General features: G+C 38.7%; 50 protein-coding genes and 2 tRNA genes (1 of these 52 running past the window's edge). 26 read left to right on the top strand and 26 right to left on the bottom strand.

Annotated features, from left to right (window positions below; all coding sequences use genetic code 11):
- A protein-coding gene (locus tag ZA05_RS13210; protein WP_053992162.1) for a DUF4920 domain-containing protein crosses the window boundary here: on the bottom strand, positions 1-89 show its start. It extends 415 nt beyond the left edge of the window; the window shows 89 of its 504 coding nt (coding positions 1-89); its start codon is at positions 87-89; its stop codon lies off the left edge, out of view.
- A 112-nt stretch (positions 90-201) separates the two neighbouring features.
- Between ZA05_RS13210 and ZA05_RS13205 the strand changes: the two genes are divergently transcribed.
- Positions 202-1,272: a branched-chain amino acid aminotransferase gene (locus ZA05_RS13205; protein ID WP_053992161.1), complete on the top strand. Its 1,071-nt coding sequence runs from the start codon at positions 202-204 to the stop codon at positions 1,270-1,272.
- Between the two features lie 38 nt (positions 1,273-1,310).
- Here ZA05_RS13205 and ZA05_RS13200 read toward each other — a convergent pair whose 3' ends face one another.
- On the bottom strand, positions 1,311-1,697 hold the full coding sequence (locus ZA05_RS13200; protein WP_053992160.1) for a nucleoside triphosphate pyrophosphohydrolase family protein: 387 nt from the start codon (positions 1,695-1,697) through the stop codon (positions 1,311-1,313).
- Positions 1,698-1,774: 77 nt separating this feature from the next.
- Here ZA05_RS13200 and ZA05_RS13195 point away from each other — a divergent pair, with 77 nt between their 5' ends.
- The 6 genes from ZA05_RS13195 (at position 1,775) to crcB (ending at position 6,832) form a co-directional block, all read left to right on the top strand.
- Complete coding sequence (locus ZA05_RS13195; RefSeq protein WP_053992159.1) at positions 1,775-1,960, top strand: hypothetical protein; 186 nt, start codon at positions 1,775-1,777, stop codon at positions 1,958-1,960.
- Between the two features lie 142 nt (positions 1,961-2,102).
- Positions 2,103-2,543, top strand: a complete 441-nt coding sequence (locus tag ZA05_RS13190; RefSeq protein WP_053992158.1) for a hypothetical protein — start codon at positions 2,103-2,105, stop codon at positions 2,541-2,543.
- Complete coding sequence (locus tag ZA05_RS13185; protein ID WP_053992157.1) at positions 2,543-4,318, top strand: sensor histidine kinase; 1,776 nt, start codon at positions 2,543-2,545, stop codon at positions 4,316-4,318. Before ZA05_RS13190 ends, ZA05_RS13185 begins: the two co-directional genes overlap by 1 nt.
- On the top strand, positions 4,315-4,938 hold the full coding sequence (locus ZA05_RS13180) for a response regulator transcription factor (RefSeq protein WP_053992156.1): 624 nt from the start codon (positions 4,315-4,317) through the stop codon (positions 4,936-4,938). Before ZA05_RS13185 ends, ZA05_RS13180 begins: the two co-directional genes overlap by 4 nt.
- Before the next feature lie 461 nt (positions 4,939-5,399).
- The gene (locus ZA05_RS13175; protein ID WP_053992155.1) at positions 5,400-6,461 is read left to right on the top strand and encodes an SRPBCC family protein; all 1,062 of its coding nucleotides are present in this window, start codon (positions 5,400-5,402) and stop codon (positions 6,459-6,461) included.
- A gap of 5 nt (positions 6,462-6,466) precedes the next feature.
- Entirely contained in the window at positions 6,467-6,832 is a 366-nt protein-coding gene (crcB, locus tag ZA05_RS13170; RefSeq protein ID WP_053992154.1) for a fluoride efflux transporter CrcB, read from the top strand.
- 15 nt (positions 6,833-6,847) lie between these two features.
- On the opposite strand, the gene ZA05_RS13165 is transcribed toward crcB, so the two are convergent.
- Positions 6,848-7,450: a DUF1684 domain-containing protein gene (locus ZA05_RS13165; protein ID WP_053992153.1), complete on the bottom strand. Its 603-nt coding sequence runs from the start codon at positions 7,448-7,450 to the stop codon at positions 6,848-6,850.
- A 239-nt stretch (positions 7,451-7,689) separates the two neighbouring features.
- Here ZA05_RS13165 and ZA05_RS13160 point away from each other — a divergent pair, with 239 nt between their 5' ends.
- Both ZA05_RS13160 and ZA05_RS13155 read left to right on the top strand, forming a co-directional pair.
- Positions 7,690-8,907, top strand: coding sequence for an MFS transporter (locus tag ZA05_RS13160; protein WP_053992152.1), 1,218 nt, complete (start codon positions 7,690-7,692; stop codon positions 8,905-8,907).
- An 11-nt stretch (positions 8,908-8,918) separates the two neighbouring features.
- A complete protein-coding gene (locus tag ZA05_RS13155; protein ID WP_053992151.1) occupies positions 8,919-9,887 on the top strand; it encodes a YpdA family putative bacillithiol disulfide reductase in 969 nt (322 codons plus the stop codon).
- A gap of 3 nt (positions 9,888-9,890) precedes the next feature.
- On the opposite strand, the gene ZA05_RS13150 is transcribed toward ZA05_RS13155, so the two are convergent.
- Entirely contained in the window at positions 9,891-10,334 is a 444-nt protein-coding gene (locus tag ZA05_RS13150) for an Lrp/AsnC family transcriptional regulator (RefSeq protein ID WP_053992150.1), read from the bottom strand.
- A gap of 118 nt (positions 10,335-10,452) precedes the next feature.
- Here ZA05_RS13150 and ZA05_RS13145 point away from each other — a divergent pair, with 118 nt between their 5' ends.
- The gene (locus ZA05_RS13145) at positions 10,453-10,848 is read left to right on the top strand and encodes a hypothetical protein (protein WP_053992149.1); all 396 of its coding nucleotides are present in this window, start codon (positions 10,453-10,455) and stop codon (positions 10,846-10,848) included.
- A gap of 271 nt (positions 10,849-11,119) precedes the next feature.
- Here the strand turns inward: ZA05_RS13145 and ZA05_RS13140 are convergent, their stop codons facing one another.
- The 3 genes from ZA05_RS13140 to ZA05_RS13130 all read right to left on the bottom strand — a co-directional run bounded on the left by ZA05_RS13140 (position 11,120) and on the right by ZA05_RS13130 (position 16,917).
- On the bottom strand, positions 11,120-12,418 hold the full coding sequence (locus ZA05_RS13140) for a DUF445 domain-containing protein (protein WP_053992148.1): 1,299 nt from the start codon (positions 12,416-12,418) through the stop codon (positions 11,120-11,122).
- A 180-nt stretch (positions 12,419-12,598) separates the two neighbouring features.
- Positions 12,599-16,018: a methylmalonyl-CoA mutase family protein gene (locus ZA05_RS13135; protein WP_053992147.1), complete on the bottom strand. Its 3,420-nt coding sequence runs from the start codon at positions 16,016-16,018 to the stop codon at positions 12,599-12,601.
- A 314-nt stretch (positions 16,019-16,332) separates the two neighbouring features.
- Positions 16,333-16,917 (bottom strand): hypothetical protein, encoded by a 585-nt coding sequence (locus ZA05_RS13130; RefSeq protein WP_053992146.1) that lies wholly within the window; start codon positions 16,915-16,917, stop codon positions 16,333-16,335.
- Between the two features lie 200 nt (positions 16,918-17,117).
- On the opposite strand from ZA05_RS13130, the gene ZA05_RS13125 reads away from it, so the two are divergent.
- From ZA05_RS13125 to ZA05_RS13115, 3 genes are all read left to right on the top strand, one after another.
- Entirely contained in the window at positions 17,118-17,828 is a 711-nt protein-coding gene (locus ZA05_RS13125; RefSeq protein ID WP_053992145.1) for a DUF4197 domain-containing protein, read from the top strand.
- Positions 17,829-18,146: 318 nt separating this feature from the next.
- Complete coding sequence (locus ZA05_RS13120; protein ID WP_053992144.1) at positions 18,147-18,365, top strand: Lacal_2735 family protein; 219 nt, start codon at positions 18,147-18,149, stop codon at positions 18,363-18,365.
- A gap of 81 nt (positions 18,366-18,446) precedes the next feature.
- Positions 18,447-18,674 carry a Lacal_2735 family protein gene (locus tag ZA05_RS13115; protein ID WP_053992143.1) on the top strand — a complete coding sequence of 76 codons (228 nt, stop codon included), beginning with the start codon at positions 18,447-18,449 and terminating at the stop codon, positions 18,672-18,674.
- Here the strand turns inward: ZA05_RS13115 and ZA05_RS13110 are convergent.
- From ZA05_RS13110 to ZA05_RS13080, 8 genes are all read right to left on the bottom strand, one after another.
- Complete coding sequence (locus ZA05_RS13110) at positions 18,643-19,440, bottom strand: ABC transporter substrate-binding protein (RefSeq protein ID WP_053992142.1); 798 nt, start codon at positions 19,438-19,440, stop codon at positions 18,643-18,645. The two genes, ZA05_RS13115 and ZA05_RS13110, sit on opposite strands and share 32 nt — an antisense overlap.
- A 35-nt stretch (positions 19,441-19,475) precedes the next feature.
- A complete protein-coding gene (gene pyrF / locus ZA05_RS13105) occupies positions 19,476-20,285 on the bottom strand; it encodes an orotidine-5'-phosphate decarboxylase (protein ID WP_053992141.1) in 810 nt (269 codons plus the stop codon).
- 77 nt (positions 20,286-20,362) lie between these two features.
- Entirely contained in the window at positions 20,363-21,439 is a 1,077-nt protein-coding gene (gene prfA / locus ZA05_RS13100) for a peptide chain release factor 1 (RefSeq protein WP_053992140.1), read from the bottom strand.
- A gap of 158 nt (positions 21,440-21,597) precedes the next feature.
- Complete coding sequence (locus tag ZA05_RS13095) at positions 21,598-24,150, bottom strand: adenosylcobalamin-dependent ribonucleoside-diphosphate reductase (RefSeq protein WP_053992139.1); 2,553 nt, start codon at positions 24,148-24,150, stop codon at positions 21,598-21,600.
- 218 nt (positions 24,151-24,368) lie between these two features.
- The gene (locus tag ZA05_RS13090) at positions 24,369-25,328 is read right to left on the bottom strand and encodes a DUF3078 domain-containing protein (protein WP_053992138.1); all 960 of its coding nucleotides are present in this window, start codon (positions 25,326-25,328) and stop codon (positions 24,369-24,371) included.
- A gap of 33 nt (positions 25,329-25,361) precedes the next feature.
- Positions 25,362-26,540: an AIR synthase related protein gene (locus ZA05_RS13085; RefSeq protein ID WP_053992137.1), complete on the bottom strand. Its 1,179-nt coding sequence runs from the start codon at positions 26,538-26,540 to the stop codon at positions 25,362-25,364.
- Between the two features lie 185 nt (positions 26,541-26,725).
- The gene (locus ZA05_RS18225; protein ID WP_157503042.1) at positions 26,726-26,872 is read right to left on the bottom strand and encodes a hypothetical protein; all 147 of its coding nucleotides are present in this window, start codon (positions 26,870-26,872) and stop codon (positions 26,726-26,728) included.
- Between the two features lie 212 nt (positions 26,873-27,084).
- Complete coding sequence (locus tag ZA05_RS13080; RefSeq protein WP_053992136.1) at positions 27,085-29,271, bottom strand: glutamine synthetase III; 2,187 nt, start codon at positions 29,269-29,271, stop codon at positions 27,085-27,087.
- A 240-nt stretch (positions 29,272-29,511) separates the two neighbouring features.
- Here ZA05_RS13080 and ZA05_RS13075 point away from each other — a divergent pair, with 240 nt between their 5' ends.
- On the top strand, positions 29,512-30,525 hold the full coding sequence (locus ZA05_RS13075; RefSeq protein WP_053992135.1) for a glutamine synthetase beta-grasp domain-containing protein: 1,014 nt from the start codon (positions 29,512-29,514) through the stop codon (positions 30,523-30,525).
- 59 nt (positions 30,526-30,584) lie between these two features.
- On the opposite strand, the gene ZA05_RS13070 is transcribed toward ZA05_RS13075, so the two are convergent.
- On the bottom strand, positions 30,585-31,535 hold the full coding sequence (locus tag ZA05_RS13070; protein WP_053992134.1) for a calcium/sodium antiporter: 951 nt from the start codon (positions 31,533-31,535) through the stop codon (positions 30,585-30,587).
- 243 nt (positions 31,536-31,778) lie between these two features.
- Between ZA05_RS13070 and ZA05_RS13065 the strand changes: the two genes are divergently transcribed.
- The 5 genes from ZA05_RS13065 to ZA05_RS13045 all read left to right on the top strand — a co-directional run bounded on the left by ZA05_RS13065 (position 31,779) and on the right by ZA05_RS13045 (position 39,944).
- Positions 31,779-32,138: a BlaI/MecI/CopY family transcriptional regulator gene (locus ZA05_RS13065; RefSeq protein WP_053992133.1), complete on the top strand. Its 360-nt coding sequence runs from the start codon at positions 31,779-31,781 to the stop codon at positions 32,136-32,138.
- Between the two features lie 2 nt (positions 32,139-32,140).
- Positions 32,141-34,111 (top strand): M56 family metallopeptidase, encoded by a 1,971-nt coding sequence (locus ZA05_RS13060; protein WP_197276096.1) that lies wholly within the window; start codon positions 32,141-32,143, stop codon positions 34,109-34,111.
- A 568-nt stretch (positions 34,112-34,679) separates the two neighbouring features.
- Positions 34,680-34,832, top strand: coding sequence for a hypothetical protein (locus ZA05_RS18495; protein WP_053992131.1), 153 nt, complete (start codon positions 34,680-34,682; stop codon positions 34,830-34,832).
- A gap of 473 nt (positions 34,833-35,305) precedes the next feature.
- Positions 35,306-39,526: a T9SS type A sorting domain-containing protein gene (locus tag ZA05_RS13050; protein WP_053992130.1), complete on the top strand. Its 4,221-nt coding sequence runs from the start codon at positions 35,306-35,308 to the stop codon at positions 39,524-39,526.
- A 172-nt stretch (positions 39,527-39,698) separates the two neighbouring features.
- Entirely contained in the window at positions 39,699-39,944 is a 246-nt protein-coding gene (locus ZA05_RS13045) for a hypothetical protein (protein ID WP_053992129.1), read from the top strand.
- Positions 39,945-40,128: 184 nt separating this feature from the next.
- Here the strand turns inward: ZA05_RS13045 and ZA05_RS13040 are convergent, their stop codons facing one another.
- The 4 genes from ZA05_RS13040 to truA form a co-directional block, all read right to left on the bottom strand.
- Entirely contained in the window at positions 40,129-40,791 is a 663-nt protein-coding gene (locus ZA05_RS13040; RefSeq protein WP_053992128.1) for a response regulator, read from the bottom strand.
- Positions 40,792-40,795: 4 nt separating this feature from the next.
- Positions 40,796-42,412, bottom strand: a complete 1,617-nt coding sequence (locus tag ZA05_RS13035; RefSeq protein ID WP_053992127.1) for a tetratricopeptide repeat-containing sensor histidine kinase — start codon at positions 42,410-42,412, stop codon at positions 40,796-40,798.
- Positions 42,413-42,678: 266 nt separating this feature from the next.
- Complete coding sequence (locus ZA05_RS13030; protein ID WP_053992126.1) at positions 42,679-44,445, bottom strand: ABC transporter ATP-binding protein; 1,767 nt, start codon at positions 44,443-44,445, stop codon at positions 42,679-42,681.
- An 8-nt stretch (positions 44,446-44,453) separates the two neighbouring features.
- Positions 44,454-45,197, bottom strand: a complete 744-nt coding sequence (truA, locus tag ZA05_RS13025) for a tRNA pseudouridine(38-40) synthase TruA (RefSeq protein WP_053992125.1) — start codon at positions 45,195-45,197, stop codon at positions 44,454-44,456.
- 108 nt (positions 45,198-45,305) lie between these two features.
- On the opposite strand from truA, the gene ZA05_RS13020 reads away from it, so the two are divergent.
- On the top strand, positions 45,306-45,797 hold the full coding sequence (locus ZA05_RS13020; RefSeq protein ID WP_053992124.1) for a metallophosphoesterase: 492 nt from the start codon (positions 45,306-45,308) through the stop codon (positions 45,795-45,797).
- Positions 45,798-45,879: 82 nt separating this feature from the next.
- Here ZA05_RS13020 and ZA05_RS13015 read toward each other — a convergent pair whose 3' ends face one another.
- Entirely contained in the window at positions 45,880-46,290 is a 411-nt protein-coding gene (locus ZA05_RS13015; RefSeq protein WP_053992123.1) for a DUF4293 domain-containing protein, read from the bottom strand.
- Between the two features lie 221 nt (positions 46,291-46,511).
- Here ZA05_RS13015 and rho point away from each other — a divergent pair, with 221 nt between their 5' ends.
- From rho to ZA05_RS12995, 4 genes are all read left to right on the top strand, one after another.
- A complete protein-coding gene (gene rho / locus ZA05_RS13010; RefSeq protein ID WP_053992122.1) occupies positions 46,512-48,167 on the top strand; it encodes a transcription termination factor Rho in 1,656 nt (551 codons plus the stop codon).
- Positions 48,168-48,291: 124 nt separating this feature from the next.
- Positions 48,292-48,597, top strand: a complete 306-nt coding sequence (locus ZA05_RS13005; RefSeq protein ID WP_157514709.1) for a helix-turn-helix transcriptional regulator — start codon at positions 48,292-48,294, stop codon at positions 48,595-48,597.
- Between the two features lie 84 nt (positions 48,598-48,681).
- A complete protein-coding gene (locus tag ZA05_RS13000; protein WP_053992121.1) occupies positions 48,682-48,918 on the top strand; it encodes a thioredoxin family protein in 237 nt (78 codons plus the stop codon).
- 72 nt (positions 48,919-48,990) lie between these two features.
- Positions 48,991-49,965, top strand: coding sequence for a permease (locus ZA05_RS12995; RefSeq protein WP_053992120.1), 975 nt, complete (start codon positions 48,991-48,993; stop codon positions 49,963-49,965).
- A 177-nt stretch (positions 49,966-50,142) separates the two neighbouring features.
- On the opposite strand, the gene rpsT is transcribed toward ZA05_RS12995, so the two are convergent.
- From rpsT to proS, 4 genes are all read right to left on the bottom strand, one after another.
- Positions 50,143-50,394 carry a 30S ribosomal protein S20 gene (gene rpsT / locus ZA05_RS12990; protein ID WP_053975676.1) on the bottom strand — a complete coding sequence of 84 codons (252 nt, stop codon included), beginning with the start codon at positions 50,392-50,394 and terminating at the stop codon, positions 50,143-50,145.
- 23 nt (positions 50,395-50,417) lie between these two features.
- Positions 50,418-50,489, bottom strand: a tRNA-Glu gene (locus ZA05_RS12985).
- An 86-nt stretch (positions 50,490-50,575) separates the two neighbouring features.
- Positions 50,576-50,647, bottom strand: a tRNA-Glu gene (locus ZA05_RS12980).
- Between the two features lie 146 nt (positions 50,648-50,793).
- Positions 50,794-52,272, bottom strand: coding sequence for a proline--tRNA ligase (gene proS / locus ZA05_RS12975; RefSeq protein WP_053992119.1), 1,479 nt, complete (start codon positions 52,270-52,272; stop codon positions 50,794-50,796).
- A gap of 100 nt (positions 52,273-52,372) precedes the next feature.
- Here proS and ZA05_RS12970 point away from each other — a divergent pair, with 100 nt between their 5' ends.
- Positions 52,373-53,341 (top strand): hypothetical protein, encoded by a 969-nt coding sequence (locus ZA05_RS12970; protein ID WP_053992118.1) that lies wholly within the window; start codon positions 52,373-52,375, stop codon positions 53,339-53,341.
- A gap of 41 nt (positions 53,342-53,382) precedes the next feature.
- A complete protein-coding gene (locus ZA05_RS12965; protein WP_053992117.1) occupies positions 53,383-54,903 on the top strand; it encodes an OmpP1/FadL family transporter in 1,521 nt (506 codons plus the stop codon).
- 354 nt (positions 54,904-55,257) lie between these two features.
- Here ZA05_RS12965 and ZA05_RS12960 read toward each other — a convergent pair.
- Positions 55,258-57,671 (bottom strand): T9SS type B sorting domain-containing protein (locus tag ZA05_RS12960; RefSeq protein ID WP_053992116.1); only part of this gene is annotated, 2,414 nt, incomplete at its 5' end.

The raw sequence follows: 57,671 nt of genomic DNA, 5'->3' as shown, positions 1-57,671 counted from the left end.
TGAGTGTCTTGTTGTGCCAATTCTTTGGATTCGTTTTTACAGGATACCAATAACAATGCTAGGGTAAATAAGGAGAAAAATGCTTTCATGTGTTTAATTATTTATGAATCTGGCTACTAAGATACTTCTTTTATTAGAGAATTTAATGATTTCAAATCTCTATAAATTTCATAATTTTGTAAGCATACCAAAAACACTACTATGCAGAATACAACATACAAACAAGATATAGAAATCACTAAATGTGAAAACAGCAAAATAAACGAAATTGACTTTGACAATTTGGCTTTTGGAAGTGTGTTTTCAGACCACATGTTAGTGTGTGATTATAAGGACGGAGCATGGGAAGCCCCTAAGGTTGTCCCTTATCAAAACATCAATTTGGCACCTTCTGCCAAAATATTGCATTATGGACAATCGGTTTTTGAAGGAATGAAAGCCTACAAAGATGCTAATAACGAAACCTTTTTATTTCGCCCTCTAGACAATTGCAAACGTCTGAACATTTCAGCCAAGCGATTGGCTATACCTGAAGTTCCTGAAAATTACTTTATGGAGGGCCTAAAAGCCTTATTGGAAGTAGACGACCAATGGATTCCAAGTGCAGAGCAAGGTTCGTTGTACATTCGTCCATTTATTTTTGCTTCTGGAGAAGGCTTCCATGCTTCACCTGCCAACAATTACAAGTTCATTATTGCAACAGCGCCTTCTGGACCATATTTCTCAGGAAAAGTTAGCGTTTTGATTGAGCAAACTTATTCGCGCTCTGCCAATGGAGGAGTTGGATACGCCAAGGCTGGAGGAAATTACGCAGGACAGTTCTACCCTACACAATTGGCTATTGAAAAAGGTTACAACCAAGTTATCTGGACCGATGACAGCACCCATGAATTTATTGAGGAAGCGGGTGCCATGAATATCTTTATAAGAATTAAAGACACCTTAATCACCGCCCCAACAAGCGATCGTATTTTGGACGGTATCACACGAAAAAGTATTATCGAAATCGCCAAGGCTGAAGGAATTAATGTAGAAGTACGTCCACTATCGGTACATGAAGTGGTAGAAGCGGCCAAAAATGGTGACTTGATGGAAATGTTTGGTTCTGGTACGGCAGCCGTAATCTCTCCTATTGCATCTTTTGGCTACAAGGACAATGACTATGACCTACCGCAATTGGAAAACAGCTATGCCTCCCTTTTGAAAAAACGAATTACGGACATTCAATACAACAGAGCTGAAGATTCTTTTGGATGGCGTGTTAAAATATAAACAACAATAAAAAGAGAAGCAGTTTTGCTTCTCTTTTTTTATTCCTCTAGAATTGTTGCAATATCTGGCTTGAAATAGTTGGGCCCTTTCAACACCTTTCCATCCTCCCTATAAATAGGTTCACCATCGTCACCCAATTTACTCATATTGCTCCTCTGAATTTCTTCAAATACCGTTTCTATTTTATGCTGTAAACCATGCTCTATAATGGTACCACATAAAATATAGAGCATATCCCCCAAGGCATCAGCCACCTCAACTAAGTCGCCGTTATTGGCAGCTTCCAAATATTCCTCGTTTTCTTCGCGCATCAATTTATAGCGAAGAAGATTTTTATCATGCCCCAAATCGGCCTGAGGTGTTTCTCTATGGCCTATCTTAAATGCTGTATGAAATGCTTTCACAGCCTCTATGTGTTTCTTCATTACAGTAATCCTATTTTTAATATATATTTTTGAATTGTTTATAGCTCGTTTGTGTATTTTTGCCTAAAATTAGCCATATGTTTACAAAAGGTCAATGGATTTTCGGGATTTTATTTGCCATCGCATTTATTGCCGTAATCACCTATACCTACAGAAAGGATTTAAAACTTCACCGGAAGTACTACAAAGGCACCGTTTGGATTCTTATTGGCTTTATTGCCTTCATCTTATTTATCGCAGCCATTAAGTTTGTTTTTATGTAGTAAAAAACTTAGTTTTAGTTTTTTATTGAAATATCATACTTACCATTTTCAACAATAAAAATCCCTAGTATCGGGGATGGTTTGACATTGTAGTATGGTGTTATTTCGCAATATTGTTTAACTTAACTAAAACCAACTTTTTATGGCTACCCAAAGATTTATTCCCTTAAGCGACATCAAACGTTACGGAATTACACCAACGAACTATTTTGATTCTTCATCAAAAAAATTATTTCTACAAATCCCAGTTACGGACAGAGGACTTTCGGCTGCAGAAACTAATATTTCTAGTACAAGCCTTTGCGCGCTTGCAATTGAAATAACAGGAGCCACTTCTACTCCAACTTCTCCCATGGTTGGACTTATTGAAATGGAAATTGATTTAAGTTCTGTTTCAGGTTTTCCGATATCTAACCTTCGTGACAAATTAATTGTATATGTTTTTCTAGATCCAAATTCTAGCTCTGCAATATCAACCCTAAAAAACCAAGTTGCTTCTTTTGGAAGCAACTATCCATCTCCCCTTCCAATGCCTAATGGTGTTAAAGAAATTGATGGAGATATTATTATTCAATACGCTTAATGAACAAAATTTTCAGTTCCACAACTTTGTTGTTTTTGCTCCTGACCGCCCTATGTTTTGGCCAGGAGCAAAATTTATTACATACCCTTGATTCCTTAAAGAAGAATGAGAATTACGAGGCCATTATACAATACCGTAAAACCATTGATAACATCCCTAGCAAATCTCCAGCTAAAGGGAGCTACCAATTAGCTTTAGCAAAAGCTTATAATAACTCCAATAAAGAAGATTCTGCTTTTTTATATTTTAAAAAAGCATTAAAATCCTTTACCCTCCATCAACAAGAAGAGAGAATTGCCGAAACCAATTATGAAATTTATTCCTTATTGGATTCTCAAAAAAATTTGGAGTCCAATAAAGAGATGTATCTCAACAACCTGATAGAATACGCCCAAGAACATAAAAGCGATAAATGGCTTGGAGCTATTGCCAATCAAAAAGCCATCTCATTTCACAATGCTCAAGAAGTAGACTCTGCAAAGCATTATTATAACAAAGCCCTTTCCTACTTCAGAGATATGGATAGTACTAAAATACAAATTGGGATTTTGTCCAATTTAGCTGCCATACACGGTAAGGTTTACAAGGATCAGGATTCGGCAATAATTATAACCAAAGCGGCCCTAAAACTTTTGGATCAAGACCCCACAGGAAAGAAAAATTTAAATTACAGATTCGCCTTTTGTAATAATTTGGGAAATTATTATCGTCGTGCCGAAAATTACCCAAAAGCATTAGAGTATTACAGGATGGCAGAAAATATGGACTTATCCAAGCAAGCCCATAAATACTACCTTACACTCTATAAAAATATTGATTCTACTTACGTTGAATTGAACGACTTCAAAAATGCCCATAAGTACTTTTCCAAATCAGACTCTATTGAGAAAGTCATCAACCTTAAAGACCAAAATGCCTCTATTACTGAAGTAGAAGCACGCTACGAAAATGAAAAATTACGAGCCGATAATCTAGAAGCGGAAGCAGCGAGAAAACGAAACCGAAATTTATCAATTCTAGCTACCGTACTTTTAATTTCAGTGGCTATCGTATCCTTCCTGATTCAAAAAAATACACGTAGAAAGCAAAAGTTGGCGGAAAATGAAAAGGAACTGCAAACACAAAAATTGGCAACTGTTTTAAAGGAGCAGGAACTCAAAGCTATTGACGCCATGATTGAAGGCCAAGAAAAAGAGCGCTTGCGTATTGCCAACGATCTGCATGATGATCTTGGCGGACTAATGGCCAACGTAAAACTGCATTTTAATAGCTTAAATGGTCACCAAAACCAAGAACTCTTTGAAAGGACCAATACGCTAATCGATGAAGCTTATAACAAGGTTCGCTCTATTGCCCATGCCAAAAATTCTGGAGTTATAGCCAAGCAAGGGCTTCTCAAGGCCGTTCAGCAAATGGCAGACAAAATATCTTATGCCAATAAAATTTCTATAGAAGTCATCGACCATGGTTTGGAAAATAGACTGGAAAACAGTTTGGAACTTACCATTTTTAGAATCATCCAGGAATTGACAACCAACGTCATCAAACACGCTGAAGCCTCCGAAATCACAATCCATTTAACCAACCACGATGACAGCTTGAACATCATGGTTGAAGACAACGGAAAAGGTTTCAACCCTACCAAAATTACTTCAAAGAGCGATGGCATGGGACTTGGCAGCATCGATAAGCGCGTAGACCACCTCCATGGCTCCATGGCCATAGAATCTGAACCAAAAAAAGGAACCACCATAATTATTGATATTCCCCTATGATACGATTAGCAATTGCAGAAGACCACCAGTCCCTGATAGATGGCATACAATTACTTTTGGAATTTGAAAAAGACATTGTTGTAGTTGGTACCGCCAATGACGGCGAAAAGCTTTTGGAAATTGTGCATAGCAAACATCCAAACGTAATTCTAACAGACATTAGAATGCCCATAATGGACGGTATTGAAGCTACCAAACAGATAAAAACTCAATATCCAGACACCAACATCCTGGCTTTTTCCATGTTTGATCAAACTGAAGCCATCTCACAAATGTTAGAAGCGGGAGCTTCTGGTTATCTTCTAAAAAACTCCCCACTTACCGAGGTGCTATCGGCAATTAGATCCGTAGCCGAAGGCAACAATTATTTTGATGCCAACATCAATACCAATGCCTTAAATTCATCTCAAAGTCCATCAAAAAAAGGCATCCTTACCAAGCGGCAAATAGAAATCTTGGAACTCGTTGCACAAGGTAAAACCTCCAGAGAAATTGCAGAAGAACTCTTTATAGGAGTGCGTACTGTGGAAACCCATCGTAAAAATATGATCAAGATTCTAGGGCTTCAGGGCAAAGGGGAATTGATGCGCTATGCACTTGAAAAAAAATACCGCTTTTAAAATATCCCCAGTATTACGGATGGTTTTACATAGTGGCGTTTGCTAGTTTTACTTCGCTATTTAGAACAATGCCTTCGGGTCAATCTAAACTCGCTCAAAATATATTTTTGAGCACTTTAGTTGAAACATCGTTTAGATTGAAGGGAATATTTTACGCTTTCAACTATCAAAAATCCCCTATATAGGGGATTTTTTAATACAACATGTACAAGTATCTTTACATTGTTCTTAAATGCTAATCGCAGTAAGATCTTTAACAACCAACCAAATGCTAAAGACCCCTTCTCCATTAACCTGTAGTGTGGTAGCAGTATAAATTTTTATACATTCAATTGTTTTTAGCTAATTAAATCCCCGATCTCGGGGATTTTTTGCATAATAAAACACCTACAATATTGCTTACAATCAAATTTAATTTCTTTAAAATTGATTACCTTTGATAGAACATCAAAGCAATAAAAATGAAATTTTTTAAATACTTTCTATTTCTGTGTTTAATTGCCTGTATTGCCTTAGCGATCTACATCGCAGTACAGCCAAATTCCTATGAAGTTAGTCGCGAACGTATCATTGAGGCCCCGGCTTCTGTAGCCTACAATAATGTTGTAGACCTCAAAAATTGGGAAGCATGGTCTCCGTGGGTAGAAAAAGATCCCAATACAGCAATAACTCTAGGGGAAACAACTCTTGGCGTAGGAGGAAATTACTCCTGGACCGACTCCCACGGTAAAGGATCGATGAAAACCAAAGACGCCGTTGACAACACTTCGATCCATCAGGAGCTGCAATTTGATAATTACGAACCTTCCAATGTCAATTGGAAATTTGAAGCTTTAGATCCTTCCAAAACTAAAGTAACGTGGACTATGAAGGCCGACAAAATTCCTTTTATGTTCAAAGCATATGCCTTGGCCAATGGAGGCTTCGACAATATGGTTGGTCCCGACTTTGAGCGTGGTCTAACAAAGCTAGATAGCGTATTACAGGAGTCCATGAAGGTTTATAACATTAAAGTTAACGGAATAACCCAGCATAGCGGAGGCTTTTACCTCTACAATACCACTTCCTGTAAAATTTCTGAAGTAAAAGAAAAAATGCAAGAAATGCTTCCTAAAGTGGTTCAATACACCTCCTCGAACAATATTGCCATGGCTGGAGCTCCTTATATTAGCTATCTGAAATGGGATGAAGCCAATAACGCAACCATTTTTTCTTGCTGTGTCCCTACTACCTCCCAAGTAATTACCCCAGATGGCAGCGACATCCTTACGGGGTACATGGATGCCTTTAAAGCTGTGGAAACTACACTTACCGGAGATTATAACAATCTAAAAGAAGCCTGGGAAATTGCCATGAAGTATATACCTGAAAACGGATATAAATTCAAGGAAAATGGCCCTATGTTGGAAACCTATCTCACAGATCCAATTCAAACCCCTAATCCGGCCAATTGGGTAACTAAAATCTATATTGCTATTGAAGACGACAGCAATCCCCAAACTCTAGAAACCACGAGCCTTTAATATTCATGAAGCATTTATTACTTGTATTTCTAGGGGGAGGCTTTGGAAGTGTGCTGCGTTTTGGAATTGGAAAACTTTGGAACAGTCACGAAACAGGCATTCCATACGGTACCTTTGCTGCCAACATTTTGGGTAGCTTGCTTATTGGAATTATCTTGGGATTAGCGGCAAAAAACGATACGCTCTCCCAAAGCCAAACACTGTTTTTGGCAACGGGTTTTTGTGGTGGCTTCACTACTTTTTCAACCTTTGCCTATGAAAATCATGTATTTTTAAGGTCTGGAGATTTCACAAGCTTTGCAATCTATACCATAGCAAGTTTTATCCTAGGATTTCTGGCCGTGTTTTTAGGAATGTTTTTGGTAAAATAACCTAGCTAGTAGCAACTATTTCTTTTTATAGGCTTTTACGCCTGCCCTAATTTCTGTATTCAGGTAGTTATCTCTTGGTACAATTGGGCATGAATAGCGTTCGTTGTATGCACAGTAAGGATTATATGATTTATTGAAGTCTATGGTAATACTGTCTCCTTCTGGAATTTTCAAATCGATATAGCGACCTCCCCCATAGCTTTCTCCTCCATTCGTGTTGTCCAAGAAAGGTAAAAACAAATAATCTTTAAAGTCATCTTGGTCCATTAAATCTTCTCCTTGATAGACATTCAATGCATAAGAAACGTCCTTTAACTGGAATTTCAATATCCCATACACTCGTTCTTTGGACTCTCTATCTGTGGTAGTTTTCATTAAAAACCATGGCGAATCGGGCGTACGAAGTAAAGCAGCCTCCACAACGTATGCAGAGTCCACTTCAAAAAACGACAAGCCTTTAAACTCCTTCCGATCTTCATCCGTTAAAGGCGACTTCGTAGCATCCCTAAATTCGGCATTTAACTTTTTTTGAAAGGCTGATTTCCCCAACAAGGGTTGCTTCTCTTGGGTGCAGCTTAAACCGAGAACCCCTAGAAATAAAAAAATTAAGAATCTCATTGACATTTTTTTTTCGACATCAAAAATACAACTTAAACTTTTTTCACATATCTTTGAAATTCAAAGAATTAAAAAAATCATGATTTCAGTCATCACAAGAAATAAGCAAACCTATACCGCTTCACAAAGAAGTTGGACGCTTATAAGATTGTGTTGATTGTTACCAAACAATATATCTGTAGAACGTCCGGCTTATGTCGGACGTTTTTTTTGTTACATCAATTTTACATCAATCAAACATGAAACGACTTTTTAATAATTACATCAATACCTTTAAAGGGCTCTCTAAGGAAGTTTGGTGGCTAGCATTGATTACGCTCATTAACAGGGCCGGAACCATGGTAGTTCCATTTTTATCGCTTTACCTAACAAAAAGCCTCAACTTTTCGTTAAGTGATGTGGGGTGGATCATGTCTGCTTTTGGTGCGGGTTCGGTATTAGGGTCTTGGTGGGGCGGTAAATGGACTGACAAAATTGGCTATTACAAAGTCATGGTTATAAGTTTAGTGGCCTCTGGACTACTATTTATCGCACTACAATTTATCAATAGTTATACAGGAATGATCTTAGGTGTTGGACTGTTAATGGCAGTAGCCGACATGTTCCGACCTGCGATGTTTGTAGCCCTAAGCGCTTACAGCAAACCCGTAAACAAAACTAGATCCGTAACCCTAATCCGCTTGGCCATAAATCTAGGCTTTTCGGCAGGACCTGCTATTGGAGGCATGATCATTCTAACTCTAGGATATGCAGGCCTTTTTTGGGTAGATGGTATTACTTGTATTGTCGCTGGTATTTTGTTGCTAAATGTGCTGAATCCCAAAACAGCAAGGGTTCAGGATGACATTACAGTTCCTGACCCAAAATCGGCTTATAAAGATGGACCCTATATTATATTTTTGGTAGCCATGGTATTGTTCAGTATTGTATTTTTGCAATACTTTTCTACCATGCCCCTTTATTATGAAAAGGAACGCTTACTTTCGGAGTTTGAAATTGGACTCCTCATGGGAATGAATGGCCTACTTATTGCTTTATTTGAAATGCCTCTTATAAAGTGGCTAGAAGATCTAAAATATACCAAAACAGGGCTTATAATTGGTGGAGCAATGCTTACTGCTCTCAGCTTTTTTGTACTTAATCTTAGCTCTTGGACAGGTATTTTGGTTATTGGCATGTTATTTATGACCCTAGGAGAAATGATAGCCTTTCCCTTCTCCAATGCCTTTGCCCTAAAACGAGCCACAAGAGGCAATCAAGGGGAATATATGGCACTTTACAGTATGGCATTTGCCATTGCCCATATTTTTGGCCACAATACCGGAATGCAACTTATTGAACAGGTTGGTTTTGAAAGCACTTGGTACATTATCATTGCTATTATGTTGATTTGTGTGCTACTATTAGTATTTTTAAAGCGTAAAATGGCCTATCAAAACATAAGTCAACAACACTGATATTTAGTATTTTGAATTTAGAAAAAGACATCGTTATTATAGGTGCAGGCCCCATTGGTATTGCCTGTGCCCTTGAATGTAAAAAAAGAGAATTTAACTATGTGATTTTGGAAAAGGGAGCACTCACCAACTCCCTTTTCAACTACCCTCTGAACATGACCTTTTTCTCTACTTCGGAACGATTGGAAATCAACGATGTTCCTTTTATCAGCAACAATCCAAAACCGAACCGGGACGAAGCTTTGGAATATTACAGGCGAGTGGCTACTTCCAATCAATTGCATATTAATTTATACGAAGAGGTTTTAGGTATCCTTAAGCAAAATGGACAATTTATAGTCACTTCGGAGAAGCAAAATTACAAGGCCAAAAGAGTAATCATTGCCACTGGCTTTTATGACATTCCAAAATTATTGAATGTTCCCGGAGAACAGCTCCCAAAAGTCACCCATTACTATAAAGAGGCACACCCTTACACCATGCAAAAGGTAATTGTGGTAGGAGCCAGTAATTCTTCTGTAGATGCTGCTTTGGAAATTTGGCGAAAAGGTGGAGACGTCACTATGGTGATACGAGGTAAAGACGTTGGAGAGCGAGTGAAATACTGGGTACGCCCCGATATCCTAAACCGTATTGAAGAAGGCAATATAAAGGCCTATTTTAATTCCGAAATTCAGGAAATCAAACAGGAGGAAGTCATAATTAAAACTCCTGAGGGCATTATAACCATCCCTAATGATCATGTAGTTGCGCTTACGGGATATCAACCTAATTTTAAGTTATTGGAAAGTGCAAATGTTACCTTTAGCGATGATGAGAGACATATTCCTACCTATAATCCAGATACCATGGAAACCAACATTCCAGGGCTCTATCTAGCAGGCGTGATTTGCGGGGGCATGGAGACCCATAAATGGTTTATAGAAAATTCCCGTATTCACGCCCAACAAATTGCAGAACACATCTCTAAGACACTCTAAGGCCTATTTAAGAGGTTTGATATAGCCATTCTTAACCACATCGGATAAAACAATTTGAGTTTTACTCTCTCCATACACGATAAGCTGATCTATAAAAGCTTCTAAATGTTTTTGGTGTTTAAGGATGACTACCATCACGATATTTTCATTACCGGTAATCCTATAACAGTTTAATACCTCATCATAGGTTTTTACCTTTTCCAAAAAAGGCTTGAGTTTGCCCATAAAAGCACGAAGGGTAATAATAGCCTTAAGTTGGTAACCAGCCTCAAAATAGGAAACCGTAGTATGATAGTCTTCAATAATCCCAGAATCTTCCATTTTTTTGATACGCTCGGAAACCGCGGGTGAACTAATGCCAACTTGCCTTCCAATTTGAGCATTGGATTGTCGTGCATTTTGCTGTAAACATTTCAATATTTTCCAATTCAAAGTATCAATACTCATTTTTAAAGTTTTTTTAATAAAAAAGATAATTATTAAACCAAATATACATTTTTACTTTAATTATTAAAGCTGAATCTGAAATCTTGTCCTTAATTTTGATATAAATTGCTATTAAACTATGTTACCTCATTTGCCACACCATTTTTCAGAACTCCCTGTGTATCAAAAAGCTATAGATATCATTATATTATCTAGAAGCATTTCGACATACTTAAATCAGGATCTAAATTACCTCCGTGAAGATGGCACCGAAGACCATCATATTTATTTCACTGGAGACCTTGTACAACAATCAGCATCCTTGGCTCCAGAAATTGTCAAGGCTGAAATGGAACGCTATTCGGAAAGACGGCATAAACATATTGCTGCGCTGAGAAGAATGACCAATAGGCTTTATAGAAATTGCCGCAGATTGGAAAAATGCAACAGCAACGGCAAGGATTATATCCCTTTGTTAAGACGCGAACTAAAGACTTTTAAAAGGCTACAGCACTCTTGGATGCTTACGCTTTAAGTATTTTAAAAGACTAAAGAAACTCTAAACGCAATACAAGGAAGTCCAACAGGCTTCCTTTTTTTGTTAAAAACTTTGTGTATAACTAAACTTACAACTAACTAAATGACAAACTCTTATTAGTATCTTGTAACTGTCTCTAAGAACTTTTTACTACAAAAGCCTTTCCTAAAAAAGTTGGTTTGTTTTTAATTATACAGGAAAGGCTTTTTTTTATTTGAATTTATAAGGGTTATTGGCAATCACTTCCACAACCAATTAAACGTAACTCCTATGGATGTACATCCAACACATAAATTTTAAATACCATAATTACCATTCCCACAAGTCCTCCCACCAAAGCTCCATTAAGCCTAATATATTGCAAATCCTCACCAACCTTTTCCTCTATTTGCTTTACCAGCTCTACGTTGGAAAGTTTTGCTAAACTTTCTCCAACCAATTCTCCAATTCGGTGATGGTGTTTGTCAATTAATTCCAATAAGGTACTTTTTAACCAAGCATCTGTACGTTCCAATTTTGAAACATCATTGTAAAAATCATGTAGCATTCTATTAACTTTCTCCTTCAAAAGCAAGGTATGTTCAGTTTCCCCTTGAAAGACCTGCTCATGGATAATGCCTTTAATTTTTGTCAAGGCCTGTTTCACCATCCCAGAATCAATTAAACGCAACAAAAATTGCTCCCCAAAGGCATTGATGGTTTCAATAGCAGGATCGTCTTCTAAGGTCAATCGATCTCCATACTCATAGAGCTGCCTATCCAATGCTTGAATAATTTTATGCCCCTCAGGTGCCTCCTGCATTTCCTCCGAAAGTTCATACAACTGCTCTTGAATACCTTTGGCTATTTTAGAAGGCTTTATGGCTCCCAATATCTGGCCAGCTCCAACCAAAACTCCTTTAAGTACAGAGCCTTTCTTCTTTTGATTTTTTACTTGCAACTCTACCTCGGTTGTTAAAAATTCCAACGTGGCCGGTTCTGCAATTTTTTCCTTGAGTACCTCCAAAAACACCCTGAGCATCCTGTAATGCTCTTTATGCTCAACCACCTGCTTTAAAAACCGACCTAATGGCTCCGCTACATTATTTCCTTTACAAGCCGGACGCAACAAATCCTCTAAACTGGTCACCACATTGGGAGCATCCAATTGTTGTAACAAGGCTTCCAATTCCGGTTGTAAAGTGCGTTGTATAGCGTCTTGATTGTCCTTATTCAATAAATATTCAACGATGGGTTTTGCTAAGGAGACTCCTTCAATTTTATCCCTAAGCATGTCTTTGGATAGCCATTCATTATTGACCAAATCCACAATGCCGGCGGATAACTTCTCCCTGCTTTTCACTATGATATTGGTATGGCGCTTCACATAGGGAATGGGAATTTCCTGAAACAAAGCCCTTACCGCAAACCAGTCGGCGACGCCACCCACAACCGCGGCCTCAAAACCTGCCAACAAAATCTCTAAAAGATCACCTTCGTAGATATGCAACTTCTTAAAGACAAGGCCTATGGTCATGAAGCACACAGCCAAGGCCAAAGACAGGTTTCCTAATCTATTTTTCTTCATGTTGAAAGTTTGGTCTTTCTAAGGTCTTAAAAAATACTGAAAACTAAGACTTTAATCACAACAAAATCAATTGAATAATTTCAAAATCCTAATCCATAAGAAACCTTTCTTTTGAAAATCCCATAAAAAAATCCCGAGAAGTCACTTCTCAGGATTTAATTAATAAGCTATATTTTATATCTACATATTCCGTCTATACTGTCCTCCCACTTCAAACAATGCCTTGGTAATTTGCCCAAGGGAACAGAATTTTGTAGCTTCCATCAACTCTTCAAAAATGTTTTGGTTATTGACAGCAGCATGCTGAATCCCTTTTAACTGTTCTGCAACTTCTTTAGCATAATGTTCGTGAAGGTTTTCCAAAGTTGTTATTTGGAATTGCTTTTCGTCTTCCGTCGCACGAATCACTTCCGCAGGAATTACCGTTGGAGAGCCCTTACTGCTCAAGAAGGTATTCACCCCAATAATTGGAAATTGCCCATTGTGCTTTAAGGTTTCGTAATACAAACTTTCCTCTTGAATTTTAGAACGTTGGTACATGGTTTCCATAGCTCCAAGAACACCGCCGCGTTCTGTAATTCTATCAAACTCTGACAACACCGCTTCCTCAACCAAATCGGTTAATTCTTCAATGATAAAGGATCCTTGAATAGGATTCTCATTTTTAGCTAATCCTAACTCTTTATTGATAATCAACTGAATGGCCATAGCACGACGTACCGACTCTTCCGTTGGCGTTGTGATAGCCTCATCATAAGCATTTGTGTGCAACGAGTTACAGTTGTCATAAATAGCATAAAGCGCCTGTAACGTTGTACGGATATCATTAAAGTCAATCTCTTGGGCATGCAAGCTACGTCCTGATGTTTGAATATGGTATTTCAACATCTGTGCTCTTGGATTGGCTCCGTATTTATGCTTTAAGGCCTTGGCCCAAATTCTGCGGGCTACACGACCAATAACCGCATATTCAGGATCGATACCGTTGGAGAAGAAGAACGACAAGTTTGGTCCAAACTTATTGATATCCATTTGTCGTGACAAATAATACTCCACATAGGTAAACCCATTGGCCAGAGTCAATGCCAATTGGGTAATTGGATTGGCTCCTGCCTCTGCAATATGGTACCCAGAAATAGATACCGAATAGAAGTTACGAACATTGTTATCGATAAAGTACTCCTGAACATCCCCCATCAATCGCAAAGCGAATTCCGTAGAGAAAATACAAGTGTTTTGCGCTTGGTCTTCCTTAAGAATATCCGCCTGAACCGTTCCGCGCACCTGAGCGATGGTTTTAGCTTTGATATCGGCATAGACATCGGCAGGCAACACTTGGTCTCCTGTAACCCCCAACAGCATCAATCCTAAGCCGTCATTTCCTTCAGGTAATTCACCATTATATTTTGGACGCTCTTTTCCTTTATAGATTTCAGCAATTTTTGCGGCTACCTCTTTTTCAAGACCATTCTCTTTAATGTAAATCTCACATTGTTGATCGATCGCCGCATTCATAAAGAATCCCAGCAACATTGGTGCAGGACCATTGATGGTCATACTTACCGAAGTCATGGCATCGGCAAGATTGAACCCTGAATACAATTTCTTGGCATCATCCAAACAGCAAATAGAAACTCCTGCATTTCCAATCTTTCCGTAGATATCAGGACGATGGTCTGGATCGTTTCCATAAAGCGTCACCGAATCAAATGCTGTTGACAAACGTTTGGCAGGCATTCCTAAACTTACGTAGTGGAAACGACGGTTGGTACGCTCTGGCCCACCTTCTCCAGCAAACATACGTGTTGGATCTTCACCCGTTCTTTTAAACGGATACAGTCCTGAAGTATATGGAAATTCACCTGGCACATTCTCCTGCAAGCACCATCTTAAAATATCCCCCCAAGCTTGGTACTTTGGAAGGGCCACTTTAGGAATCTGTGTGTGCGACAGAGATTCTGTATGCGTTTCAATCTTTATCTCACGGTCTCTTACCTTAAAAGAATAGATTGGATTTTTATATCTGTTAACCTTTTCATCCCAACCGGTAATTACTTCCCAGTTGTATGGATCAAGGTTCATTTTCATTCTGTCGAACTCCTTAATTAGAAGTTCCAATAATAACTTGTTCTCTTCTGAAACTTCCAACGTTTCAGTATCCACTCCAGAACGCGTTAATACCGGCGCTGAGCCCACAACCGTTTCAATGGTTTTATAAATTCCATACAGCTTTTGAGCTACCTCTACTTGAGCTGTAGCAGTAGTATCGTAGGCTCGATTGTTTTCTGCGATTTCAGAAAGGTAACGTGTTCTAGCCGGTGGAATCACAAAAATCTTCTCACTCATCTCCTTGGTGATTTCAAAAGTCGACTTTAAATCACTCTCCGACTTTTCAACCAAAGTATCCATAATGGCTTTGTACAACGAGTTCATTCCTGGATCGTTGAACTGCGATGCAATCGTTCCAAATACCGGCATATCATCTGGGTTGGCATGCCAAAGATTGTGGTTACGCATATACTGCTTCTTTACATCACGTAAGGCATCCAAAGCGCCACGTTTGTCAAATTTGTTAATCGCTACCAAATCGGCAAAATCCAGCATATCGATTTTTTCCAACTGCGTTGCAGCCCCAAATTCAGGAGTCATTACATATAAAGACACATCACTGTGCTCCAAAATTTCTGTATCAGACTGACCAATTCCGGAAGTTTCCAAAATAATCAAATCGTACTCGGCAGCTTTTAAAACTTCCACAGCTTCATTAACGTATTTTGACAATGCCAAATTAGATTGACGTGTTGCCAAACTGCGCATGTACACTCTTGGGTTGTTAATGGCATTCATACGAATTCTATCCCCCAATAAAGCGCCTCCCGTCTTTCTTTTGGAAGGGTCTACAGAAATAATCCCAACTGTTTTCTCTGGAAAATCAATTAAAAAACGTCTTACCAATTCATCCACCAAGGAAGATTTTCCAGCTCCACCAGTTCCTGTAATTCCAAGTACTGGGGTATGGCTGTTTTTATTTTTTGCATGAATATCTTCTAAGGTTGCCTTAGCGACTTCAGGGAAATTTTCAGCCGAAGAAATCACTCTCGCAATAGCTTTTGGATTTTTTTCAGCCAATTGGTTTACCTCTCCATTCAAGGAATCCCCAATGGCAAAATCGGATAACATTACCAAATCATTTATCATTCCTTGAAGGCCCATTTCACGACCATCGTCAGGCGAATAGATTCGGGTAATTCCGTAATCCATCAATTCCTGAATTTCTTCCGGAAGGATTACTCCACCACCTCCACCAAAAATCTTGATGTGCTCGGCCCCTTTCTCCTTCAATAAATCGTACATGTATTTAAAATACTCATTGTGTCCTCCTTGATAAGAGGTCATGGCAATGGCATTGGCATCTTCCTGAATGGCCGTGTTCACCACTTCTTCCACACTGCGGTCGTGACCCAAATGGATTACTTCCACGCCTGTGGCCTGAATGATTCGACGCATGATATTAATGGCAGCGTCGTGGCCGTCAAAAAGCGAGGCGGCAGTCACGATTCTTACTTTATGTTTAGGTTTGTAAGGTGCTATCTGTTTCATCTATAGTAAGCTATTGAATTAGTTTTTAAACTGAAAACCAAGAACCTAAGAAAGTTTCAACTTTAATACGATCCCTTGACCTAATGATTCTTTGACAATCATCCCTGATTTTCGAATGGCAAATTTAAGGATTATTCAAAAAAATAACCGGTTTATCTTAAATTATCTAAAACGTTTGAGAAGAACAGAGCCATTTATGGTTTTCAACTAATTTTCTTACCACAGATGTTTCAGGGATTGTGTTTTTCACGGCTATCATCTGCGTAGTAAAAAGGAGATGTATAAATTACAAAACTGTTAGTCTTTCAAAGAAATCAATTACTATTCCTCATGCTCATTGCCTCACGAATCAAGGCTTCGACAACAGGTTGACTATCTTCCTCTATATTGGAAGCGGTAAGCGACATAATTAAAGGTAAAAGATTACTCGTGCTTTCAACAGCATTACTATGAGGCACTTTTAAAAGTTCCCTTTTCCATAAGTTTAATAATTCATTGACCAATTTTGAGGACGCGCTGTAATTGTTTTTTATTTGATGGGACAAACTTTTGGAATAATTCTTAAACAATAAAGGGTTTTTGATGAGCTTAGCAAAGAATTTTTGAGTCTCTTCCAATATGGCTTTTTGGTCGTTAAGCGATTTAATAATGAACTCCTCACGATGTTGTCCATTACAGGTTTTAAGCAGTAAAAACGCATCGACAATTAAATTGGTATGGTCTACCAAAGCATAATAATAAATATCTACTCCAAGATTGGTATTGATTACCAACACTTCATTTTTTATAACTCCTTTTAGAAAAGAACACAAGGTTGCCACCTCAGAGTTGGAAATAAGCAATTGCTTCTTATACCCTTTGCTATAAACACTTACCACCTTTAATTCAGGAGTTTCCATATAAAGCCAAATTACACATTCAATAATTCAAAACCGCTCAAATTATCATATCAATAATTTTTACCCTCATAAATTTAACAATTAATAGTATTTATTCAAATTTTACTCATTTATAATATCAATCAAAACATAAACTTTTCCTATTCAATATTTATGGCACCACTTTTGTATTTTTGAAACCATTAAAAATCAAGAGCCCTATGAAAACACTTATTACAATACTTATCTGCTTCATCTCCCTAAGCACCCAAGCCCAGTTTAAAGAACTATTGAACAAACTACCAATCAATACCGAAGAGGTTATAGGTAATGCCGATATCGCCGAAGCCCTGAGACAGGCATTGGATCAAGGTATTGAAAAACAAGTGGACAAACTCACCCAAACAGATGGTTTTTATAAAAATGACCTTGTGAAAATATTGTTCCCTGAAGACATTCAAAAGGTTGACAAAGCACTACGTAATGTAGGATTGGGGCATCTTGCAGACGAAGGTATTAAAGTGCTCAACAGAGCGGCCGAAGATGCCGTAAGCGAAGCCACACCTATTTTTATAAATGCTGTTAAGGAAATTACATTTAATGACGCCAAAAATATCTTGATGGGAGAAGACAATGCGGCGACCTTATATCTTACCGACAAAACACAAACAGATCTTTATCAAAAATTCCATCCTGTTATCAATGCCTCTTTCAAAAAGGTTGGAGCCGATAAAATTTGGGAAGCTTTAATTAGTCAATATAACAACCTTCCTTTCACCAAAGATGTCAATCCAGACCTTACAGATTATGTTACAGAGGAAGCTTTGGAAGGAGTTTTCACCATGATTGCTGTTGAGGAAACAAAGATTAGAACCGATATTTCCTCCCGTACAACAGATTTACTACAGGATGTTTTTGCCATGCAAGACTAAATGTAAAGTCTAAGCTTGGTCTAACTTCAATATTTTGGATGTTTCTGCTAACATTTCAATTTTAATCAACTCATTATCTTTAAGTTATTAAATGAAAGTTAATCCAAAGCTAATATTTACATAACATTAGTTTTTGTAAAATACCCCATCTTTGTAGTGTTAGCAAAAAAATGAAAGTTTCTTCACAAAATTAGAATTAGTAAGTTAGTTTTAAATCGGCCTTATCATCGGGGCCGATTTTTTTATGAACAAAGCAATCTTTTAACTTGTTGATTAACAATATTTTAAATATATTTAAATTCCTTAATTGTCGTAGAAATGAAAACTTCGTCCGAACTAAAAAGCTACCAACAAAAGCTCCTTTTGAAGTATAAAGAACTCGTTGAGCAAGCTTACAATTTACGCCAAACAGATTCGGCCCTCAGTGACATTTCGGAATACAAAGCCATTAAATTACTCAACAAACTTAACCGCCTCAAATACCTTAATAGAGAAAGGGAATGGCCCCAGGCAACACCTCCGGCACCACTAAACTGAAATTTTACATTTTTTTAACGCACATAACACGTCTAAACCTCTCACTTAGGCGTATTTATAGTATATTAAAGCAACAAGTTTATGAACAAACATTTCTGTAAAGTAGGAACCATCAGACCAAACCTTGAGAAGGTTTCAAGTCTGAACGATTTGGAAAAAAAACATTCCAATTTCATTGAAGAAGCGTACAACTTAACTCAAACCGATTCAGGTTTAAGTGACGTATTATACCATGAAGCTTCAAAACTAAAAAGAAGAATTACGCGCCTTAAAGGAATTAGCTCAAGTGCTCTTGATGCAGCCTTTTGAAGTACTCAAATGCTCGGGTGAGCCTTGAACCGTACCAAGAGAACATTTCACCATCTACTAATAGGATTTTGGCAGTGGGTGCAATGTCCTTTAAGATGTTTGTATCATCAACTTTAAACGGATAAGGCTCACTGGAAAGCAGAATAAGCTCTACCCCTTCCAGAGCAGTCCCATCAACCTGAATTTCAGGATACCTTGACAAATGTCCAAAATGATTGTCAAAGCCCTGAACTCCCATTACATAATTTATAAAACTATCATTGGCAGCTACCATCCAAGGTGATTTCCAAATAAAATAGGCAGTTCTATACCGTGGGCGCCCCTCAATAAAGTCTTTAAAATCTTGAAGTTTGGCCTGCAGACTCTCCTTTAATTCTGTGGCACGTATTTCTAAGCCGAAGATTTCTCCATACATACCAATAAGCTCTAAACAATCCGAAAACCCCAACACATCGCTAATATGCACAGGAGCTATCCCAACACAATCCCTCACAATCTCTAAAGTGTTTTCTTCCTTATTACACAGAATAATATCTGGCTGCAGGGCTTTTATTTTATCTATATGAATTTGTTTGGTCCCTCCTACTACTACCACTTCTTCTCTGATATTCTCAGGATGCACACAAAACTTGGTAACACCCACCAAACAGTCTTTCAAGCCCAAATCGCACAAAAGCTCCGTTTGACTGGGTACGAGAGACACAATACGTCTTGGTGTATTGTGTAACACAACCGACCTATAAAGCTGATCTTTGTGGACTTTCATTTATAGCTTAGAAAATAAATTGTAACACTTTAGGGCTATAGAAGCGCTTTCATTTGCTCTTGAAGCACTTTCGCTTCCTTAGCTGCCGCTTCGGCAAAATCCTCACCTTGGGACGCATAAATGATTCCTCGTGAAGAGTTGATCAACAATCCAACTTGATCATTCATACCATATTTGCACACTTCCTGCAAGTTACCTCCCTGAGCACCAACTCCTGGCACCAACAAGAAACTATCAGGGACAATAGTCCTGATTTCAGCAAGATACTCGGCCTTGGTAGCTCCTACCACATACATCAAATTTTCTGAATTTTGATAGGTTTTGGAAGTTTCCAAAACGTGTTTGTACAATTCCTTCCCTTCAATAAGCTTTGTTTGAAAATCAAACGCTCCTTGGTTGGAAGTCAAAGCAAGCAGTATTGTATGTTTATCGTTGAACGCTAAAAACGGCTCTACTGAATCCTTTCCCATATAAGGCGCTATGGTAACACTGTCAAAGGCCAAATCCTCAAAAAAAGCCTTGGCATACATAGTACTTGTATTACCAATATCTCCACGTTTGGCATCTGCTATGGTAAAAATTTCAGGGTAGTTTTCATTGATATAGGAAATGGTTTTTTCCAAAGCTTGCCAACCTTTCAAACCATAGGCTTCAAAAAACGCAATATTAGGTTTATAGGCCACACACAAATCATGCGTTGCATCAATGATAGCTTTGTTAAAGGCAAATATAGGGTCCTCTTCTTTGAGCAAATGAGGTGGAATTTTATTAAGGTCTACATCCAAGCCTACACAAAGGAAAGAGTTTTTAAGTTTTATCTGTTCTACAAGTTGTTCTGTGGTCACAATACTTTATTTATAGCGTTATTTTGAATTAAATTAAAGAAACAAAAAAGCCTCAAAATGAGGCTAATTGTTAGGGTTTAGATGACATCGTCACCTGCTTTCAATTTTTCAGTGTTTTCGGCAAGCATCAATTCATCAATAATTTTTTGGATATCCCCATTTACAATATTGGATAAATCGTAAAGCGTCAAGCCAATTCTGTGGTCTGTTACACGACCTTGCGGATAATTGTAGGTTCTAATTTTGGCACTACGGTCTCCAGAAGACACCATGCTTCCTCGTTTTGCCGCATCTTCCTCCTGCTTCTTAGCCAATTCAAGATCATACAAACGAGAACGCAATACCTTAAAGGCCTTCTCCTTGTTCTTGTGCTGCGATTTTTGATCCTGACACTGCGCCACCAAACCAGTTGGAACGTGTGTTAAACGCACCGCAGAATAGGTAGTATTAACGGACTGTCCTCCAGGACCAGAGGAACAGAAATAATCAATTCTTACATCCTTAGGATCGATTTGTACATCAAATTCCTCAGCTTCCGGGAATACCATCACCGTAGCTGCACTTGTATGAACGCGCCCTTGGGTTTCTGTTTGGGGGACTCGTTGTACGCGGTGTACGCCCGCCTCAAACTTCAAGGTACCGTAAACATCTTCACCAGAAACCTCAAATTGGATTTCCTTAAAACCTCCACTGGTTCCTTCACTGTAATCTACAACATCAACCTTCCAACCTTTGCTTTCGCAATATTTGGTATACATTCTAAACAAATCTCCTGCAAAAATACTGGCCTCATCACCTCCTGTTCCTGCACGAAGTTCCATTACGGCGTTTTTGGCGTCCTCAGGATCCTTAGGAATCAAAAGGAACTTGATTTCGTCTTCCATTTTTGGAATGCTTCCTTTGGCTTCATCCATCTGCATTTTGGCCATTTCAACCATTTCTGGATCGCTCCCATCGGCAAGAATCTCTTCAGCCTCCTTAAGATTATCCAAAAGCGTCTTGTATTCCTCACGCTTATCAACCAATAACTTAAGGTCCTTGTATTCCTTGTTTAATTGTACATAACGCTTCTGGTCTGCAATGATATCTGGTTGGATTATCAAATCGCTCACCTCATCGAAACGCTGTTTTACTATATCTAACTTATCTAACATTTGCCTATTTAAATTGTGCCGCAAAAATACGATAATTTATGAATTGTTGAATTGATAATATCCACAAATAACATTTGCTACGCAGGTCAAAATTCTCCTGAATAAAAAAGAGCACCTCTTAAAGGTGCTCTCTCTTCATTTAAATTATATTTTGAAATCTATCCACATTTGGAGGACCCACAATCTGTACAGGTCAAACAACCTTCTTGATAGATCAAATTATCCGAATTACAGTTAGAACATTTTCCTTTTGCTTTGGTCCCGTCTTCTACGTAACGCTTAATGGCTCTTACAACTCCATTCTTCCAAGTACTAATAGACTCACCGTCCAACTGCAAACTGTTAATCAAATCAACAATTTTCTCAATTGGCATACCGTGACGCAAGGTACTAGAAATCAATTTAGCGTAGTTCCAGAACTCTGGGTTGAATTTATGAGACAAGCCTTCGATGGTAGTTTTATAACCTCTCTTGTTTTGATATTGGAAATCGTAACGAGAAGTTCCGTCTTCATTTCTATTTTTAATAATTACCCCATCGGTAACCCATCTTGGAATTAAGATTCCGTCTTCATCATCTGCCAAACCAGTAAAGATTTCATATGGCTGGTCTTCTATCAATCCAATAAAAGCAATCCATTTTTCCTTGTTGTTTTGGAATCTTACTACATCGGCTTCCAATACTTGCGGACGCTTTGTTGGGAAGGCCGTTAGTGTTTCATTGTTTTCTTCCTCCTTCTTTTCGCTGTTAGAAATCAACACACCAGAACGAGAGCCATCTCTATAAACAGTTACACCTTTACAACCTACTTCCCAAGCTTTCAAATACAGTTCACCTACCAATTCTTCTGAAACATTACTTGGCAAGTTGATAGTCACACTAATAGAGTGGTCTACCCATTTTTGAACAGATCCCTGCATGCTCACTTTGCTCAACCAGTTCACATCGTTGGAAGTCGCTTTATAATATGGAGACTCTTTTACCAATTCATCCAATTCCTCTTGCGAGTAATTTTTAGTGATATCATAACCATTTACTTCCATCCATTGCTTAAAGCGGTGGTGGAATACCACATACTCTTCCCAAGAATCACCAACTTCATCAACAAAGTCTACACGAGCTTCCTTATCGTTAGGATTCACTTTTCTACGACGCTTGTAAACTGGCAAGAAAACAGGCTCAATTCCTGAAGATGTTTGGGTCATCAAACTTGTGGTACCTGTTGGCGCAATGGTCAACAAGGCGATGTTACGACGCCCGTACTCCATCATTTCATAATACAGCTTTTCATCGGCATCCTTCAATCTTAAAATGAATGGATTGTCCTTCTCAAGTTCAGCATCATAAATGGTAAAGGCTCCACGCTCTTTAGCCGTGTAAACAGATCCTCTATAGGCTGCAATAGCCAATGTTTTATGAACTTCAACAGAAAATGCATTTCCTTCTTCCGAACCATATTGAATACCTAAAGCCGCCAACATATCTCCTTCGGCAGTGATACCGATTCCTGTACGACGTCCTTCGTAAGCTTTTTGGCGAATGTTCAACCAAAGGTTTCTTTCGATAGCCTTGATTTCATCAGATTCTGGATCGGCATCAATTTTTGCCAAAATCACATCAATTTTTTCCAATTCAAGATCGATGATATCATCCATCATACGCTGCGCATAGGCCACGTGTTTCTTGAACAATTCAAAATTGAAAGAGGCTTTATCTGTAAATGGGTTTTCTACGTATGAAAATAAGTTGATCGCCAACAAACGACAAGAATCATAAGGACATAATGGAATCTCCCCACATGGATTTGTTGATACTGTTTTATAACCAAACTCGGCATAACAATCCGGAATGGATTCTCTTGCAATGGTATCCCAGAATAAAATTCCTGGCTCAGCTGATTTCCATGCATTGTGAACGATTTTCTTCCAAAGGCCTGTTGCATCTATTGTCTTGCTTGCCTGTGGATTATCGCTAAAAATAGGATACGTTTGTTTGTACTCAGAACCTTCCTTAACCGCTTTCATGAACTGATCGTCAATTCTTACCGAAACATTAGCTCCAGTTACCTTTCCCTGCTCCAATTTAGCATCTACGAAAGCTTCGGAATCTGGATGGTTTACAGAAATAGACAACATCAAGGCACCACGACGTCCATCCTGCGCCACCTCTCTTGTTGAGTTGGAATAGCGCTCCATAAAAGGAACAATTCCCGTAGAAGTCAAGGCCGAGTTCTTAACGTCACTCCCTTTAGGACGGATGTGGGACAAATCATGTCCAACACCACCACGACGCTTCATTAACTGAACTTGCTCCTGGTCTACTTTCATGATCCCTCCATAGGAATCAGAATCTCCTTCGTTACCAATTACAAAACAGTTAGACAAAGATCCTACCTGGTATTTATTTCCAATTCCTGCCATAGGGCTTCCCTGTGGCACGATGTACTTAAAATCCTTGATTAAATCAAAAATTTCATCTTCGCTCATAGCATTAGGATAACGGGCTTCTATCCTTGCTATTTCACTAGCGATTCGCCTGTGCATATCATCTGGAGTAAGCTCATAAATATTCCCATCTGAATCTTTCAAAGCATACTTATTTACCCACACGCGAGCGGCTAAATCATCACCCTTAAAATAGTCTAATGAAGCTTGAAACGCTTCTTCTTGAGTATAAATTCTTTTGGACACTGGAGAAGTATCGACTTTCATAATAGCTGAGTTTTTTATTAGAAAAGGTTATTTAAATCGGAATGATTTTCTAGACGTAAAAGTAGATGATTTTAAAACACAGATTACGTCTGTAAAAATAAAGTTATCAATAAACACTTGTTAATTTATTGACATTCAATTAGTTAAAAAATGAAAAATTTTAAAAAGTTTGCAAATAATAAAAACGACTTGTTTTTGTCAGAATAACAATTTGGGCACTAAAAACCAACCACAACACCAATTCCCAAAAGTTGTTTCCATTGAATACGGGCGCCTTTTTTTTCAAATTCCCCTTCAACTTCTGTGGCTTCCAGATTTTTAACGTCGTTATCATAAATAAGGTGAGAACCAAAACTGGTCTTGACATATTTATTCACCTTAAAATTCAGGAGGACTTCCCAATCTACATCAATATTTCCAAAACTGTTAATGTAATCGGTATACAAGCTAATTCGATTGATCAAATTGATGTTTTCATAAACGGGTGTCTCATAGGAATTGGTGAACAAAATCCCCATTTCTGTCCGCACCCGCTGTCCTGAAACAATTACGTTGCCATCGGCATCCAAAACAGCTGGGGTAACCCCAAAAGACCCTGCATTGGACAAAGCTTCGTCCAATACAAAAGTTGACTTGAAGGTCATTGGTGAAAAATAAAAGGAAAGCTTTTCGATATTTTTACCATATTCTACCCCACCCCCTAAAAATAGATAACCGGGAGCCATAAACTGAGAAATAGGTTTACTTGTTTCTGGATATTTATAACCGTTGGTAAGCTGAGTTTTAAAATTGAAACGAGCCGAGTAGAACCAATTGGTGAGGGTATCCTTTCGGTATCCCAAATTAGAGACCAACTCGATTACATCGTCCGTTTTTCTCACCTCCTGTCCCTGCTGTTTATTGATTCCGTAACGCAAGGTACCAACCGATTGCCATGAAAAGTTTTTATACTTGTACCCTAGGTTAGATACCAGTCCCAACAATGCCGAAATAGAGTTACTACCCCCCGAGTTCCAATTGACGAATGCTACCTCACTAAGGTCAAAACCAAGTTTATTGCTTTGGGTCCATTTTGGCTTGATCTCATGCTTAATCGCTTTTTTTACAAATAAGGAATCCGGCTGGGCCAAGACACATTGCACACTCAGTATAAATAGAAGAACAAAAACATTTTTCATCAACCCCAAAAACTTATAATAGATTAAATTTCATTAATAGTTGAACGTTCCAAATTCACTTTCTATTGTAAGTTTTTTATTTTCAGAAGCCTCTACCCTTCCAACAATTTGTGCATCGACATTGAAGGATTTAGAAATGGCTATGATATCCTCTGCAATTTCAGGAGATACATACAGTTCCATTCTATGACCACAGTTAAACACTTGGTACATTTCTTTCCAATCCGTCTTAGATTGTTCTTGGATGAGCTTGAACAAAGGTGGTACTGGGAATAAATTATCCTTGATAACATGTAAAGCATCTACAAAGTGTAACACTTTGGTTTGTGCACCACCTGAACAGTGCACCATTCCATGAATGTCCGCACTTGTATATTTTGATAAGATTCGTTTTATAATTGGGGCATAGGTTCTGGTTGGAGACAACACCAATTTTCCGGCATCCAAAGGAGCGTCTTCAACAGCATCGGTTAATTGTACTTGACCAGAATATACCAATTCATCGGGAACCGAAGCATCAAAGCTCTCTGGAAACTTCTCTGCCAGATATTTATGGAATACATCATGGCGAGCAGAAGTTAGTCCATTACTTCCCATACCTCCATTATATTCTTTCTCATAACTAGCCTGACCAGAAGACGACAGTCCAACAATAACATCTCCTGCCTTGATATTGGCGTTGTCAATAACATCACTACGTTTCATTCTGGCCGTAACTGTAGAATCTACGATAATGGTACGTACCAAATCTCCTACATCGGCAGTTTCACCTCCTGTTGAATGAATGGTCACGCCGAAATCCTTCAATTCTGAAATCAATTCTTCGGTACCATTAATGATGGCCGAAATAACTTCTCCCGGAATCAAGTTTTTGTTTCTTCCAATTGTAGAGGACAACATGATATTATCTGTAGCACCTACACACAAAAGATCATCAATATTCATGATCAAGGCATCCTGCGCAATTCCCTTCCAAACAGACACATCTCCCGTTTCCTTCCAATACATATAAGCCAGGGAACTTTTGGTTCCAGCACCATCAGCATGCATTATTAAACAATAATCTTCATCGTTGGTAAGAAAATCAGGCACAATCTTACAAAAGGCTTTAGGAAACAACCCTTTGTCAATATTCTTTATTGCGTTGTGAACATCTTCTTTGGAGGCAGAAACACCCCTTTGCGCGTATCTTTTACTTATATCTTGGCTCATGAAATCAAATTATGGCACAAAAATAAGGATTGTAATTTATTTTTCAGAGGAATCCAGACTTACTTATGGCTTTTAACAGAAAAAAAAGACAAATAAATTAAGAACTAATTTACTTGTCTTTTTCGTACTAAAACATTAAACTAAAAACTAAAGTTTTAAATACATCTTGTAGCTGTAAAAGAATGTCACATATCCGTTGCCGGTTTCCCTTTCTGTACCGAAACTATATTGTCCGTTTTTTTCAAATCGTCTTTCTTATCTTCGGAATCCTCCTGAGAAAACAACAATGTAGCAAACATGAGTACAGCTACGCTTAGCAGTAACTTCTTCATTTTACAAATAATTGATTAATAGCACTATAAAAGTAACAAATAATGTCGCCACTTATAAATGTTTTGCTACTTTTTTAAGGCTATAAACCTATAATTTCGATAATTCGTAAAATACTAAGACGAAATGCATTTTCATCAGCTTTTAAGTACGTAGTATTACGTACACAAAAAAACGGGCAGAAAAAGACCAGTAGAAAGAAATTGATTTTCAACTACTTAACAAACAACAACTCTCGGTATTTTGTTAAAGGCCATAATTCGTCATCCACCAAGAGTTCCAACTTATCACAATGATACCTGATCTCATCAAACAATGGTTTTACCGTATTACAGTAGGCCATCGCTTTTTTATCCACCTTTTCAATTTTATTGGCTTCCTTTCTCACCTGGATCATTTTGGTTACATTGGAATTGATGGATTCTATATGACTCGAAATTTCCTTAATTAGGTTTAGCTGTTCTTTTGCCAACTCTTTAAACTCCGTTCCAAAAATCTCCTTTAGCCCTTTTACATTTTCGATCAATCTGTTTTGATAACGAACCGCGGTAGGAACCACATGGTTTCTTGCAATATCCCCCAAAACCCTACCTTCTATTTGAATGCGATGGATGTAATCCTCCATCTCAATTTCATAACGGGCTTGCGATTCAATCTTATTCATCACCCCTAAATTTTCAAATAATTCAAGCACTTTGGGTGACACTTTTACCTTCAGGGCTTCTGGAGTGGTTTTATTGTTACTTAATTTTCGTTTTTTTGCTTCCTTTTCCCAAGCTTCGCTATACCCATTACCTTCAAACAAAATGGACTTCGAAATTTTGATATATTCCCGCAACACATTGAAAATGGCCTCATCTTTCTTAAGCTTCTTTTTCTCTATCAACACATCGACCTCCTCCTTGAAATCCATTAATTGCTTTGCAACAATGGTATTCAATACCGTCATAGGATTGGCACAGTTGGCCTTTGACCCCACTGCCCTAAATTCAAATTTATTTCCTGTAAAGGCAAAAGGAGACGTTCTGTTCCTGTCGGTATTATCCAATAGAATCTCAGGAATTTTCCCAACCACATTCAACTTTAAATCGGTTTTTTCTGCTGGTGACAATTTCCCATCTGTTACATTCTCCAATTCATTCAGCACACTGCTCAATTGCTGCCCAATAAACACCGACATGATTGCTGGAGGAGCTTCGTTTGCTCCCAACCTATGGTCATTACTCGCCGAAGCTACAGCTGCACGTAACAATTCCTCATTATCATGCACCGCTTTTATGGTATTGATGAAAAACGTTAAAAACTGAAGATTGCTCATGGGTGTTTTGCCCGGGCTCAACAAATTCACGCCTGTATCTGTTCCTAAACTCCAATTGTTGTGTTTTCCAGACCCATTTACTCCCTTAAAAGGCTTTTCGTGAAACAATACTTTAAAATGGTGTCGTTCGGCCACCTTGCTCATAACATCCATTAATAAGGAGTTATGATCCACAGCTAAATTGGCCTCATCAAATATCGGGGCCAATTCAAATTGGTTTGGAGCCACCTCATTATGACGTGTCTTTACCGGAATTCCCAATAGCATACATTCATTTTCCAAATCCCTCATATAGGCCATAGCCCTGTTGGGAATGGTACCAAAATAGTGATCATCCAACTGCTGCCCCTTGGCCGCCGAATGCCCCAACAAAGTCCTTCCCGTAAGCACAATATCCGGCCTTGAAGCTACCAATCCGCTGTCAACTAAAAAGTACTCCTGCTCCCATCCTAAGGAAGCGTTTACCTTCCTTACATTCTTATCAAAGTATTTGCACACTGCCACCGCAGCATTGTCCACGGCCTGCAAGGCTCGTAGCAACGGCGTTTTATAATCCAAGGCTTCCCCTGTATAGGCCACAAATACCGTAGGGATGCATAAAGTTGTTTCATAAATAAAGGCTGGAGATGTTGGATCCCAAGCGGTATAACCTCGAGCTTCAAAAGTGTTTCTAATGCCTCCATGCGGAAAACTGGAAGCATCAGGTTCCTGTTGAACTAACTGCCCACCATCGAATTTTTCAATGGCAACACCCCCACCTACTGGCTCAAAAAATGCATCATGCTTTTCTGCGGTCGCTCCGGTTAAGGGTTGGAACCAATGCGTATAATGAGTAGCTCCTTTAGAAATAGCCCACTCCTTCATCCCTGCTGCAATATGGTCTGCAATAGTTCTATCGATTTTAAAGCCAAACCTATTGGCATCCATCACACTATTACAGGCTTCCTTCGTTAAATATTGGCGCATGGCCATTTCATTAAAAACCTTTGAACCAAAAATAGCAGAGCGACGCTCTTTAAAATCAATTTTCAAAGGCCCCCTATCAAAGGACTCCTTGACGGCATGAAATCGTAATGTTGACATATTTAAATATTTAGACCACAAAAATAGTTTGTAGGGACTTCTCAATAAAAGCAATTTTACCTTAATTATTAACAATATCGCATTTTTACCCCTAAAAAACAGACCGTTTTAAAAATAACCCTAAAAAAAACGGGGCATAACTAAAAAAAAGTCGAGCTGTTAATAAAATCACCCCCAAAAAAAGGTAGTTAATATCAAATCATTTATATTTGCCCTATTAATTGAAAATATTTTTATACAATGGCAAAATCTAAACTTGAGTACATTTGGCTAGATGGTTATTACCCTACTCAAAACATGAGAAGTAAAACTAAAATCGAAGAAGATTTTAGTGGTAAATTAGAAGACTGTCCTGTTTGGTCTTTTGATGGAAGTTCAACAAAACAAGCTGAAGGTGGATCTTCTGACTGCCTTTTAAAGCCGGTTGCTATTTACCCTGACCCTGCAAGAAAAGACGGGTACTTGGTAATGACTGAGGTTTTAAATGCTGATGGAACTCCTCACGAATCAAACGGAAGAGCTACCATTGATGATGATGACAACGATTTCTGGTTCGGGTTCGAGCAAGAATACTTCATCATGGACACTCATACTCAATTGCCATTAGGATTCCCTATTGGAGGTTACCCTGGTCCTCAAGGAATGTACTACTGTTCTGTTGGTGGAAGAAACACACACGGAAGAGATATCGTTGAAGAGCATGCTGACCAATGTATTGCTGCTGGATTGAACTTTGAAGGAATCAATCAAGAAGTTGCTTGTGGTCAATGGGAATTCCAATTGTTTGCCAAAGGCGCTAAGAAAGCAGGTGATGAAATCTGGGTAGCTCGTTATCTATTGGATCGTTTGACTGAGAAATATGGTTACTATATTGAATACCATCCAAAACCAATTAAAGGAGACTGGAACGGATCTGGTATGCACGCAAACTTCTCTAACTCTGTTTTGAGAACTTGTGGAGACAAAGAAACTTATATGAAAATTTGTGAAGCGTTCCGTCCAGTTGTTAAAGAACACATCGAAGTTTACGGAGAGTTTAACGACGAGCGTTTAACAGGTTTACACGAAACTGCTTCTATCAATGACTTCAGCTACGGAATCTCAGATAGAGGAGCTTCTATCAGAATTCCAATTATCACTGTTGAGAAAGGTTGGAAAGGATGGTTGGAAGATCGTCGTCCAGCTTCTAACGGAGACCCATACAAGATTGCTGGAAGAATTGTGAAAACAGTAAAGTCTGTAGTATTGGATTAAATTTGTTCATAATCACATAAATGATCAAAAGCTTACATTAATTTGTAAGCTTTTGTTTTTTATGCAACCGACAAATAAACAAATACCAAATACGACACAAACAAAAGCAAGCCTTTCAACCTTCCTATTTCAAATCGTTTTGGAGCAAATACCATAGGAATTAAAATAGCCGCGAAACCAATCATCCAAAAAATATTGGTAGACAATATTTCAGGGGTTTCAGGATTTACAGCAATCGGCTTAATAATAGCGGTCAGCCCCAAAACCGAAGCGATATTGAATATGTTAGACCCTATTAAATTCCCCAAAGAAATAGCCTTTTCTTTCTTCAAAGCAGCAATTACCGAGGCCGCCAATTCGGGTACACTGGTACCAATAGCTATAACCGTAACTGAAATAGCATATTCACTTACTCCAACAGCTAAAGCCAACTCCTTAGCTCCCTTCACAAGCCATTCACTACCAAAATAAAGTGCCGCAGCACCAATCAAAAGCCAGATAAAGATTTTAAAATTTGAGGTTTCCTGAAGCGCATCGTCAACTTCCTCAAGATTTACTTTTAGTTTTTTTCGAGAATCCCTGATCATGATCACCAAAAAAACAGTCAAGGCCACCATAAAAAATACACCTTCCCAAACACTCAAAAGCATATCTTGCTTTAAAAATGCATACAAAAGCATGGACAGGATCATCATCATGGGCCAATTAAGTCTATAGAAGTCCCTATCTACAATCAACGGGGAGATAATAGCGGTGATCCCAAGCACCAAACCTATGTTGGCAATATTAGAACCAATCACGTTTCCAAGGGAAATATCCGAAGAACCTTCCAAAGCAGCCTGCAAACTCACCAACAGCTCAGGTGCAGAAGTCGCAAAGGATACCACGGTCATACCTATTACCAGTTTTGACAACTTCAATTTAAAGGACAAAGCCACTGAGGATCTTACCAAAAACTCTCCTCCTATCACCAGTAACACCAATCCCAATACCACCCAAAGAATGCTCATCATAAATTATTTTTTTGCGAATATAGCCAACAATTAATAGATAAACCTTCTATTTTATTTGCAATTGCTATGTCTGCAATAAATTATAGGCCCTCCAAAACCTCCTCAATCAATTACCTAGACATTTCCTTTACATTGGGCAAACCTAAGGACCTCAACTATAAAATACGTTAAAAAACTACTAACATAGTTGTATAACTATAAAAATAGTTATAAGTTTGAACAACCTATAATTCCCTTATCATGCAAAAGTTAACAAACAAGGAAGAAGAGATCATGCACATTCTATGGAAGCTAGAAAAAGCTTTTGTAAAAGATGTATTGGCCCAAATAAAGGACGACAAACCACACTACAACACGCTTTCAACGATTATTAGAAATCTAGAAGATAAGGGCTATGTTAGCTATCAAGCCTATGGTAAAACCCACCAATACTTCCCTATTGTAAGCAAAGAAGATTACAAAAAGAAGTTTATGAATACGGCTATTGAAAACTATTTCAACAATTCTTATAAAAATGTCGTGTCGTTTTTTGCCAAAGAAGAAAAAATTAGTGTGGCAGAACTCAAAGAAATTATTTCCTTAATTGAAAACAAATCATGACCATGGAATATTTATTGAAATCATCCGCTATCATTATCCTATTCTACGGTTGCTATAAATTGTTTTTGCAGAAGGAAACCTTCTTCCAATCCAACCGTGCATTCTTAATTCTGGGATTATTAATGGCTACTGTATTTCCCTTAATTGTGATTCCCATTTATGTGGAATACACATCACAACCTATAACAACCAATTTTAATTTCGAGCAGATGCCCCAAACTGAAATGAAAAATCCTTGGGAACCATCTGATGTATTACCTTGGATATATGGACTTGGAGCAACGTTTTTCTTATCCAAACTCTTGTTTGAAATCACCTCCCTCCTATTCCTTTTAAAAAAGCAGCCAAAACAATCTATTGGCAAATACACCTTTATTGAAACGAACAAAAATCTATCGCCTTTTTCCTTTTTCAACCGTATTGTTTACAACCCCGCCCAATTTACCAAAAGTGAACTCCAACATATCATCAACCACGAAAAGGTCCATGCCCAGCAATTGCATTCTATAGATGTATTACTCATTCAATTAGCTACGGCCTTACTTTGGTTTAATCCGTTTATCTGGTTATATAAAAAAGAACTTTGCCAAAACCTTGAATTTATTGCCGATGGGAACGCTCAGCACCGTACAGATTGCGGAAAGAGTTACCAAATGGTTTTGCTAAAAACCTCAACTGCGAATCATCAATTGGCCTTGGCCAATAATTTTTATACATCATTAATCAAAAAACGAATCGTTATGTTACACAAATCCAAATCACACAGATTAAAAGCTTGGAAGTACAGTTTGATCCTGCCTGCCTTGGCCTGGTTTTTAATGAGCTTCCACACCAAGACCGTGCTTATTGAAGCCAACGCAAACAATGATCTGCTCCCTAATGTTTCAGCAAGCGCAACTACTTTGAATGGAGCTCCGGAAACTACCGAACTAAAAATTATCATTAACAAAGATTTCTCTGAAAAAGAATTTGAAAACATCATAGCTATTGCCAAAAAAGAAGGGGTCACACTTAGCTTTACTAACATCAAGCGCAATGACAAAGGAGAAATCATTGCCATTTCCGCAGAAGCCAAAACGAAAAACGGATCAAGCAACTTCAATCTTCATGGCTCCAATCCCATCCAGCCTTTTGTTTTTAATTATAGTGATGCTCTTTTTAGCTTTGGACCAGTGTCTACAAGTCACTTCAAAATTCAAGCGCAGAACACCTCTGAAGAGAACCAAAACATTTATGTTATTTCCAAAGACTCTTTAAAAAAAGGGACCAAAACCGAAATTATAGTAAGTAGGAATTCCAATTCAGATAACAACGTATTTTTTTCACCAGAAGGAACTGACTCCATTTTCATAGTAAAGAAAACTCCCAAAACAAGCTGGACCATTGAAGACGGAAAAACTGTGGACATTTATGCTTATCAAAATGACCATACAGCCAAAGCAAAGACCCTTCAAAACTCTGAAAATATACTTTTTATTGTTGACGACAAAAAGACTACTGCTACAGCAGCCCAGGAAATCGCCCCCAACACCATACAATCTGTAAGTGTCTACAAAGGTGATCAAGCGGTTAACCTATATGGAGCGGAAGGCAAAGATGGTGTCATTGTCATTAAAACTAAAGATAGCAACACTTGGACTACAGATGGAGGTGAAACCATAATTATTAAAGATACTGCTGGCAAGAATACCTATGAATTCATAAGTGAGGAAGCCTACACTTCTTTTGGGATTTCAAAATCCACTACAGATAAAACTTTAGAGTCTCACAAGGAAGCCTTGGCACAAGAAGACGTGAATGTAAAATACTCCAAACTGAAGCGCAATAAATTTGGAGACATCATTAAACTAAAAATATCTTTAACCGATAAAGACAATAAAAAATCCACTGCCACTTTTGAAGATTCCGATGGCATCCCCAACATTGTATTCGGAAAACAAAAAGACAATCTTTTCGTAAAATCTGGCCACTAACAAAAAAATCCCCAACAATTGTTGGGGATTTTTTTTACTTCACCCTTCCTCTCTTAAACCATCTAAAAGCATACTATCATTCTCCAAAATCAACTCTTCTTTCAAGGCTAGGATTTCATCGTTTCATGTATCCAAAAAGATGAAATCCTTAAAAAAATACCCTTTTTGACACTTAACTCCTCTCGGATTTCAAAAAACCCCTCAAAAAACCCCTAGAATTATTACAATTTATAATAAAAAAACTATTGAGACTTACATTTAAAAACATATTCGAAGAGATAAGTATTTCAATTTGGAATACATACTATTTTTTCACTTATAAATTAGAAGTCAATTTCATTAATTTCCTTAAAAATGCTTGGAAATCACTTATTCAATCTAATATCTTTAAAAAACAATCAAGAATTTAATCTATTTATTAACCCTTAAAACCATAACATTATGATCACTCTTGCTAAAATATTAATTGATATAATATTCTCTATCAAATAACCATTTTGAACCTTTTAAGTGAAACTTAGTTCTAGAATAAGTTTTACTATTTTTAAGTTCTAAATATCTTAGCGGAATGAAAAAACAACTTTTTAAGGGCCTCGCAAAAATGAATAAACTCTTACTTCCAAGTTTTAGCAAACAGCAACTAGACCTAAGTAAAGCCAACAAACTTCAATTGGCTATTATAGGTTGGCGCGCTTACATCACAAAAAATGCGTTGAACTGATCTTTCTGACGTTTTTAAAACCTATTAAGAATTACTATTTTTTCTTTTCCAATACACCATTTACACACAAAAAAAAAAAAAAAACACTAACAACCAATAACTTACACTTCAATTTTAATACAATCCATTCTCTTTTAATCAAGCAAACAAATACCTAGTAATGGGTATATTTTCTAATATCTCAGAAACGTAGTTTTATACAAACTGTGAGATAAAACTCAATTAACCTTTATTTAACTTTTGTAAGACATATCGTATTTAATTATTGATTTTATTTACACAAGAGGTTTATTGTTTCCCCTAAAAAACATAAAAATCTGTAAATAAAACACTTACCCCAAACCACCTACACACCCTACTTTAATTAGGTAACGATTCTTGCCCTGAATCCGCCATTTTCTATACTTCCATGTTGTAGTGACCCTATATAACTATGGCTATCGATTCATTTATTAATCCTTAATTATTTATTCATGGACAAATCCATTACGCATGGCGTCTTAAACCAACCGCCAACCAAAACCCCCAAATCTATTTACCGTTCACTCCCCTACATGCTCTTTATTTGGCTTTTAACGTCTGCCACGGCATTAATGGCACAAACTGACATCACAATTAAATTATTAAAAAGTGACAACGTCTCCGCAGTTCCAAATGCTGGATCCGCAATCCTAAAAGTATACGACTCTGGCTGGTCGACACTTACCAACAACGGAAGTGGAGAATTTAGCTATACAACGTCTTCCACAAATGTTACTTTTAAAATGTACTACAACAAGGGAGTGCAATCCATCAATACCGCTGTTACGGGTGCTTCGCAAGAGGTTATTTTTAGTACTGTAACCGTAACTCCTGCTCTTAAAAATTCTAGCAATGTAGAGTTAGAAGAAGGCCAAGTAAAACACTATCAAAACGGATGGTCTGGCCTTTATGATTCCAACACTTCTCAAGAATTACTACCAGGGAATTACACTTTTAGAACTTACTATAACAAAGGGGTGCAAAGCATGTCTGGAGTAGCAATTGCCGGTAATGCTCAAGAGGTTCCTTTTGTTACTGTTAGCGTAACACCAACCCTTAAGAACTCTGATGGAGGAGCGTTAACAGGTGGAGAAGTAAAACATTATCAAAACGGATGGTCTAGCTTGTATGACTCCAATGATCCTGAAGCTCCTCAAGAATTACTACCTGGAAATTATACCTTTACAACTTATTACAACAAAGGGGTACAAAGCTTGTCTGGTGTAACAATTGCCGGAACTGCTCAAGAGGTTCCTTTTGTTACTGTTAGCGTAGCACCTACACTTAAGAATTCCAACGGAGAAGAGTTAACAGGTGGCCAAGCAAAACACTATCAAAATGGATGGTCCGGCTTATATGACTCCAATGATACTGAAACTCCTCAAGAATTATTGCCTGGAAATTATACTTTTAGAACTTACTACAACAAAGGAGTTCAAAGTGTGTCCGGTGTGATAATTGATGAGGGCAATGTTTCTGATGGCTATCAAGAAATACTTTTTGAAACCATAACTGTAACCCCTAAGTTATTGGCTTGCGATGGCACCACTGCGGTAGAAGGGGGCCAAGTAAAACATTACCAAAACGGATGGTCTGGACTTTACCCTAACAACTCTTCTACAGAGCTACTACCTGGAACCTATACTTTTAGAACCTATTTTAACCACGGCATTGAATCACAAAGTGGTGTTGATATAACCTCAAACAACAGCCCAACTTTTACCGCTGTTGAATTGAACATCAATTTTGACGGCCTGGTAAAATTCTATCAAAATGGATGGGGCACTTACACTAATCCTAGCTATCTTTTAACTGGAGATTATAACTTTAAATTTGGCATTCTAAGCATGCCACTTACCGTATCCTGCGATATGGCGGAAGACTTTGGCAATGTTTACCTTTTTAAAACCGTAAAAGCAGATGGTAGCCCACTACCTAATATCCCAATTAAGCGCAACAACTACGGCAATAATTATGTTACGGTAGGAAACACCGATGCCAATGGCGAACTTTACCTTTGGAATGCCGACTTTGAAGGCTCTTGGAAATTCCGTGCGAGTAAGAACTACTCCAACCAGTATATTACTACTGGACCAGACTATATCACCTTCCAAACTTCCAAATATGTGGCCCATGTTGAGCATACCGACGGATCTGACTTTGAAGGAATTGCTACGAAATACAACGACTATGGAAACCACTGGATAGACTTGGATCCTCAATATACAGATGCTTTTGGTAACGCCTCTATTGAATTGTTCCCTGGAAATTACAACTTTAGAGCAATCAAGAACTATTCTGTTTTGGAAAAATCTTTGGAAATAGCCTCATCCGGAAATACCGGAACAGTAGACTTCCAAACGACGACCTTTACGGCTCTTGTAAAACACACCAATGGAGATCCTTTTGAAGGTATTGCCACCGAATATAACGATTATGGCAACCATTGGATTGACTTACATCCACAATCTGATGATGCTAATGGAAATCTTACCGATGCCAATGGAGAAGCCTCTATCGAATTGTTCCCTGGGACCTACAGTTTTAGAGCTACAAAAAATTACTCTTCGCAAACCAAAGACCTAGAGGTGACTACATCTGGAGACGATGGTACAGTAGAATTCCAAACCGCTACGTTTACAGCCCACGTAACCGATTCTAATGGCGATGACTTCGAAGGTATTGCTACCGAATACAACGATTATGGCAATCATTGGATCGATTTAGATCCCCAGTATACAGGAACAGATGGTAAAGCCACTATCGAATTATTTCCAGGCGAATACACCTTCAGATCAATTAAAAACTATTCTGTTCAGGAAGGCACACTAGAGTTGACCGAATCTGGAGACGATGCTACCGATGGTATGGTAGAATTCCAAACAGCTTTGGCCGTTGCTCATCTAGAAGATTGTGATACCAACATGCCTATTGAAGGTATCCAAGTAGAATACAATGATTACGGTACGCATTGGATAGATTTAGATCCACAATCTACAGGAGTGGATGGTAATGCTTCTATTGAATTGTTCCCAGGAACTTATGACCTTAGAGCTAAAAACATCTATACCTACCAAACAAAATCTATTGTATTGGCTGATCCTTCTGTTGATCCGTCTACTACGGTTGTATTCAATCCAACTCGTGTATGTTTCAATTATGATTTGGTTAAGTACAATGACTACGGTACACATTGGATGACTTTACCATGCAACACCTATATGTTCCCAGGAACCTATGATTTCAGATTCTATAACGATGGGAACCTTGACTTGGAAACCTCTGTAGCCATTGATGGTTGCGCCCAAGAACAAGCGCCTATTTTTGTTCAACTTCAGGATAGTGATGACATTGGATTGACCAATGGAACCTTCCATTATCGTTTTGGATATGGAAACTATACTGAAATAGGAACAGATAACACAGGGAACGGTATTTGGTTCTTTATCGATGGTAACCCAAGTAATACTAAAGTAAAAGTTAGCTATAAAGGTTCCTCTAAAGAGATCCAGCAAAATATTCAAAGTAACCCTATGTTTATTTTTAACACGGTAAATGTGACAGCAGACCTTGAAACTTCCCTTTCTTCCGATATCACTAACACTGCTGATAATTGGGAATACAGATTTGGGTATGGCCCTTACACATCTTTCGACCCTGTGGCAGGAGAAGAATTGTTACCTGGAAATACTAAGGTAAAAGTTTCTCATAAAGGAACTTCTAAAGAAATGCAGCAAAATACTGGTGCGACTTCTCATTTTGATTTCAGCACTGTATATGTGAATGCTAGCCTATTTGAATCTAATCTTACCACTAATATTACTGAAGATGCTATTTTTGAATACAGATTTGGTTATGGTCCTTACACAACTTTAGAGACTGATTACGGAGTAGAGTTATTACCAGGAAATACCAAAGTGAAAGTTTCTCATAAAGGAACTTCTAAGGAAATTCAACAAAACACTGGTGTTGATGCAATTTTTGACTTTAATACTGTAAATGTAACTGCAAACCTTGCGACTTCTCTTTCTGCAGATATTACAGGGGAGGCTACCTTTCATTACAGATTTGGCTATGGCCCATTCACATCTTTCAACCCTATAGAAGGAGAAGAGTTATTGGCAGGAAACACCAAAGTGCAGGTTTCTTACAAAGGTACCTCTAAAGAGATGCAGCAAAACACTGGCGCTGATTCTAGTTTTGACTTCCAAACTGTGTTAGCTACTGCAAATTTATGCGGTGGGACATCCGGCACATATGTATACCGTTACGGATACGGACCTTATATGGAATTTAACCCTAATGGAGAAGAGCTGCTACCTGTAAACACCAAAGTAAAAGCAACCAATGATGGTGGTACATCTCAAGAAAAGCAACAAAATATAGGTTCAGATTCAATCTTTGAATTTAGCTTTGATTGTGTAGCTCCATCAACGGTGGCTCCCCAAGTAAGTGCTTTTGGCACCCAAAATACGGTAAAATGCTACCCTAACCCAACCAGCGAATATGTAACCTTGGAAACAGATCATCCTGGGAATATCTTTATATTCAACGAATTTGGAAATCAAGTACATAAAGGAAAGGGCAAAACAATCGATGTGACTAATTACCCAGAAGGGCTTTATTTTGTAAAAGCAGGTAATTATACCGGAAAATTCTATGTACAGCATTAATTAATGACATAACATTTAAAAAGCACCCTCCGGAGGGTGCTTTTTTTATATGTGTCAAACAGTTAAAGTAAAATGAAACAATTCCATTAAAACTTAACATTGAAAGTGGCATTTAAAGTTGTCCAACAATAAATCATAGATTAATTTTGTGTTCATCTTAACACTTCAGTCTATGGTACAAGATTTAGATGCCGAGCAACTATTGACAACTTTTCGCTCCAAACTTGACGATTATCAAGTCCTTGACAATCTAAACTTTCTACCCGAAGAAAGTAATGATCGCCTGCATAGCTATCAATTAACCTATTGGGATACTAACAACACCCTTAAAACCTTGCTAGTAGAAGTTGACCAAATAAAACAAAAGATATCTTTTGGACCTTGGGGCACCTGTGCTATGGAAACAGTGAAGTTTTAAGTTTCCTATTTTCAAAATTCTCCTTGATTCTTTTCCGCTTAAAAACGAAAAAGAAAAAAGGCACATCCCTAAGAATGCGCCTTCAGTAAAAAATTCCCTAAATGCAATTAACTAATAGCATGTCAAAAATAAGCCATGCCATAAAATATCTTTTACGGATACCCGTAATATGAGTGTTTTTATTTTAAATTAAGCCTAAGTCCTTCACTATAGACACCAAATGAATGGCATTGTTGGCATTAAATTGAAGACGAAGTCTATTGAGTCTTTTTTCAATAGAACTCAAACTATTTGGATACATTTTGGCTTCTTTTAAAAACTTACTGATTTGATCCTGCGAATACCCCAAGGACAACTGCCGCATCAACTCAATATCGAAATCTTCAATCTCCATTTCTGATTTTTGACTTAAGGCATGCGAAATCTCTTGGGAAAGGAATTGCCCTCCGTTAACAACCTTGTTCAAGGCCTGCTGCAACTCCAGTAAACCTCTGCGCCCTTTACATACATAGGCATCAATACCATATTCCAGCAACAGCCTTACTGTTTGCAACCTGTCTTCTATGGAATAGACAATAATTTTTAGTTCTGGAAAATCCTGATGAATGGCCTTCACCAAACTTTCCCCCGAAGTAAACTCCTGCTCCCTATGGTCTGCCTTAAAAGACAAATCGGTGATCAACAATTCAAAGGGCTCACCATCCATTTTGGCCTTTTTAAGTTTTAGATACGCCTCATCACAATATTGGGCTTGAACTACGGTAGAAACCTTTAAAGTTTGCAATACCGAGGCCACCCCTTGATTGATACTTCCTAAATCGTCGACTATTAATACTTTGCTGAACATAGTTTCAAATTCTTATCAACGCCTTAAATCCAGCGCCATTATCAGTTTCAAAGGTAATGGAACCTTTAATGGATTTGATACGGTTTTCCGTATTTTGAAGTCCATTTTTCTTACAGAGCTCTGTTCCAACCCCATTATCGGTATATTGAATTTGAAATCGCTTTCCATTTTGTTTGAATTTTAAAACTACATACGTAGCCTTACTGTGCTTTCGCATATTCACCATCAATTCCTGCAATACCCTATAAATAGTAGCCTTTTGTAAATTTGAAAATAACTTCCATTCCACCTTGGAAATATTTTGCACAAGCACCCTAACATCTTCTGTATGGAAGCCTTTCAACAATTCCATCAAGGTTTCACCAAAATTACTTCCCACATCAATTTCACTATTTTCCTTAGAAATATCCCGTGTTTTCCGATAAACAGCTTCCAGGTGGTCCAACACCTCTTCAGTTTCTTTACTGGACTGTAATTTGGTCATGATTTGATACACATCATTGGCCACCTCATCGTGTACTTTTTTGGAAATACGCGTTTCAGTTTCAAATACTTTTTGAAGCTTCTCTTTATTATGCTTTATTCTTCCTACGAAATAAACAGCTATAAACACCAATACAACCAACACCAGCAACATAAAGAGTTTTTGGCGTTTAAACTCACTTTCCTCAAACAAACGTTGCTGCTCACTGAACTGATACCTATAATATTCAAAATTATCCTTGGCATTTCTTCTGGCCTTTTCCAAACTATCCTTCAGCTTTTTATACTGAACCACTTCCGGAGTACCGTTTAAAAGCATCAATGTAGACAAGGCACTTTCTAAATATTGTGGATTATTGAGAATTTTTGCCAAATCCAAAGCCTTATAACCATAATCCCTGGCAACTTCTTTATCCCCTATGTCCAAATAATAATCTGACAAGTGACTATAACTTGTGATGATTCCCGGAACATAATTGCTATTTTCCTTTATGGACAAGGCTTCCAATAAATTGGGGAGCGCTTCTGGCAAGTTTAGTTTGGATTGTGCCACCCCTAGATTGTCCAATACTCGCGCCTTCATCTTAAGGCTTAAATAAGGCGATTTATCATATGCTTCTTCAAAATACATCAAGGCCTTGGTGTATTCGTTTTTATCCAAATACAAATTCCCAATATTATTCAATAAGGTTGCTCTGCTACTCTCATCTTCAACCAATTCCAAGCTCTTATTGTAAAACTCCAAGGCCTTTGAAGGATTATCCAAACTTCGGTAAACGATTCCCAAATGGTTATAAATGCCAATTCTGTTTTCCTTTATTTTTTCAGAATCCTCCATCTGCCCCAACAACTCCAAGGCCTCCACGCTAGAAATTTCACTGTCCGACAGCAAGCCCATTTTTTTTTCGATACTTGCCAACAATCTTAAATCGAACACGGCTTTTTCAATGTCTTTTTTCTGAAGGCTCTGATTTTTGTGCTGCTTAAAAAAATTATAGGCTTTGGCCAATTGCGAATTCGATTCTGGGTGACCAACGACTTGGTAGTAATACGTCAAGCTATCAACTTTATGTTGTGCCCTAATATGCAGGGCCACCCCAAAAAGGCATATAAATAGAATATATACGGTTGGTTTCATGCCCCTAAAATAACAATAAAAAAAGCAGCTCAGCCTTTATTTCCCTCGGAAGAACAAAAAAAGACACGCCCAAAAAGGCATGTCTTAAATCAGGTTTGGTTGGTTATTTGTTCTCAAATAACTATTGGGAATACAATAGTAGGACTTTACTTTTAAAAACCTTTACGGAATTCCGTAATGACACTCCTTTTTCCTGAATTCAATTATTCCAAGGGTCTTGCTTTAAACTCAATTTCCTACTCCAAATAATGTCCAAACTACAACTTCTATGAGGCCACTTCCTCTTTCATGAATTGTACTTCGTACAGGTTTTTGTAGTAGCCATCTGTTTTCTTGAGCAACTCTTTATGGGTTCCCTGCTCCACTATTTTCCCGGCATCCATCACCAAAATCATATCGGCTTTTTTAATGGTTGCCAATCTGTGAGCAATGACAATGGAAGTTCGACCTTTGGTGATTTTATCGGTAGCATCCTGAATCAATTGCTCGGAATGTGAATCGACCGAGGACGTTGCCTCATCCAACACCAATACACTTGGATTGGTAACATAGGCTCTTAAAAAGGAAATCAACTGACGTTGCCCTGAGGACAGCATGACACCTCGCTCCTTAACATTATATTGGTAACCGTTAGGCAAACTCATGATAAAATCATGAATCCCAATATTCTTGGCTGCAGTCTCTACCTCTTCCTGTGTAATGTTGGGATCGTTTAAAGTGATATTGTTAAAAATTGTATCGGCAAACAAAAACACATTTTGCAATACCACGGCAATCTGAGCCCTTAATGATTTAAGCGTCATATCCTTGATATCGATGCCGTCAATTAAAATATGTCCGCTTTTAATGTCATAAAAACGGTTCAACAAGTTGATAATGGTAGATTTTCCTGCACCGGTAGCCCCAACAATGGCCACAGTTTGCCCCGCTTTTACCTCAAACGACACCCCTTTTAACACTTCTTCATTTTCCACATAAGAAAAACGCACATCCTTAAAGGAAATATCTCCCCTAAAATGTTCAGCTTCCAAAGTGCCTGTATCATCAATTTGAGAGGTTGTATCCAACACCTTAAATACCCTATCGGCCGCCACCATCCCCATTTGTAAGGTATTGAACTTATTGGCGATCTGGTTCAAAGGTCTAAACAACATAGGAATCATCATGATAAAAGCTGTCAATTCCCCCAAAGAAGCGGTACTGTCTTTTATGACATGTAACCCTCCATACCAAACCACAAGTCCTAAAGTAATAGAGGATAAAAATTCCGCAACCGGAAAGAAAATAGAGTTATACCATACTGTTTTTAGCCAACCTTTTTTATGGCGTTCATTAATGGCCATAAAGTTTTTATACTCTATATCTTCACGGGTAAACAACTGTAAAATTTTCATTCCCGTAACACGTTCCTGAACAAAACTGTTTAGGTTGGACACTTCAGTTCTTACATCCTGAAAGGCCGCTTTCATATATTTTTGGAAAATCCTAGTTGCAAACAAAACAATTGGCAAAGTGGTAAAAACAATCAATGTCAACTTCCAGTTCATATAGAACATCATAGCTCCCACCGCGAGCATTTTTAATACATCACTAAAAATCATAAAGAGCCCCTCCCCGAAAATATCGGCAATACGCTCCATATCGGTTACGGCTCGTGTAATCAAGATACCTACTGAGGAATTATCAAAATACTTCATTTTGAAACTTAGCATATGTTTAAAAAGTTTCACCCGAATATCCTTGACTACAGATTGCCCCAACCAGCTAGCATAATAAATGAACAATAATTGGCAGACTACCTCTAAAACCAAAAGAACTACCATTAATATAATGTAGTTCAAAAAGCCTTCATATTCTTGTTGGGCTATTTTAGTATCTATGGCCAATTGTAGAATTTTTGGTCGCAATGCCCCAAAAACTGCCAAGCCAATAACAAAACACAAGGTGCCTACAAACACAAATTTGTAAGGCCCAATATATTTCATTAAGCGCTTGAACAAGCTGACATCAAAAACATTTCCTTTCTTGGACATAACTTACTTTATAGTTTTATTGATTTAGGATAGACCACTTCCGTAAGGTAAAGCCCGTGAGCAGGAACGGAAAAACCGGCTTCACTTCTACTTTTAGAAGCGATAATTTGATGTAGATCTTCCAAAGAAGTTTTTCCTAAGCCTATGTTCACCATAGTACCTACAATGGCTCTTACCATATTCCGTAAAAACCTGTCGGCGGTAATGATAAAGGTTAGTTCTCCATTGGCTTCCATCCACTTTGCATCCTTAATATCACAAATATATGTCTTTACATCTGTGTTGCTCTTCGAGAAGCACTGAAAGTCCTTATACTGTTTCAATATCTCACAGGCTTCATTCATCTTTTCCACATCTAAAGAAACGGTCATTAAATAAGCATAATCAAAAGAAAATACATTTTTTCGATTGGACACTTTATAGTGATAAGTCCTTCCGGTAGCATCAAAACGCGCATGCGCATCTTCCTTTACCCTAAAAATATCATGGATAGCGACATCTTTTGGTAGAAACGAATTCAGTCTGTACAACAAGTTAAGGTCCTCCACCTCTTTTTCAGTATCAAAATGGGCAAACATCTGTGAGGCATGCACCCCAGTATCCGTTCTCCCGGCTCCCACAATCGCTATGTCCTCCTGCAACAACATGGACAGTGTCTTTTCCAAAACTTCCTGTACCGAAATGGCGTTGGGTTGGTTTTGCCAACCATGGTAGGCCTTGCCGTTGTATGACAATTCAATAAAATATCTCAATCGAAAATCTTAATTTTGCTTATGAACCCACAAAGATAAAGTTATTCCCGCTAAGGCAGGAATCTAATATTTAAAAAAAAGGAACATCGGTTTCCCTGCACTCCAGTCATGACACGAATATTATTACTTTCAGACACCCATAGTTATATCGACAGCAAGATTCTAAAGTATGTCAAACAAGCTGATGAAGTATGGCATGCCGGCGACATTGGTGACTTAAAAGTAACAGATGCCATAAAGAAATTAAAACCACTGCGCGCCGTTTACGGAAATATTGATGACACTAAGGTTAGAACTGAATTTCCAGAACACAACCGTTTTATGTGTGAGGATATTGACGTATGGATTACACATATTGGCGGGTATCCCCCAAGGTACAACCCTAGGGTAAAACCTGATATTTACGAGAATCCACCAAGGTTATTCATCTGTGGGCACTCACATATCCTAAAGGTTATGCCTGATAAAAAATTGAATTTAATTCATATGAATCCAGGTGCAGTGGGTACTCATGGGTTCCATAAAGTAAGGACCATGTTGCGTTTTACCATCGATGGCTCCAAAATTGACAATTTGGAAGTCATCGAGTTCAAACGATAAGGGGCTTCAACATATCCAATAAAAAAACCCAGAACAAAGGTTCTGGGTTTTTTACGCACTAAAATAATTAAGATATAAGGTTTTATCGTAATCGATCTACAGATTTTACAAGATCTTCATCCTTTTTGATGGCTTTATTGGCTAAAACCAAAAATACGATAGAAAAGATAGGAAGAAGAATCCCAATACCTTTCTCAGAAACATCTGCTTCTCCAGATAAATTTAGAGATTGATATACAAATAATCCTAATAAAATAAAGTTCAATATGATGTTAAGTCGCCCCAATACAAATTGTGACTTCCTATTGTTATATCTAAATATCGACACCAAAGATAATATTGCTGACAATAAAAACAAACCTAAATACAATATATTGTCTTTTGCATAAAAAGGTGTCCCTTCGGAGGTAGTCCATAAATGGAATACAAAACTTAAACCGGCCGAAATACCAGTAGCAATCAATAAATAAACAGTTTGAATACGCTGTAACATCTATTTTTTCAAATTTAGCCACAAAACTAAGAGTTTCTTTTCAAAAGATATATCAAAATATAAAATAAAATTGTATTATTGCATAAGTAAGCTGCTAGCCAAAAGGTTTACAGCCTATTAAATCTTCAGATTTTTTTCTAGTTTTTCCCATTTATTTCAATTTCAGAAAACTTCGAATCAAATCAATTCAGTAAATATTACATTATTTTTTATTAATATACATGTTTGAAATTTCGCAATTAAAGGAAAAAAAGCTTTCCGAGTTACAGGAAATCGCTAAACAATTGGAAGTGCCTAAATTCCGCACCCTAAAAAAACTGGATTTGGTATATCAAATTTTGGACCACCAAGCGGCCAATCCAGATGCTGTAAAAAAGGAAATCATTACCCAAGCCAGCAGCACCCCAGCCCAAGCCGAAAAAAAAGAAACGGCCCAAACTCAAAAACCGCCGAGAAAAAAAAGAGAGCGTATAAAAAAGCCTGTTGGACAGAACAAAGAACAACAGAAAATGGAATTTGCAGAAGGAAAAAAAGATTCCACGCCTGCAGCTAAAGAGCAAAAACCTGCTGAAACCAACGCTCCCGCTACTCCTCCAGAACCAAAGAAAACCAACGAGAAAAACACCAAACAACGTCCTAAAGATTCTGACAAAAAACAACGCAACGACAACAAACAGAATACTCGCGACAATAAAAACGACCATCAAGGAAACAATGGTAACAAGGATACCAGAAACCGCTACCGTGAACCTGATTACGAATTCGATGCCATTATAAAAAGTGAAGGGGTCTTGGACATTATGCAAGATGGTTACGGCTTCCTTCGCTCTTCAGATTACAATTATTTATCTTCTCCTGATGATATTTATGTATCTCAATCTCAAATTAGATTATTTGGTTTAAAAACCGGAGATACCGTTTTAGGACATGTACGTCCGCCAAAAGAAGGAGAAAAATATTTCCCTTTGATTAAAGTAAGTAAAATCAATGGGCAAAAACCAGAAGTGGTAAGAGACCGTGTGTCTTTTGAACACTTAACACCTTTGTTCCCGCAGGAAAAATTCAACATTGCAGAAAAACAAGCCACTATTTCAACTAGAATTATGGATTTGTTCTCTCCTATCGGGAAGGGACAACGTGGAATGATTGTTTCGCAACCAAAAACTGGTAAAACCATGCTTCTTAAGGATGTTGCCAACGCTATTGCTGCTAACCACCCGGAAGTTTACCAAATGATTTTGCTAATTGACGAGCGCCCTGAAGAGGTAACCGACATGCAGCGAAACGTACGTGGTGAGGTTATTGCTTCTACATTTGACAAAGAAGCTCACGAACACGTAAAAATTGCCAACATTGTATTGGAAAAAGCTAAACGCCTTGTAGAATGTGGTCACGATGTGGTAATCCTTTTGGATTCCATCACAAGGTTGGCTAGAGCCTACAACACTGTTCAACCTGCCTCTGGAAAAATATTAAGTGGTGGTGTTGACGCCAATGCGCTTCACAAACCAAAACGTTTCTTTGGTGCTGCACGTAATATAGAAAATGGAGGTTCTCTTACTATCATTGCAACAGCCCTGACCGAGACTGGTTCTAAAATGGACGAAGTAATCTTCGAAGAATTTAAGGGAACAGGTAATATGGAACTTCAGTTGGATAGAAAAATTTCTAACCGTAGAATTTTCCCTGCTATCGATCTTACCTCTTCAAGTACACGTAGAGACGACTTGTTGTTGGACGACAATACCATTCAAAGAATGTGGGTAATGAGAAAGTATCTTGCCGATATGAACCCTGTAGAAGCTATGGAGTTTATTAACGATCGTTTTAAACAAACCAGAAACAACGAAGAGTTCCTAATTTCCATGAATGGATAGCAAATTGAACATTTAAACATTGTATATCAAATAACCCCATAGCATTGTTTATGGGGTTATTTTATTTTACCCAATAAATTCTGCTCCATTGTGCGTATATTAGCGAATAGTAATTATTACAAACATGCCCAACATTCCAAAAAGTGAATATTTCACAAAAGAACAAGAGCTCACGGCAAGATTTGCCAAGGCCTTGGCACACCCCGTAAGAATTGCTATTTTAGACTTATTACATTCCCAAGCCTGCTGCTACCACGGCGATATGGCAGAAGAGCTTCCTATCGCCAAATCAACACTTTCTCAACACTTAAAGGAACTCAAAGAAGCGGGGCTTATTCAGGGAGACATCACTCCTCCAACCACAAAGTACTGTATTCACAAAGAAAATTTTGCCCACGCCAAATCTCTCCTTAACAAAATATTTGACTAAAGTTTTCTTTAAAAATATTGTTCGTGATATTACGAATTAAAAGATATGTTCGTATCTTTACGAATAGAATAATTCTTATAGAAAATGACACAGATAAAAGTCTTAGGTCCAGGTTGCGCCAAATGCAAAATCACCTACAATAATGTCATGGAAGCACTAAAGCAAACCCATCAAGATGCTCAGGTAGAAAAAATTGAAGACATTGAAACACTGTTAAAATACAATATAATGACCACACCAGCATTGGTGATTAACGGTGAGATTAAAGTTAAAGGCAGAGTGCCACAGACAAGTGAGATAGTAGAGATCTTGAAAAACTAATTATCTCTTACTAGAGGATAACAGGAAATAATTGACTTCCGTCCGGATAGAGAAGACTCCAAAACTTGATCTATGTTCAATTGGATACAACAGTTTGCGGATTGGCTTATTTATAGCGTTTTTGACTTAACACCAGAAACCCATTTGGCAAAAGCGCTCAATTTCTTTGTCTACGACAGCTTAAAAATATGGTTACTGCTATTTTTTATGGTGCTCCTAATGGGAATCGTGAATACCTACTTCCCTGTGGAGCGCCTTAAAAATTACCTAGCCAGAAAAAAACTATTTGGACTGGAATATGTCTTCGCTTCTTTTTTTGGTGCCATCACTCCATTTTGCTCCTGTTCTTCTGTGCCTTTGTTCATCGGGTTTGTACAGGGAGGGATTCCCTTAAGCGTTACCTTGGCCTTTCTCATCACTTCCCCACTGGTTAATGAGGTGGCCATAGCATTGTTTCTTGGTTTATTTGGCCTAAAAACCACTATCATTTATGTATTTTCAGGAATCTTATTGGGCTCCATTGGAGGCTGGGTATTAGGGAAATTCAACCTAGAGCCCTTGCTTACAGATTGGGTAAAAAAACTACTGGAAAGCAAACAACAACACCTCCAATACACAGAGGAAACTTCGAGTTTCAAACAACGTTTACCTAATATTACAAGAGATGCTTGGCAGATTGTAAAAAGTGTGAGTCCATATGTTATTTTAGGCATTGCCATTGGCGCAGTTATGCATGGCTATGTCCCTGAAAACTTTTTTGAACAGTATTTGGCAGGCTCACAATGGTGGACAGTCCCCTTGGCCGTAATACTCGCTGTACCCATGTATGCCAACGCTGCTGGAATTGTACCGGTCATACAAGTATTCGTTGCCAAAGGCATCCCGTTGGGCACTGCAATAGCCTTTATGATGGGCACTATTGGCCTCTCCATCCCCGAGGCTACATTGCTCAAAAAAGTGATGACCACAAAACTCATCACCATTTATTTTGGGGTGGTAACACTATTCATTGTAGTTTCAGGTTTTTTGTTCAATCTTCTGCTTTAAAACCGCCTACCAATTTTGATTCCTAATCAAATTGAGTCTTTTATCAACCTCTTTAATGAATGTGGATTATCCTTTAATCCTAGGAGTTTGTATTACTGCAAAGTATTTAAATTTGAAGCAAAAAAAAAGTCTCTCCATTAAGGAAAGACTTTCTTCTAATCTATCTTTTTCTTCTTCTTACAAAGAAGCTACATGCTTAGTTAAACTTGACTTCAAGTTAGCAGCTTTGTTAGAATGAATTACATTCTTCTTAGCTAACTTATCAATCATAGATACAACAGATGGCAAAAATTCCTGAGCCTCTTTAGCCACTTCCATTCCACGTAACTTTTTGATAGCATTACGAGTAGTCTTGTGCTGATATCTGTTAGTTAAACGCTTAGCTTCGTTACTTCTTATTCTTTTTAATGCTGACTTATGATTTGCCATTTTCTTTCTATATTAAAAAATTGTAGCCCGTAGGGGAATCGAACCCCTCTTACCAGGATGAAAACCTGGCGTCCTAGCCGATAGACGAACGGGCCATTAATGTTTCGTTTTCGAGAGCGCAAATGTAAAACATATTTATTACACTTACAACAACTCTCAGTAAATTAATGTACTTTCTTTGTAGCCCGTAGGGGAATCGAACCCCTCTTACCAGGATGAAAACCTGGCGTCCTAGCCGATAGACGAACGGGCCATTGTATTTATTGAATCTGTAAAAACTTTACATTTCAACTTTGCAATACGTTTCAAATAACGAGCAATTTCTCAATTGCGGTTGCAAAAATACAACTATTTTTAAATGCTGCAATACCTAATTCAACTTTTTTGAAAAAAAATTTCCTAGTAGGCTTTTGCAAACAATACTCTCCCTTTTGAAGGCTTACCAGAATATACACAAACACCTTCCTCCTCTTCCCTATCCAATGGAATACAACGAATGGTAGCTTTTGTCAATTCTTTGATTTGCTGTTCTGTTTCAGGGGTTCCATCCCAATGCGCGGATATAAAGCCGGTTTTGTTTTCCAATACATCCTTAAACTCTTCAAACGAATCTACCTTTGTGATATGGGTATTTCTAAAGTCTAGCGCTTTATTAAATAAAGAATTCTGGATTTCTGTCATCAAACTTTCTACAACCGCTACCAAATCATCCATGGCTACAGATTGCTTGGAAAGTGTATCTCTTCTAGCTAATTCAACCGTTTTATTTTCTAAATCCTTTGGGCCTATCGCAATGCGCAAAGGTACTCCTTGTAACTCGTATTGTGCAAATTTGGCTCCTGGACGATGTGTGGTTCTATCATCGTATTTACAACTAATACCAATTTTCCGCAATTGCTCCATAATAGAGTGTGCCTTTGCCGAAACAGCTTCCAGTTGTTCTTCACTTTTATATATAGGAACAATTACCACTTGTATTGGCGCTAAGTTTGGAGGCAAAACCAATCCGTTATCATCACTGTGCGTCATGATCAATGCTCCCATAAGCCTTGTGGAAACCCCCCAAGAAGTTGCCCAAACATGATCCAATTTCCCTTCTTTATTGGTAAACTTCACATCAAATGCCTTGGCGAAATTTTGCCCTAGGAAATGGGAAGTTCCCGCTTGAAGCGCTTTTCCATCTTGCATTAAGGCTTCTATACAGTAAGTCTCAACCGCACCAGCAAAACGCTCACTTTCTGTTTTCACGCCTTCTATAACCGGAATAGCCATAAAGTTTTCTGCAAAATTGGCATAGATTTTATTCATCTGCTCTGTTTCTGCCAATGCTTCTTCCTTGGTTGCATGGGCTGTATGCCCTTCTTGCCATAAAAACTCCGCAGTTCTCAAAAACAATCTGGTACGCATTTCCCAGCGTACTACGTTAGCCCATTGATTGATCAAAATTGGTAAGTCCCTATAACTTTGAATCCAACCTCTATAGGTATTCCAAATAATGGCTTCACTTGTCGGTCTTACTACTAATTCTTCTTCAAGTCTAGCTTCGGGGTCTACTCTTAATTTACCCGCATTGTCAGGGTCATTCTGTAGCCTGTAATGGGTTACTACAGCACATTCCTTAGCAAATCCTTCTGCATTTTTTTCTTCCGCCTCAAACAAACTTTTCGGAACAAAAAGCGGAAAATATGCATTTTGATGTCCTGTTTCCTTGAACATTCTGTCCAACTCGGCCTGCATTTTTTCCCAAATTGCGTATCCATATGGCTTAATTACCATACATCCTCTAACGGCTGAATTCTCAGCCATATCAGCCTTTACAACCAATTCATTATACCATTTTGAATAGTCTTCGGCTCTGCTCGTAAGATTTTTGCTCATCGTAAGTGTTTTGGCACAAAAATTGCGCTTATGTTAAATACAAGAATAGTTCGGCAAAACTAACTATTTTTGTAATGTTCAACAATAAAATTAAAGAGATATGCACTTTAATAGCTACGTAAAATCAAAATTGCCATTATTTGTTGTACTGGGTTTTGTATTCCTGTTAGCTTCTTGCGGTTCCTACCAATATGCAGGTTATGATAACGATGGTATATATAACTCAAATGGTGTTGTTTATGAAGATGCCCCTCGAGTAGAAACTTCGGCAAACAATAGCGGCTACTACAAAGCCTATTTTACAGAAAAATCACAACAATATGAAGAAATTCCTCAATCTGAAGAGATCATCTTTACTGATATTGAATCTTATGAAGGGAATTATTACACTGAGCAAGACTCCACTCAAGTAGCAGATCCTTATCAAGGATATGCCGGATGGGGAGACAATAGTACTGAAGTTTCCATTAACTATTACAACAATTTTGGCTATGGCTTTTGGGGCTATAACTATTGGGGATACAATCCTTATTCTTGGAGAGCATGGAATTATTACCCTTATTGGAATATTGGGTGGAATTACGGCTGGGGATGGGGCTGTAATATTTTATATCCTCCAGGCTATTACGGAGGCTATTACGGAGGTTACTACGGCTACCCATATTACGCATACCCGAACTATAGAAGACCTTATGCATCTTACAATGCCGGAAGACGAGGATATCCTACTTACAATAACAATATAGGAGGAAGAGTTGCGGTTAATCGCAGTAGACAAAATTCTACTTTAACCAGAGATTATAGGTCCTCTGTTAGAAGAAGTACCAATACACTAACTAGGTCAAGTAATAGGTCATCCACACTGCAAAATAACAGGTCTTCAAACACGGTTAGAAGCAATAATTCAAATTTTTCACGAAGAACCAATAATTCAAATGTAAGAACAAGGAACTATTCTACTCCGAGTAGAAGCAGTACTCCTAGTATGCGCAGTGGTGGTTCTTCAAGAAGTTCTTCCATGGGAACAAGAGGTGGAGGGTCGCGTTCTTCTTCAGGTAGAAGACGCTAAATGCTAGCCTCAATCAATTTATAACCCAATAACCAATTTGTATGAAAAAGTTAAGTTTCCTTATAGTGGGTGTACTTTCCATGTCCCAACTTATAGCTCAGGACATTTCCGATGCTCTGAGGTATTCATCCGAAGATATTCTAGGTACAGCTAGATTTAGATCTATGTCCGGAGCTTTTGGAGCTTTGGGGGGAGACCTTTCAGCTATCAGTATCAACCCTGCTGGTTCATCTGTTTTTACACGTAGCCATGCTACGTTTTCCCTGTCTGTCCAAACCATCAATAACGATGTAAACTACTTTGGAGGCCACAGATCTTCTTCTGAGTCTAAATTTGATTTAAACCAAATTGGAGGCGCATTTGTGTTTACCAATTCCAATAGTAATTCTTCATGGAAAAAATTTGTACTAGGAGTGAACTATGATAAGGTATCCAATTTTGAAAATGATTGGACTGCTTCTGGCACCAACCCCAACAACTCCATTGCTTCTTACTTTACTGGCTATGCCCAAGGCTTGAGACTAGATGAAATCTCCGCTTTTCCTGGAGAATCCTACTCCGAAGCCTATTCTGCCATTGGCTCGGCCTATGGCTACAATAATCAACAAGCCTTCTTGGGTTACGAATCCTATATCATCGACCCTGAGGATGACTTAGACAACAATACAGCCTATATATCCAATATTGCACCTGGATCTTACAAACAACATTATTATTATACTGCCAGGGGTTACAACGGCAAATTGGCCTTTAATATGTCTTCTCAATTTAAGGACAAGCTATATTTAGGCCTTAATTTGAATACCCATTTCATTAATTATGAACGCTACACCTATTTAAATGAATCCAATAATAATACGGGATCATTGGTCCAAGAAGTAGGATTTGAAAATGGACTTTATACCATTGGAACAGGATTTTCTTTCCAACTTGGTGCTATAGGCAAATTAACCGAATCCCTTAGATTGGGACTCACTTATACCTCTCCTACCTGGTATACAATTGCCGAAGAAACGACACAATATTTAGAAACCTACAGAACAGAAGGCGGACAGGAAATTGCTCAAATCATCAATCCAAATATCATTAATATTTTCCCTGATTACAGATTGCAAACCCCTGGCAAATTCACTGGGAGTTTAGCTTATGTTTTTGGCGATAGAGGATTGTTGAGTTTTGATTATTCCATAAAGGATTATTCTAATACCAAATTTAGACCCAAAACCGATGCGTATTTTTCTAGCCAAAATTCATTGATTAGAAACACGCTTTCCACAACTTCAAGTTACAGATTTGGTGGTGAATATCGTATACAACGCGTTAGTTTGAGAGCTGGTTATAGATTCGAAGAAAGCCCATATAAAAACAACGACTTATATGGTGACCTAAACGGTTATTCCTTCGGAATTGGTTATAATTTTGGAAACTTCAAATTAGACGCAGCCTTTGATCAATCAAAACAAGACATCAACTACCAGCTTTATAATGTTGGCCTTACGGATAGTGCTTTAATCGATTCAAAAGTCAGCAATTTTGTTATCACTTTAGGTTTTAATATTTAAGACATGCCAAACCCCCATTGTATATAAGTGCAATGGGGGTTTAAATTCTCTTTTATTCTTCCTCAATACCACAAGTTTTCATTCCCTATTCCTCTTTTGATAGGCCAGCTGTATGCAGTTTGAACCAATTTATTTAGTATAGTTCTAGATCACATCCATTACGGCATCCTCCCCCAAAGTGGCAAATTCCAATTTTGGCAATTCTAGACTATAAAACCTCCTATTTTAAATCCGAAATCGCATAAAAAAAAACATCCTTAGTAGCACCCCTACTTATTTTAATAATCATACCTACAAAAAATCCCGAACTGAATAGTTCGGGATTTTTTGAATTGTCAAGTTTATTTTAAGATTCTAGCGCTTCAGTGTAAAGTGAGCCCTAAACTCTTTGCTCTGTCCAGTTGACGGCTCAGTATACTCCACAACAAACCAGTAGTCGCTGCTCGGCATCTCGGCACCGTTGTAGGTTCCATCCCATCCTTCACCAGATGGCGAGATCTGCTTCAATAGCTTTCCTTGCCTGTCAAAGATAAAGATCCTCGTCGCCGACTGGTCACTGAACCCAACAATATTCCAAGTATCGTTGTAACCGTCACCATTAGGAGTAATGTATAATGGGTAATCCATCACCGTTACCCTAGTACTAGCCTCTCCACAGCCCAAAATATCACGGGCCGTTACCACATGCTCTCCCCATGGCACGTCCTCGAACACACCGCTATCCTGCCATGGTCCATCGTCAAGGCTGTACTCATAGCTGCTGTCACCGTTGGCCGTGGCCACCACGATGTGGTTGTCAGCAAAAGCCTCGGTCACCACCTCTGCAACGATTGTCGGCGGTGCACTCTCGATCACCTCCGTGGTGTCCGTGCGCTCGCACATGGTCACCGTAGAGGTCGACACGTCGATTACCGTTACACTGTAGATTCCTGCCTGCGTTGGCTCATAGCTGCCTCCGGTAGCCCCCGAGATCTCCTGGCCGTTGAAGTACCAGATGAAGAGATAGTCAGGCTCGGTAAGCCCCGTCTCCAGTACCGGTGGGTCTATCGCCTCGGTGCCGTTGGTATCCAAACACAGCACATAACTGTCATATAGGTCGAACACCGGCTGTGGGTTCACCTGAAGGGTCAGCTCCGCAACCGCGTAGCAGATCGAGTCCGGTGTGGTATCGTTGTCCACACGGGCATAGATCACCTGTGGGTTCGTTACGTTCTCATAAAGGGTCGGCAATGGGCTTGTCCCCGCTTCGGCATCCGCCTCGCTGGCATAGTAGCTCACCGTATAGTTTGCTGGGTCCTGTCCGTCCAACAGCTCCGCATCCATCACAGACAGGTCGAACTGTACGCTGTCGTTGGTCGGGTCTCCGTCCACTTCCATATTGTCGTCGCAAAGCTCATAGAGGATGGCCTCCATATCAGGGTTGGCCTCCGCCGCTTCCTGTACCTCCACATAGAAGCTCTGGGTACTGATCGAACAGCCTGTCTCAAGATTGGTGATCGCCACAAAGATCTGCTGTGGGTTCACCGTATTGGTGAACGGGATCACAAGGTCGTTGTCCCCGTTGTCCGCATCCACCTGCGATACGTGGTAGCTCACCCCGTAGAGCGAAGGGTCCTGTCCATTAAGCACCTCCTCGTCCTTCTCCGAAAGGTCGAAGGCATAGGCCCCATCGGTATTGTTCTCACAGGCCACGATGTCCGTTACGGCAACCGCCTCCGGAAGTGGGTTCACCAAAATTTCAAAGGTCACGATCGTATAGCAGTCCGTGATGTCGTTGGCAACGCGCACATAGATGGTCTGTGGGCTGGAAATGTTCCCGTAGGCCGTTGGGTCAATGATCGCCCCGGTCCCCTGTTCGGCATCGAAAAGGCTCTCGTGGTAGCTGGCAGATACCCCTGCTTCACCGTTGATGATATAGGTCTCGTTCTCCGTTAGGTCGAACAGCTCCACCTCGTCACCCGTGTTCTCGTCGTCGCACAGTTCGATATCCGATGGGTCCTGGCTGGGCGTTGGGTTCGGCAGTACGCGGATGGTAAGGGTCGTCTGGTCCGTACAGCCCGTGTCCGTATCGGTCACCACCACATATAGGGTCTGCGGGTTGGCTGCTATTCCATTTACCGAGGTATTGGTATAGGCCGTTGGGTCGGGGATCGCATTGGTCCCCGAATCGGCATCCGCCTGGGTCTCGTAGTAGCTCACGCTCCAGCTGCCCTCGTTGCCCGTGATCTCCCCGTCCTTAACGGTAAGGTCGAACACCGTCAGCTCATCGGCCACCTCGTCGTCGCACAATTGCAGCGGCGTTGGCTGTACCGCTACCGGCGGCAGTTCCACGCGGATCTCGAACTCGCCAGTGCTCACACAGCCGTTGTCTAGGCTCTCTACCCTTACATATACGGTCTGTGGGTTGGTCTGGTTCACATAGCCCCATGGATTGGCGATCGGTGCCGCCCCGGACTCCGCATCCGCCATGGTAAGGTGGTAGCTAAGGTCGAACTGCGCCGGGTCCTGTGCCCCGAGGATCTCCGCATCCATACCGGTAAGGTCGAAGCTCGCATAGCCGTCCGCATTGGTATCGCAGATCACATAGTCCTCGATGGCCGTCGGCACTACCGGCGATGGCAGCACGTTCAGCTGTAGGCCAACCACGCTGTGGCAGCCCGTGAGCATGTTCTCCGCCCTGGCATATACCACTTGGGCATTGGCCACGATATTGTCGTAGGGGCTCAAGAGCTCGTTGTCACCGCTCTCGGCGTCCCCCTGGGTCTCAT

Source organism: Mangrovimonas sp. TPBH4, assembly GCF_001280505.1.
Lineage (GTDB): Bacteria > Bacteroidota > Bacteroidia > Flavobacteriales > Flavobacteriaceae > Mangrovimonas_A.
The sequence above is the reverse complement of the archived record's forward strand: the minus strand, read 5'-3'. Positions and strand labels throughout refer to the sequence as shown.

What these genes read in the sequence shown, in the direction of transcription:
- ZA05_RS13205 (WP_053992161.1), top strand. Translation starts at nt 202, where the DNA reads ATGCAGAATACAACATACAAACAAGATATAGAAATCACTAAATGTGAA.
- ZA05_RS13200 (WP_053992160.1), bottom strand. Translation starts at nt 1,697, where the DNA reads ATGAAGAAACACATAGAGGCTGTGAAAGCATTTCATACAGCATTTAAG.
- ZA05_RS13195 (WP_053992159.1), top strand. Translation starts at nt 1,775, where the DNA reads ATGTTTACAAAAGGTCAATGGATTTTCGGGATTTTATTTGCCATCGCA.
- ZA05_RS13190 (WP_053992158.1), top strand. Translation starts at nt 2,103, where the DNA reads ATGGCTACCCAAAGATTTATTCCCTTAAGCGACATCAAACGTTACGGA.
- ZA05_RS13185 (WP_053992157.1), top strand. Translation starts at nt 2,543, where the DNA reads ATGAACAAAATTTTCAGTTCCACAACTTTGTTGTTTTTGCTCCTGACC.
- ZA05_RS13180 (WP_053992156.1), top strand. Translation starts at nt 4,315, where the DNA reads ATGATACGATTAGCAATTGCAGAAGACCACCAGTCCCTGATAGATGGC.
- ZA05_RS13175 (WP_053992155.1), top strand. Translation starts at nt 5,400, where the DNA reads ATGAAATTTTTTAAATACTTTCTATTTCTGTGTTTAATTGCCTGTATT.
- crcB (WP_053992154.1), top strand. Translation starts at nt 6,467, where the DNA reads ATGAAGCATTTATTACTTGTATTTCTAGGGGGAGGCTTTGGAAGTGTG.
- ZA05_RS13165 (WP_053992153.1), bottom strand. Translation starts at nt 7,450, where the DNA reads ATGAGATTCTTAATTTTTTTATTTCTAGGGGTTCTCGGTTTAAGCTGC.
- ZA05_RS13160 (WP_053992152.1), top strand. Translation starts at nt 7,690, where the DNA reads ATGAAACGACTTTTTAATAATTACATCAATACCTTTAAAGGGCTCTCT.
- ZA05_RS13150 (WP_053992150.1), bottom strand. Translation starts at nt 10,334, where the DNA reads ATGAGTATTGATACTTTGAATTGGAAAATATTGAAATGTTTACAGCAA.
- ZA05_RS13145 (WP_053992149.1), top strand. Translation starts at nt 10,453, where the DNA reads ATGTTACCTCATTTGCCACACCATTTTTCAGAACTCCCTGTGTATCAA.
- ZA05_RS13140 (WP_053992148.1), bottom strand. Translation starts at nt 12,418, where the DNA reads ATGAAGAAAAATAGATTAGGAAACCTGTCTTTGGCCTTGGCTGTGTGC.
- ZA05_RS13135 (WP_053992147.1), bottom strand. Translation starts at nt 16,018, where the DNA reads ATGAAACAGATAGCACCTTACAAACCTAAACATAAAGTAAGAATCGTG.
- ZA05_RS13130 (WP_053992146.1), bottom strand. Translation starts at nt 16,917, where the DNA reads ATGGAAACTCCTGAATTAAAGGTGGTAAGTGTTTATAGCAAAGGGTAT.
- ZA05_RS13125 (WP_053992145.1), top strand. Translation starts at nt 17,118, where the DNA reads ATGAAAACACTTATTACAATACTTATCTGCTTCATCTCCCTAAGCACC.
- ZA05_RS13120 (WP_053992144.1), top strand. Translation starts at nt 18,147, where the DNA reads ATGAAAACTTCGTCCGAACTAAAAAGCTACCAACAAAAGCTCCTTTTG.
- ZA05_RS13115 (WP_053992143.1), top strand. Translation starts at nt 18,447, where the DNA reads ATGAACAAACATTTCTGTAAAGTAGGAACCATCAGACCAAACCTTGAG.
- ZA05_RS13110 (WP_053992142.1), bottom strand. Translation starts at nt 19,440, where the DNA reads ATGAAAGTCCACAAAGATCAGCTTTATAGGTCGGTTGTGTTACACAAT.
- prfA (WP_053992140.1), bottom strand. Translation starts at nt 21,439, where the DNA reads ATGTTAGATAAGTTAGATATAGTAAAACAGCGTTTCGATGAGGTGAGC.
- ZA05_RS13095 (WP_053992139.1), bottom strand. Translation starts at nt 24,150, where the DNA reads ATGAAAGTCGATACTTCTCCAGTGTCCAAAAGAATTTATACTCAAGAA.
- ZA05_RS13090 (WP_053992138.1), bottom strand. Translation starts at nt 25,328, where the DNA reads ATGAAAAATGTTTTTGTTCTTCTATTTATACTGAGTGTGCAATGTGTC.
- ZA05_RS13085 (WP_053992137.1), bottom strand. Translation starts at nt 26,540, where the DNA reads ATGAGCCAAGATATAAGTAAAAGATACGCGCAAAGGGGTGTTTCTGCC.
- ZA05_RS18225 (WP_157503042.1), bottom strand. Translation starts at nt 26,872, where the DNA reads ATGAAGAAGTTACTGCTAAGCGTAGCTGTACTCATGTTTGCTACATTG.
- ZA05_RS13080 (WP_053992136.1), bottom strand. Translation starts at nt 29,271, where the DNA reads ATGTCAACATTACGATTTCATGCCGTCAAGGAGTCCTTTGATAGGGGG.
- ZA05_RS13075 (WP_053992135.1), top strand. Translation starts at nt 29,512, where the DNA reads ATGGCAAAATCTAAACTTGAGTACATTTGGCTAGATGGTTATTACCCT.
- ZA05_RS13070 (WP_053992134.1), bottom strand. Translation starts at nt 31,535, where the DNA reads ATGAGCATTCTTTGGGTGGTATTGGGATTGGTGTTACTGGTGATAGGA.
- ZA05_RS13065 (WP_053992133.1), top strand. Translation starts at nt 31,779, where the DNA reads ATGCAAAAGTTAACAAACAAGGAAGAAGAGATCATGCACATTCTATGG.
- ZA05_RS13060 (WP_197276096.1), top strand. Translation starts at nt 32,141, where the DNA reads ATGGAATATTTATTGAAATCATCCGCTATCATTATCCTATTCTACGGT.
- ZA05_RS18495 (WP_053992131.1), top strand. Translation starts at nt 34,680, where the DNA reads ATGAAAAAACAACTTTTTAAGGGCCTCGCAAAAATGAATAAACTCTTA.
- ZA05_RS13050 (WP_053992130.1), top strand. Translation starts at nt 35,306, where the DNA reads ATGGACAAATCCATTACGCATGGCGTCTTAAACCAACCGCCAACCAAA.
- ZA05_RS13045 (WP_053992129.1), top strand. Translation starts at nt 39,699, where the DNA reads ATGGTACAAGATTTAGATGCCGAGCAACTATTGACAACTTTTCGCTCC.
- ZA05_RS13040 (WP_053992128.1), bottom strand. Translation starts at nt 40,791, where the DNA reads ATGTTCAGCAAAGTATTAATAGTCGACGATTTAGGAAGTATCAATCAA.
- ZA05_RS13035 (WP_053992127.1), bottom strand. Translation starts at nt 42,412, where the DNA reads ATGAAACCAACCGTATATATTCTATTTATATGCCTTTTTGGGGTGGCC.
- ZA05_RS13030 (WP_053992126.1), bottom strand. Translation starts at nt 44,445, where the DNA reads ATGTCCAAGAAAGGAAATGTTTTTGATGTCAGCTTGTTCAAGCGCTTA.
- ZA05_RS13020 (WP_053992124.1), top strand. Translation starts at nt 45,306, where the DNA reads ATGACACGAATATTATTACTTTCAGACACCCATAGTTATATCGACAGC.
- ZA05_RS13015 (WP_053992123.1), bottom strand. Translation starts at nt 46,290, where the DNA reads ATGTTACAGCGTATTCAAACTGTTTATTTATTGATTGCTACTGGTATT.
- rho (WP_053992122.1), top strand. Translation starts at nt 46,512, where the DNA reads ATGTTTGAAATTTCGCAATTAAAGGAAAAAAAGCTTTCCGAGTTACAG.
- ZA05_RS13005 (WP_157514709.1), top strand. Translation starts at nt 48,292, where the DNA reads ATGCCCAACATTCCAAAAAGTGAATATTTCACAAAAGAACAAGAGCTC.
- ZA05_RS13000 (WP_053992121.1), top strand. Translation starts at nt 48,682, where the DNA reads ATGACACAGATAAAAGTCTTAGGTCCAGGTTGCGCCAAATGCAAAATC.
- ZA05_RS12995 (WP_053992120.1), top strand. Translation starts at nt 48,991, where the DNA reads ATGTTCAATTGGATACAACAGTTTGCGGATTGGCTTATTTATAGCGTT.
- rpsT (WP_053975676.1), bottom strand. Translation starts at nt 50,394, where the DNA reads ATGGCAAATCATAAGTCAGCATTAAAAAGAATAAGAAGTAACGAAGCT.
- proS (WP_053992119.1), bottom strand. Translation starts at nt 52,272, where the DNA reads ATGAGCAAAAATCTTACGAGCAGAGCCGAAGACTATTCAAAATGGTAT.
- ZA05_RS12970 (WP_053992118.1), top strand. Translation starts at nt 52,373, where the DNA reads ATGCACTTTAATAGCTACGTAAAATCAAAATTGCCATTATTTGTTGTA.
- ZA05_RS12965 (WP_053992117.1), top strand. Translation starts at nt 53,383, where the DNA reads ATGAAAAAGTTAAGTTTCCTTATAGTGGGTGTACTTTCCATGTCCCAA.